The organism is Enterobacter cloacae complex sp. IR5428 (genome assembly GCF_049238585.1).
GTDB lineage: Bacteria > Pseudomonadota > Gammaproteobacteria > Enterobacterales > Enterobacteriaceae > Enterobacter > Enterobacter intestinihominis.
This window is the reverse complement of record NZ_JBMKHV010000003.1, coordinates 57,672-115,342: the sequence shown is the minus strand read 5'-3', so window position 1 is coordinate 115,342 and position 57,671 is coordinate 57,672. Positions and strand designations below refer to the sequence as shown.

General features: G+C 55.0%; 52 protein-coding genes and 5 pseudogenes (2 of these 57 cut by a window edge). 46 read left to right on the top strand and 11 right to left on the bottom strand.

Annotation, left to right across the window (positions count from 1 at the left end; genetic code table 11):
• The 21 genes and pseudogenes from tagH to ACOTXC_RS05100 form a co-directional block, all read left to right on the top strand.
• Window positions 1-1,689, top strand: the 3' portion of a protein-coding gene (tagH, locus tag ACOTXC_RS05200) for a type VI secretion system-associated FHA domain protein TagH (protein ID WP_421767462.1). 87 nt of this gene lie to the left of the window's left edge; 1,689 of the gene's 1,776 nt are visible here — the last part of the coding sequence; its start codon lies off the left edge, out of view; the stop codon is at window positions 1,687-1,689.
• A complete protein-coding gene (locus ACOTXC_RS05195; protein ID WP_003859969.1) occupies window positions 1,686-2,483 on the top strand; it encodes a PP2C family protein-serine/threonine phosphatase in 798 nt (265 codons plus the stop codon). The genes tagH and ACOTXC_RS05195 overlap by 4 nt, the downstream gene beginning before the upstream one ends.
• Window positions 2,484-2,499: 16 nt before the next feature.
• A complete protein-coding gene (locus ACOTXC_RS05190) occupies window positions 2,500-3,486 on the top strand; it encodes a hypothetical protein (protein ID WP_421767461.1) in 987 nt (328 codons plus the stop codon).
• A 9-nt stretch (window positions 3,487-3,495) separates the two neighbouring features.
• Window positions 3,496-4,308 (top strand): type VI secretion system accessory protein TagJ, encoded by an 813-nt coding sequence (locus tag ACOTXC_RS05185; protein WP_058677558.1) that lies wholly within the window; start codon window positions 3,496-3,498, stop codon window positions 4,306-4,308.
• Complete coding sequence (gene tssE / locus ACOTXC_RS05180; RefSeq protein WP_015570336.1) at window positions 4,301-4,864, top strand: type VI secretion system baseplate subunit TssE; 564 nt, start codon at window positions 4,301-4,303, stop codon at window positions 4,862-4,864. Before ACOTXC_RS05185 ends, tssE begins: the two co-directional genes overlap by 8 nt.
• A 2-nt stretch (window positions 4,865-4,866) precedes the next feature.
• Window positions 4,867-6,738, top strand: coding sequence for a type VI secretion system baseplate subunit TssF (tssF, locus tag ACOTXC_RS05175; RefSeq protein WP_063146339.1), 1,872 nt, complete (start codon window positions 4,867-4,869; stop codon window positions 6,736-6,738).
• Window positions 6,735-7,778 carry a type VI secretion system baseplate subunit TssG gene (tssG, locus tag ACOTXC_RS05170; protein WP_023300320.1) on the top strand — a complete coding sequence of 348 codons (1,044 nt, stop codon included), beginning with the start codon at window positions 6,735-6,737 and terminating at the stop codon, window positions 7,776-7,778. Before tssF ends, tssG begins: the two co-directional genes overlap by 4 nt.
• Window positions 7,779-7,816: 38 nt before the next feature.
• Window positions 7,817-10,432: a type VI secretion system ATPase TssH gene (tssH, locus tag ACOTXC_RS05165; RefSeq protein WP_045621071.1), complete on the top strand. Its 2,616-nt coding sequence runs from the start codon at window positions 7,817-7,819 to the stop codon at window positions 10,430-10,432.
• A gap of 24 nt (window positions 10,433-10,456) precedes the next feature.
• Window positions 10,457-11,890: a serine/threonine protein kinase gene (locus tag ACOTXC_RS05160; RefSeq protein WP_023306450.1), complete on the top strand. Its 1,434-nt coding sequence runs from the start codon at window positions 10,457-10,459 to the stop codon at window positions 11,888-11,890.
• 25 nt (window positions 11,891-11,915) lie between these two features.
• Window positions 11,916-13,382, top strand: coding sequence for a phospholipase (locus tag ACOTXC_RS05155; protein ID WP_284097820.1), 1,467 nt, complete (start codon window positions 11,916-11,918; stop codon window positions 13,380-13,382).
• Window positions 13,379-14,140: an ankyrin repeat domain-containing protein gene (locus tag ACOTXC_RS05150; protein ID WP_023300316.1), complete on the top strand. Its 762-nt coding sequence runs from the start codon at window positions 13,379-13,381 to the stop codon at window positions 14,138-14,140. Before ACOTXC_RS05155 ends, ACOTXC_RS05150 begins: the two co-directional genes overlap by 4 nt.
• A gap of 52 nt (window positions 14,141-14,192) precedes the next feature.
• Window positions 14,193-14,609: a hypothetical protein gene (locus ACOTXC_RS05145; protein ID WP_421767460.1), complete on the top strand. Its 417-nt coding sequence runs from the start codon at window positions 14,193-14,195 to the stop codon at window positions 14,607-14,609.
• 84 nt (window positions 14,610-14,693) lie between these two features.
• Window positions 14,694-17,276: a type VI secretion system Vgr family protein gene (locus ACOTXC_RS05140; RefSeq protein WP_150311695.1), complete on the top strand. Its 2,583-nt coding sequence runs from the start codon at window positions 14,694-14,696 to the stop codon at window positions 17,274-17,276.
• Between the two features lies 1 nt (window position 17,277).
• Window positions 17,278-17,784: a hypothetical protein gene (locus tag ACOTXC_RS05135; RefSeq protein WP_223861961.1), complete on the top strand. Its 507-nt coding sequence runs from the start codon at window positions 17,278-17,280 to the stop codon at window positions 17,782-17,784.
• A gap of 207 nt (window positions 17,785-17,991) precedes the next feature.
• Window positions 17,992-18,432, top strand: a complete 441-nt coding sequence (locus ACOTXC_RS05130; RefSeq protein WP_022648394.1) for a DcrB-related protein — start codon at window positions 17,992-17,994, stop codon at window positions 18,430-18,432.
• 3 nt (window positions 18,433-18,435) lie between these two features.
• A complete protein-coding gene (locus ACOTXC_RS05125; protein ID WP_421767459.1) occupies window positions 18,436-22,797 on the top strand; it encodes an RHS repeat-associated core domain-containing protein in 4,362 nt (1,453 codons plus the stop codon).
• The gene (locus tag ACOTXC_RS05120; protein ID WP_023300299.1) at window positions 22,794-23,198 is read left to right on the top strand and encodes a hypothetical protein; all 405 of its coding nucleotides are present in this window, start codon (window positions 22,794-22,796) and stop codon (window positions 23,196-23,198) included. Before ACOTXC_RS05125 ends, ACOTXC_RS05120 begins: the two co-directional genes overlap by 4 nt.
• 573 nt (window positions 23,199-23,771) lie before the next feature.
• Window positions 23,772-24,137, top strand: coding sequence for a hypothetical protein (locus tag ACOTXC_RS05115; protein WP_038416218.1), 366 nt, complete (start codon window positions 23,772-23,774; stop codon window positions 24,135-24,137).
• A 116-nt stretch (window positions 24,138-24,253) separates the two neighbouring features.
• Window positions 24,254-24,530, top strand: a pseudogene (locus ACOTXC_RS05110) (YciI family protein).
• Window positions 24,531-24,562: 32 nt separating this feature from the next.
• Window positions 24,563-25,935: pseudogene (locus tag ACOTXC_RS05105) on the top strand (RHS repeat domain-containing protein); the annotation flags it as partial.
• Window positions 25,932-26,411, top strand: coding sequence for a hypothetical protein (locus ACOTXC_RS05100; RefSeq protein WP_094948303.1), 480 nt, complete (start codon window positions 25,932-25,934; stop codon window positions 26,409-26,411). The pseudogene ACOTXC_RS05105 and the gene ACOTXC_RS05100, both read left to right, overlap by 4 nt.
• A 427-nt stretch (window positions 26,412-26,838) precedes the next feature.
• On the opposite strand, the pseudogene ACOTXC_RS05095 reads toward ACOTXC_RS05100, so the two are convergent.
• Window positions 26,839-27,087: pseudogene (locus ACOTXC_RS05095) on the bottom strand (DUF933 domain-containing protein); the annotation flags it as partial.
• On the opposite strand from ACOTXC_RS05095, the pseudogene ACOTXC_RS05090 reads away from it, so the two are divergent.
• From ACOTXC_RS05090 to ACOTXC_RS05045, 10 genes and pseudogenes are all read left to right on the top strand, one after another.
• Window positions 27,086-28,244, top strand: a pseudogene (locus ACOTXC_RS05090) (RHS repeat domain-containing protein); the annotation flags it as partial. The pseudogenes ACOTXC_RS05095 and ACOTXC_RS05090 sit on opposite strands and share 2 nt — an antisense overlap.
• Before the next feature lie 5 nt (window positions 28,245-28,249).
• The gene (locus ACOTXC_RS05085) at window positions 28,250-28,570 is read left to right on the top strand and encodes a hypothetical protein (protein WP_232934624.1); all 321 of its coding nucleotides are present in this window, start codon (window positions 28,250-28,252) and stop codon (window positions 28,568-28,570) included.
• 134 nt (window positions 28,571-28,704) lie between these two features.
• A pseudogene (locus ACOTXC_RS05080) lies at window positions 28,705-29,764 on the top strand (RHS repeat domain-containing protein); the annotation flags it as partial.
• A gap of 381 nt (window positions 29,765-30,145) precedes the next feature.
• Window positions 30,146-30,352 carry a hypothetical protein gene (locus ACOTXC_RS05075; protein WP_045261114.1) on the top strand — a complete coding sequence of 69 codons (207 nt, stop codon included), beginning with the start codon at window positions 30,146-30,148 and terminating at the stop codon, window positions 30,350-30,352.
• A 566-nt stretch (window positions 30,353-30,918) separates the two neighbouring features.
• Complete coding sequence (locus tag ACOTXC_RS05070; RefSeq protein WP_038416206.1) at window positions 30,919-31,164, top strand: hypothetical protein; 246 nt, start codon at window positions 30,919-30,921, stop codon at window positions 31,162-31,164.
• Between the two features lie 146 nt (window positions 31,165-31,310).
• Window positions 31,311-31,793 carry a hypothetical protein gene (locus tag ACOTXC_RS05065; RefSeq protein WP_070533130.1) on the top strand — a complete coding sequence of 161 codons (483 nt, stop codon included), beginning with the start codon at window positions 31,311-31,313 and terminating at the stop codon, window positions 31,791-31,793.
• A gap of 26 nt (window positions 31,794-31,819) precedes the next feature.
• Window positions 31,820-32,296 carry a hypothetical protein gene (locus ACOTXC_RS05060; protein ID WP_126490332.1) on the top strand — a complete coding sequence of 159 codons (477 nt, stop codon included), beginning with the start codon at window positions 31,820-31,822 and terminating at the stop codon, window positions 32,294-32,296.
• Window positions 32,297-32,377: 81 nt separating this feature from the next.
• Window positions 32,378-32,758: a hypothetical protein gene (locus tag ACOTXC_RS05055; protein ID WP_421767458.1), complete on the top strand. Its 381-nt coding sequence runs from the start codon at window positions 32,378-32,380 to the stop codon at window positions 32,756-32,758.
• 16 nt (window positions 32,759-32,774) lie between these two features.
• A complete protein-coding gene (locus ACOTXC_RS05050) occupies window positions 32,775-33,140 on the top strand; it encodes a hypothetical protein (protein WP_126490330.1) in 366 nt (121 codons plus the stop codon).
• Between the two features lie 99 nt (window positions 33,141-33,239).
• The gene (locus ACOTXC_RS05045; RefSeq protein ID WP_038416202.1) at window positions 33,240-33,533 is read left to right on the top strand and encodes a YciI family protein; all 294 of its coding nucleotides are present in this window, start codon (window positions 33,240-33,242) and stop codon (window positions 33,531-33,533) included.
• 54 nt (window positions 33,534-33,587) lie between these two features.
• Here the strand turns inward: ACOTXC_RS05045 and ychF are convergent, their stop codons facing one another.
• The gene (gene ychF, locus ACOTXC_RS05040; protein WP_010432886.1) at window positions 33,588-34,682 is read right to left on the bottom strand and encodes a redox-regulated ATPase YchF; all 1,095 of its coding nucleotides are present in this window, start codon (window positions 34,680-34,682) and stop codon (window positions 33,588-33,590) included.
• 126 nt (window positions 34,683-34,808) lie between these two features.
• A complete protein-coding gene (gene pth / locus ACOTXC_RS05035; RefSeq protein ID WP_006810922.1) occupies window positions 34,809-35,393 on the bottom strand; it encodes an aminoacyl-tRNA hydrolase in 585 nt (194 codons plus the stop codon).
• Between the two features lie 274 nt (window positions 35,394-35,667).
• Between pth and ychH the strand changes: the two genes are divergently transcribed.
• Together ychH and ACOTXC_RS05025 are read left to right on the top strand one after the other, a co-directional pair.
• On the top strand, window positions 35,668-35,943 hold the full coding sequence (ychH, locus tag ACOTXC_RS05030; protein WP_022648382.1) for a stress-induced protein YchH: 276 nt from the start codon (window positions 35,668-35,670) through the stop codon (window positions 35,941-35,943).
• A gap of 120 nt (window positions 35,944-36,063) precedes the next feature.
• Entirely contained in the window at window positions 36,064-37,122 is a 1,059-nt protein-coding gene (locus tag ACOTXC_RS05025) for a MerR family transcriptional regulator (protein WP_421767457.1), read from the top strand.
• Here ACOTXC_RS05025 and dauA read toward each other — a convergent pair.
• From dauA to lolB, 4 genes are all read right to left on the bottom strand, one after another.
• Window positions 37,108-38,787: a C4-dicarboxylic acid transporter DauA gene (gene dauA, locus ACOTXC_RS05020; protein ID WP_023306435.1), complete on the bottom strand. Its 1,680-nt coding sequence runs from the start codon at window positions 38,785-38,787 to the stop codon at window positions 37,108-37,110. The two genes, ACOTXC_RS05025 and dauA, sit on opposite strands and share 15 nt — an antisense overlap.
• Before the next feature lie 124 nt (window positions 38,788-38,911).
• A complete protein-coding gene (gene prs, locus ACOTXC_RS05015; protein WP_003856663.1) occupies window positions 38,912-39,859 on the bottom strand; it encodes a ribose-phosphate diphosphokinase in 948 nt (315 codons plus the stop codon).
• Window positions 39,860-39,984: 125 nt separating this feature from the next.
• The gene (gene ispE / locus ACOTXC_RS05010; protein ID WP_023300294.1) at window positions 39,985-40,854 is read right to left on the bottom strand and encodes a 4-(cytidine 5'-diphospho)-2-C-methyl-D-erythritol kinase; all 870 of its coding nucleotides are present in this window, start codon (window positions 40,852-40,854) and stop codon (window positions 39,985-39,987) included.
• A complete protein-coding gene (gene lolB, locus ACOTXC_RS05005; protein WP_003856665.1) occupies window positions 40,851-41,462 on the bottom strand; it encodes a lipoprotein insertase outer membrane protein LolB in 612 nt (203 codons plus the stop codon). Before lolB ends, ispE begins: the two co-directional genes overlap by 4 nt.
• Window positions 41,463-41,663: 201 nt before the next feature.
• Between lolB and hemA the strand changes: the two genes are divergently transcribed.
• From hemA to kdsA, 6 genes are read left to right on the top strand one after another with little or no spacing between them, the layout of a single operon-like run.
• Window positions 41,664-42,920 (top strand): glutamyl-tRNA reductase, encoded by a 1,257-nt coding sequence (gene hemA, locus ACOTXC_RS05000; RefSeq protein ID WP_003856666.1) that lies wholly within the window; start codon window positions 41,664-41,666, stop codon window positions 42,918-42,920.
• Between the two features lie 41 nt (window positions 42,921-42,961).
• Window positions 42,962-44,044, top strand: coding sequence for a peptide chain release factor 1 (gene prfA / locus ACOTXC_RS04995; protein WP_003856667.1), 1,083 nt, complete (start codon window positions 42,962-42,964; stop codon window positions 44,042-44,044).
• A complete protein-coding gene (gene prmC / locus ACOTXC_RS04990) occupies window positions 44,044-44,874 on the top strand; it encodes a peptide chain release factor N(5)-glutamine methyltransferase (protein ID WP_032624094.1) in 831 nt (276 codons plus the stop codon). The genes prfA and prmC overlap by 1 nt, the downstream gene beginning before the upstream one ends.
• On the top strand, window positions 44,871-45,263 hold the full coding sequence (gene sirB2, locus ACOTXC_RS04985; protein WP_421767456.1) for an invasion regulator SirB2: 393 nt from the start codon (window positions 44,871-44,873) through the stop codon (window positions 45,261-45,263). Before prmC ends, sirB2 begins: the two co-directional genes overlap by 4 nt.
• A gap of 3 nt (window positions 45,264-45,266) precedes the next feature.
• Complete coding sequence (gene sirB1, locus ACOTXC_RS04980; protein ID WP_022648376.1) at window positions 45,267-46,076, top strand: invasion regulator SirB1; 810 nt, start codon at window positions 45,267-45,269, stop codon at window positions 46,074-46,076.
• 36 nt (window positions 46,077-46,112) lie between these two features.
• Window positions 46,113-46,967: a 3-deoxy-8-phosphooctulonate synthase gene (gene kdsA / locus ACOTXC_RS04975; RefSeq protein ID WP_022648375.1), complete on the top strand. Its 855-nt coding sequence runs from the start codon at window positions 46,113-46,115 to the stop codon at window positions 46,965-46,967.
• A gap of 105 nt (window positions 46,968-47,072) precedes the next feature.
• Here the strand turns inward: kdsA and chaA are convergent, their stop codons facing one another.
• Entirely contained in the window at window positions 47,073-48,173 is a 1,101-nt protein-coding gene (chaA, locus tag ACOTXC_RS04970; protein ID WP_003856672.1) for a sodium-potassium/proton antiporter ChaA, read from the bottom strand.
• Between the two features lie 268 nt (window positions 48,174-48,441).
• Here chaA and chaB point away from each other — a divergent pair, with 268 nt between their 5' ends.
• Window positions 48,442-48,672, top strand: coding sequence for a putative cation transport regulator ChaB (gene chaB, locus ACOTXC_RS04965; RefSeq protein WP_003856674.1), 231 nt, complete (start codon window positions 48,442-48,444; stop codon window positions 48,670-48,672).
• A 177-nt stretch (window positions 48,673-48,849) separates the two neighbouring features.
• Window positions 48,850-49,545, top strand: a complete 696-nt coding sequence (locus ACOTXC_RS04960; protein WP_017384255.1) for a gamma-glutamylcyclotransferase — start codon at window positions 48,850-48,852, stop codon at window positions 49,543-49,545.
• 30 nt (window positions 49,546-49,575) lie between these two features.
• Here the strand turns inward: ACOTXC_RS04960 and ACOTXC_RS04955 are convergent, their stop codons facing one another.
• The 3 genes from ACOTXC_RS04955 to ACOTXC_RS04945 all read right to left on the bottom strand — a co-directional run bounded on the left by ACOTXC_RS04955 (window position 49,576) and on the right by ACOTXC_RS04945 (window position 52,256).
• A complete protein-coding gene (locus ACOTXC_RS04955) occupies window positions 49,576-49,815 on the bottom strand; it encodes a hypothetical protein (RefSeq protein WP_015570352.1) in 240 nt (79 codons plus the stop codon).
• 196 nt (window positions 49,816-50,011) lie between these two features.
• On the bottom strand, window positions 50,012-51,796 hold the full coding sequence (locus tag ACOTXC_RS04950) for a methyl-accepting chemotaxis protein (RefSeq protein ID WP_421767455.1): 1,785 nt from the start codon (window positions 51,794-51,796) through the stop codon (window positions 50,012-50,014).
• 106 nt (window positions 51,797-51,902) lie between these two features.
• Window positions 51,903-52,256, bottom strand: a complete 354-nt coding sequence (locus ACOTXC_RS04945) for a DsrE/DsrF/TusD sulfur relay family protein (RefSeq protein WP_022648372.1) — start codon at window positions 52,254-52,256, stop codon at window positions 51,903-51,905.
• Between the two features lie 73 nt (window positions 52,257-52,329).
• Between ACOTXC_RS04945 and nasR the strand changes: the two genes are divergently transcribed.
• From nasR to nirB, 5 genes are all read left to right on the top strand, one after another.
• A complete protein-coding gene (gene nasR / locus ACOTXC_RS04940) occupies window positions 52,330-53,502 on the top strand; it encodes a nitrate regulatory protein NasR (protein WP_421767454.1) in 1,173 nt (390 codons plus the stop codon).
• Between the two features lie 227 nt (window positions 53,503-53,729).
• Window positions 53,730-54,977 (top strand): CmpA/NrtA family ABC transporter substrate-binding protein, encoded by a 1,248-nt coding sequence (locus ACOTXC_RS04935; protein ID WP_421767453.1) that lies wholly within the window; start codon window positions 53,730-53,732, stop codon window positions 54,975-54,977.
• Between the two features lie 2 nt (window positions 54,978-54,979).
• Entirely contained in the window at window positions 54,980-55,858 is an 879-nt protein-coding gene (ntrB, locus tag ACOTXC_RS04930) for a nitrate ABC transporter permease (RefSeq protein WP_022648369.1), read from the top strand.
• Window positions 55,859-55,867: 9 nt separating this feature from the next.
• Entirely contained in the window at window positions 55,868-56,656 is a 789-nt protein-coding gene (locus ACOTXC_RS04925) for an ABC transporter ATP-binding protein (protein ID WP_042715167.1), read from the top strand.
• Between the two features lie 12 nt (window positions 56,657-56,668).
• Window positions 56,669-57,671: the 5' portion of a nitrite reductase large subunit NirB gene (nirB, locus tag ACOTXC_RS04920; RefSeq protein WP_421767452.1), read on the top strand. 2,984 nt of this gene lie beyond the right edge of the window; only the first 1,003 of its 3,987 coding nucleotides appear in the window; it begins with the start codon at window positions 56,669-56,671; its stop codon lies off the right edge, out of view.

Here is a 57,671-nt window from a genome sequence, read left to right as displayed (position 1 = left end):
CGCGGTACGGATAACAATCTGGTGCTGCCGGACAACGATCGCACCATCTCGCGTTTGCAGGCCATCGTTCACGTCGACGCCAGCGGCGAATGCCGCGTCACGAACCGCGGCAGCGTTACCCGCGTGGTACTGAATGATATCCCGCTGGAGCGTGGGCGTCAGGTTGAGCTTCAGGATGGGGACATTCTCGGCATTGATGATTATCGCATCGAAGTGAGCGAACTCATTCACGACACCCAGCCCGTAAGCCGCATGGCGGCCAGCATGCAGCAGGTGCGCCCAGCGGCGACACCTGCTCCGGCGGCACAACCGAAACCGGCCAGCGCCGCGCCGCGCGGAAAAGCTGAACCTACGGCCGTGCCGTCGGAAATCTGGGACAGCCTGATGCAGGAGTTTTCCATCTCCGACAGCATCTCCAGCAACCGGGCAAAGCCACAGCCCGCGGCCTCCCACGACCCGTTCTCCCAGCCTGCGGCCCCGGAGCGGAATGCCGAAGACCCGCTGGCAATGTTTAACGACGCCGAACCGTCGCTTGAACGTAAAAACGTTGACCCAGACACGCTGTTCAGCGATGAAGCGTTGTTTAAAAAAGAGAGCATCTTTGACGATGTCACCCCTTCAACGCTGGTACAGCCGGACGAAAGCAAACCTGCCCAGCCAAAGGAAGAGGCGTCGGATGAACTCGATCCGTTAGCCCTGTTTGGCGGGTCGGCGAGCGCGCCTGCCGCGCGTCACGATGACCCCCTTGGCCTGATGGGCGGCGCGCCGTTAACCCATCCGGATGAAATCGTGGCTGATAAGCCGGAGCCAAAGCCTGAAGCGCAAGCCGCACAGGAAGAGGATGCGCTGGCCAGTTCACCGCTGTTCGATCCGGAACCGACTGAACCACAGGACGCGCCGCGCGCGGAAGAAGAGCCCGCGCGTCCCGATTACGCTGGCTTCACCATGCCAACGCCGCAGGCCGTGGCGCGCAGCAACGCGCAGGCACCGAAAGGCCGCCTGCGTATCGACCCGGTTAAAAACGCTGCATCGCCTGCTGCCTCAGCGCAGACCGGAGAGCGGGGCGAGGTGCTTCAGGGCGAACTGCTGGAGGCGCTGCTGGAGGGCATGGGCCTGAGCGAAATGCAGCCGGTGCCGCAGTTTGACCGGGAAAATATGCGTCAGCTGGGGCAGATCCTGGGCATGTTCTCGCAGGGAACCGTGGCGCTGCTCTCCTCGCGCTCCATTCTCAAGCGCGGGGTGAAGGCCGATATGACCATGGTGCTTGACGATGCCAACAACCCGTTCAAGCTGCTGCCAACCGGTAAAACGGTCCTGATCCAGATGTTCGGCACGCCGATGCCGGGCTTTATGCCGCCGACCAAATCGGTGCGTGATGCGCTGATCGATCTGCAGGCGCACCAGTTGGGGATGATCTCCGGTATCCGCGCCATTATCGCCGCCATGCTGCAATCCTTTAACCCGGAACAGCTGGAAGAGCAGGCGAAACAGAACGGAATGACGTCACGCCTGGCGCTGCCGGGCAGCCGTAAAGCCGCGCTGTGGGATTATTTTGTTCGCAGCTATGGCGAGACGGCGGGCGAGATCGAGGACGACTTCCATACCCTGTTTGGCGAAGCCTTCCTCCATGCCTATGACATGGAGGTCAATCAGTACAAAGACTCACAAAGCGGATCGGAAGAAAAATGAATATCGCAACGGCTTCTCTCTCCCGCCAGGGGACGCGCGCCAGCAACCAGGATCAGACGGGAGAAACCATTGGGGAACGTTCAGCCTGCTTTGTCGTCTGTGACGGCATTGCGGGCCTGCCGGGCGGCGAGGTGGCCGCTGAGCTGGCCCGCAACAGCATTATTTCCCGCTTTGACGGCGACAAGCACCTGAATGCGCAGCATATTCGTGACTACGTCCAAACGGCGAACCGCACCATCCTCAGCGAACAACAGGCCGTGCAGGACTATCGCCGGATGGGCACAACGCTGGTCAGCCTGTTTATCGACAGGGATTACCGTCTGGCTTACTGGGCGCACGCCGGAGACAGCCGCCTGTACCTGTTTCGCCGCGGCTGGCTGTGGCACGTCACCACCGACCACAGCCTGGTGCAGCAGATGAAAGATGCCGGGCATCAGACCGACGATCTCAACAGCAACCTGCTGTATCTGGCGCTGGGTATTGAAAATGGCGGACCGGAAGCGAGCTACAGCGATGTCGTGCAGGTTGAAGACGGTGATGCGTTTTTACTCTGCACCGACGGTTTCTGGCACGGCGTCAGCGAAGAGCAGATGAAACAGTCGCTGCACATGGTCAATACGCCACAGGAGTGGCTGACCTTGATGAACCAAATCATTCAAAAGAATGCTGAACAGGAGGGCAATGCTCAGGATAACTATACCGCCGTGGCGGTGTGGATGGGCAACCCTCAGGACACCACTTTGCTGCATACGCTCTCTGACGCAGCACAATTTCTTCCCTGCGGAACTGATTAGACACACAAGGATTGATATGAAACTTTGGCTATCGGGTTTGGCTCTTCTGACGGTGGCGACCACCGCACAGGCTGAAAACTTCCGCATCGTGCAGTCTCCTGCGCAGAAGCTGGATATCTGGATCGACAACATTAAAGACAATACGCCGCAAAGCTGGTGTAAGGCGGACGTGGCGCTGCGTATCGTGGCGAACGGCAAGAAAGAGGTTTCGGTGCTGGAAAACTTCGTGCCGCGCCTTGGCTCGCTGCTGGAGCACCAGTGCAGCAAGCTGAATACCCTGAACTGGACACTTATCGATCCGGAAGGCACGACGCTTGCCCGGGGCACAGCGGCTAAAGCGCAGGACTGGGCGCTGGTGGTGAAACAGCAGGAAACGGCGGCGGCAACGACCACCACCTCAGGCGCGCTGCTACCGCCTGACCAGAATCCGGAGACGCACACCGTGGCGGCAGATCGTACGCCATGGCAGGAGTTCACCCTTCAGGACGGTTGCCACCTGCGCACCTTCTGGGAGGGCGGTTCCTCCGCGCCAGCGCTGTTTATTCCCGATTCCGACACCACTCGCTGCGGCAACGGCAGCTGGCTCAGCGGCCACACCGTGGTGACGCAGAATCGTAACGGGACGCAGAAAGCGATTCCGGTCACCTACATTCACGGCTTCCCGGTGATGGGACTGAACAACGCGGTCGATCCTGAAAAGGCGCTGATTACCTCCGTTAACAAAGAGCGCATGGTCTTCAGCACCCCGAACAGCGACCAGAGCTGGATGATCCTACCGTACGACAGCACCCTGAACGGCTGGAAGAGCAACGGCACGGTGGCGGTGGAAATCACCCGTGAGATCGCCAGCGACGACGCCAGACTCCAGGCGCGTCTCGCAGAGGTGAAGAAGATCTGGAGCGCATGGGTTGCACCGGGCGCGGAGCTGAATGTTGTTCTGATTGACACGCTGCGTCCGCAGCTACGCGATCCGGCTGTGGGCGCCTGGCGCGCGGCGAATTAAGGAGGGGCTATGAATACGCTTTATCAACGTCTGGCGGGTGAGTCGATTAGCGACGCGCTGCTTCGCCTGGAAGCCGAAATCAAAGCTCGTCCGGCGGATGCCGATCTGCGCGCCGCGTTTGTGCAGTTTCTGATCCTCAGCGGCAACTGGGCGCGCGCCCTGACCCAGCTGAAAAGCTGGCTGGCGCTGAAGCCGCAGGCAAAACCAACCGTGACGCTGCTGGAGCAGGCCATTCAGGGTGAACAGCAGCGGGCGCGCGTGTTCGCGGGAGAGGTACGACCGGCAATGCCCGAGGCGCAGTGGCCGTGGCTGACCACGTTAGCCCAGGCGCTGACCGAAAGCGCAGGGCATGCGCAAACGCTGCGCCTGGCGGCACTCGAACAGGCCCCGGCAAGCCGCGGGCAGGTCACGCTGGAGAATGAAGAGAGCCACACCTTTGAATGGCTGATGGACGGCGATGCCCGTCTGGGGCCGGTGTGTGAAACCCTGGTCAACGGCCGCTATTTCTGGGTGCCGTTCTGCGCCATCGACACGATCCGTTTTCAGGCTCCGGACAGCGTGACCGATCTGGTGTGGCGTCATGCGCTGGTCCGCCTCACGGACGGCACCGAGCAGGTGTGTCAGATCCCGGCGCGTTATCCGTTTGCTGACGGAGCGCCAGACAGCGTTAAGCTGGGGCGCACCACCGAGTGGCTTCCACTCGACGATGACGGCACCCTGTATGAAGGCATGGGGCAGAAAGCCTGGCTGAGCGAGCAAAGCGAAAGCCCGCTGCTCACCCTGAGCCTGGTGACGTTCGCCGCGGATGGCGCGGATGAGTAATCCCGCTGGCGAAGGCGATCTGCTGCGCAGCGGCTGGCAGGCCCGCAGCAGACAGGAGAAAGTGGGGGCGCGCGACAAAATGCAGCCGTCACTGCTGGATCGCCTGACGGATAACGATCCGGAAAAAAAACGCGAGTCCGCCAACAGTAATCTGATTACCCACGCCGCGCTGCGTCGTAACGTCCTGCGGGATTTACAGTGGTTGTTTAACACCATTAACCACGATGCCTCCAGCGATCTGAGTGGTCTGACGCAGGTGAGCCGTTCCGTCGTTAACTTTGGCGTGGCGCCGCTGGCGGGGAAAAGAATGTCCGATATCGAATGGCACGACATTCAGCGCAAGCTCACCGAAGCGATTATTAACTTTGAACCGCGGATCCTGCCGCAGGGGCTTCAGGTTCGCTGCGTGTCCGATACCTCCTCATTAGATCTGCACAACGTGCTGTCTATCGAAATCAAAGGCCGCCTGTGGTGCGTACCGTATCCGCTGGAGTTTCTCTTTCGCACCGACGTCGATCTTGAGAACGGCCATTTTGAACTGAAGGATGCGGGGTAATTATGGAAAGCAAACTGCTCGAATATTACAACCGTGAACTGGCCTATCTGCGCGAGATGGGCGCGGAGTTCGCCGAACGCTACCCAAAAGTGGCGGGGCGGCTCGGCATGCGCGGCATCGAAGTGGCGGATCCGTACATCGAGCGCCTGATGGAAGGTTTCGCCTTCCTGACCTCCCGCGTGCAGATGAAAATGGACGCCGAATTTCCACGCTTTTCACAGCGTATGCTTGAGATGATTGCGCCAAATTACCTGGCGCCTACGCCGTCGATGGCGATCGCTGAGATTCAGCCCGACAGCAGCCGCGGCGACCTGAGCAAAGGCTTTATTGTGCCGCGCGGCACCATGATGGACAGCCTGGCGCTGAAAAAAACCGGCGTTACGTGCAGCTATACCACGGCGCACGAGGTCAACCTGCTGCCGTTAAAAATTGAGCGGATCGAGCTGGGCGGCGTTCCCGCCGATCTGCCGCTGGCCCAGCTCGGCCTGAGTCAGCGGGGGATCAGCAGCGCCTTACGGATCCGCATTGCCTGCGATGGCCCGCAGCATCTTGGGCATCTGGATTTTGACCGCCTGGAGTTCTTCTTAAGCGGCCCGGACATCGAGGCGCTGAAGCTGCTGGAGCTGGTGATGGAGCACCACGCGGGTATTGTCTGCCAGACGGTCAGCAAGCAGCCCCAGCGCCAGCTGCTGTCGTCTGACGCCCTGCGTCAGGAAGGCTTTGATGCGGATCAGGCGCTGCTACCGGACGATCTGCGTAACTTCGACGGCTATCGCCTGTTGCAGGAGTACTTTGCGTTCCCGGCGCGTTTTCGCTTCATCAGCCTGAGCGGGCTGGGCAAGCTGATCCAGCGCTGCGAAGACGAAAAAGCGTTTGATATCTTCGTTCTGCTCGACAAGAGCGATGATCAGCTGGAGCGCGTGGTGGAAGCCAGCCACATGGCGCTGCACTGTACGCCGGTGATCAACCTGTTCCCGAAAGTGGCGGCCCGGCAGAAGCTGAGCGAAAGCCAGCATGAATACCATCTGGTGGTGGATAACATCCGTCCGCTGGATTATGAAATTTATGCTGTGAAAAAAATCTATGCCAGCGCGGATGGTCAGCGGGACGACCAGACGTTTCGTCCGTTCTGGAGTACCTGGAGCGGAGACGCGGGCAACTACGGCGCCTATTTTTCCCTGCGCCGTGAACAGCGCGTCCTCTCTGAACACGCGCTGCGCTACGGCACCCGCACGGGCTATATCGGCTCGGAGGTCTTCGTCTCGCTGGTGGATGCGCAGCACGCGCCGTGGCAGGAGAATTTGCGCTACATTTCCGCCGAGGTGCTGTGTACCAGCCGCGACCTGCCGCTGATGCTCCAGCAGGAGCTTGGGCAGTTTATTATGGCCGACTCCATGCCGGTGAAGGCGTTAACCCTGCGTAAAGGCCCGACGCCGCCGCGTCCGGCGCTGGCGGAAGGGTTCAGTACCTGGCGGCTCATCAGCCAGCTGCAAATGAACTACCTCAGCCTGATGGACAGCGAAAACGAAGAGGGCGCTGCCGCGCTGCGTCAGCTGTTAGGGCTGTACGCTAACCTCGCCGAGACGCCGGTTGCCCGTCAGGTGGATGGCGTTCGTCACTGCGTGCTGGAGCCGGTGCACCGCCGCGTGCCGGAACCCGGCCCGGTGGTGTTCGCCCGCGGGATCGGCATCACCCTGACGGTGGACGAACGCGCCTTTTCCGGTGCCAGCCCGTGGCTTTTCGGCAGCGTGCTGGAACGCCTTTTTGCCCGCCTGGTCTCCATCAACAGCTTTACGGAGTTCACGCTCAAGAGCCAGCAGCGCGGCGAAATTGGCTACTGGGCGCCGCGCATGGGTAAAAGGGCGCTGGTATGAGTGAAGTTGCCCCTGCAACGCTGCGCGTGCATCGCCTGACGCCGCTGCCCGATGCGTTCTGGCGCGGAGTGCGCGAGACGCCGTGGCGCTACGATCTGTTTCAGCTGTTAAGACGTATTGATGCCCAGGGCGGAGAACGTTACCCGCTGGGGCGCGCGCCGCTGCCTAAATTTGAGCCGCTGCGTATTGGTCAGCAGCCTTCAATGGGGTTTGCGCCGTCAACGGTTGCCGAGGTCCGGCAGCGGGAAGAGAACGGACTGCATGAGGTTTCCATTCTGAGCTTCGGCCTGTTTGGTCCTAACGGCCCACTGCCGGTGCACATGACCGAGTATGCCCGCGAGCGTATTCATCATCATCAGGATCACAGCCTCAGCGCGTTTGCTGACCTCTTTCACCACCGCCTGACGCTGCTGTTTTACCGCGCCTGGGCGGACGCGCAGCCTGCCGTTTCACTGGATCGCGACGACAACAGGCGCTTCGAAGGGTATCTTGCATCGCTGATTGGCATGGGTCAGCCCGGCCAGATGTCGAAAGGCAGCCTGAGCCCGCATGCCCGCTTTACTCACGCCGGGCACCTGACCCGCCACGGGCGGGACCCGGAAGGGCTGGAGAAGATCCTGCGCAACTATTTCAACATTCCGGTCAGGTTGGTGGCCAATGTACCGCAGTGGATGCCGCTCTCAACGCGGGAGCAGGCACAGCTGGGTGAGGGGCGTCGCCTGCCGCGCATGGGGGAGTCCGCTTTTCTCGGCATTGCGGTACGCGACGTGCAGCATAAATTTCGTCTTGAGATTGGCCCGTTGAGCGCAGACGAATACAACCGTTTTCTGCCGGGCGAAGGGTGGGTCACCGAGCTGCGCGACTGGGTGCGACAGTACGCCGGGGTGGAATTTGAATGGGAAACACGGGTGATCCTGCGCGCCGATGCGGTGCAGGGCGCCACGCTCGGCAGCGCCGGGCGATTAGGGTACAACACCTGGCTGGGCCTTCAGCCTCAGCCTGTTCCGCGTGGCGATCTGGTGTATCGCGCAGAGCGATAATCCTTCCGTATACCGAATCATTGTTAATGGAAACTAACATGTCAGAAATTAGCCGTGCCGTGCTTTTCGGCAAACTGGATACGCTGTTATTTACCTCTCTGGAAAGCGCGACTGCCTTCTGTAAGCTGCGCGGCAACCCGTACGTTGAGCTGGTGCACTGGCTGCATCAGCTGATGCAGCAGCAGGATGGCGATCTGCAACAGGTCATCCGTCACTTCGCCCTTGATGAACAGCAGCTGACGCGCGATATCGTGGCGGCTCTGGATGCCCTGCCGCGTGGCGCGAGTTCCGTCTCTGATCTTTCCGAGCATATCGACAGCGCCGTCGAGCGCGCCTGGGTCTACGGCTCGCTGAAGTTTGGCGTCAGCCGCATCCGCGGCGGCCATTTGTTGATCGGCATACTGAAAACGTGGAATCTGGCTAACGTGCTGAAAAGTATTTCGGCGCAGTTCACCCGTCTTAACGTCGAGGTGCTGATCGAGCAGTTCGACGCTATTTGCGCCAGCAGCAAAGAGAGCCAGCAGGCCGCCGCCGCTGCGGACGCAGCTGCCGGGGCAGTACCGGCTGCGCAGGGCACGCTGGCGCAGTATGGTCAGGATCTGACGGCGCGCGCCCGGGATGGGAAAATTGACCCGGTGGTGGGGCGCGATGAAGAGATCCGCCAGATGGTCGATATTCTGATGCGTCGTCGCCAGAACAACCCCCTGCTGACCGGGGAAGCTGGCGTCGGGAAAACGGCAGTGGTGGAAGGGCTGGCGCTGCGTATCGCTGACGGCGACGTGCCTGAGCCGCTGCAAAACGTTCAGCTGTGGCTGCTGGATATCGGCATGCTTCAGGCCGGAGCGGGCATGAAAGGGGAATTTGAGGCGCGCCTCCAGGCGCTGATTAACGAGGTGCAGTCCAGCGCCACGCCGATTATTCTGTTTATCGATGAGATCCACACCCTGATTGGCGCTGGCGGCCAGCAGGGCACCGGCGATGCCGCTAACCTGCTCAAGCCTGCCCTGGCGCGTGGGCAACTGCGCACCATCGGCGCGACCACCTGGGCGGAATACAAAAAATACATTGAGAAAGATCCGGCGCTGACCCGCCGTTTCCAGACCGTACAGGTTCACGAGCCGGATGAAGCGAAAGCTGTATTGATGCTGCGCAGCACCGTGTCGCCGCTGGAAACTCATCATCAGGTTTTACTCCTCGACGAAGCGGTCAGCGCGGCGGTGAAACTGTCGCATCGCTATATTCCTGCGCGTCAGCTGCCGGATAAAGCGGTGGCGCTGCTGGATACCGCCTGCGCGCGCGTGGCCGTCAGCCAGAGCGCGCCGCCTGCCCAGCTGGAAGACTGCCTGCGTCATCTGGCGGCCCTGGACGTGGAGCTGGAGATTGCCGAACGTGAAGCGCGCGTGGGGGCGGGCGATCCGGCGCGCGTGGCGACATTAAGCGCCGAACGTGACGCGTTCGAAACCCAACGCGAGGCCCTGGCTCGTCGCTGGGAAGAAGAGCGCACGCGGGTGCAGGAAATTATCCGTCTGCGTGCCGCACTGTTTGCGGCGAGTGATGAGGATACGGCTGAACTGCGCGGCCAGCTGGCAGAACAGCAGCAGGCGCTGAAGACCTTACAGGGTGACGAACCGCTGCTGTTTGCGGCGGTCGATGAAAACGTGGTGGCTGCGGTGGTTTCGGACTGGACCGGGATCCCGCTGGGCCGGATGGTGAAAAATGAGATCGACGCGGTGCTGAACCTGGCTGATACGCTGAACCAGCGGGTTATTGGTCAGCGTCACGGTCTGGATCTGATTGCCCGTCGGGTAAAAACCTCGCGGGCGAAGCTTGACGATCCGAACAAACCGGTCGGCGTATTTATGCTCTGCGGGCCGTCCGGCGTGGGCAAAACCGAAACCGCGCTGGCGCTGGCGGAGTCGCTTTACGGCGGCGAGCAGAACGTCATTACCATAAACATGAGTGAATTCCAGGAAGCGCACACCGTTTCGACGTTAAAAGGTGCGCCTCCGGGCTATGTGGGCTATGGTGAAGGCGGCGTCTTAACCGAGGCCGTGCGCCGCCGTCCCTACAGCGTGGTGTTGCTGGACGAAATTGAAAAAGCGCACCCGGACGTGCACGAGATCTTCTTCCAGGTCTTCGACAAGGGCTGGATGGAGGACGGCGAAGGGCGTCACATTGATTTCCGTAACACCATTATTATTCTGACCTCTAATGTCGGTACCGAGCTGATCGCAGCCATGTGCGCCGACCCGGAACTGATGCCGGATCCTGACGCGTTAAGCGGCGCCCTGCGCCAGCCGCTGCTGGAGGTGTTTCCGCCTGCGCTGCTGGGCCGCCTGCTGGTGGTGCCGTATTACCCTCTGAGCGACGAGATGCTGGGGCAGATTGTGCGTCTTCAGCTCAGGCGCATTCAGCGTCGTCTGGAAGAGAATCACAATATTATTTCTGAATTTGACGACAGCGTGGTCGAACAGATTGTTCAGCGCTGTACCGAGGTTGAGTCGGGCGGGCGTATGGTGGATGCGATTCTGACCAATACGTTGCTGCCTCAGATGAGCCAGATTTTACTTACCGCCAGCCGCAGCGACGAGCAGTACCGACGTCTGCATGTCACCTGCGAGCAGGGCGAGTTCCACTGTCAGTTTGCCGCGTAATAATCATCAAGAGAACTGTAAAAGATGACGGATAATGATAACAATCGGACTGTCCCAAACGCGCTCCCGGTCGGGTACCGTTTCAATGAGTTTGAGATAAAAGAGGTGATTGGCGGCGGCGGATTCGGCATCGTCTATCGCGCCTGGGATCACCAGCTCGAACGCACTATCGCTATCAAAGAGTTTATGCCTTCCTCCCTCGCCGTGCGCGGCGAGGATATGACGCTGGTGCTGCGCAGCGAGCGCTTCGGCAAAGCGTTTTCTGCCGGTCTGAACAGCTTCATCCAGGAAGCCCGCCTGCTGGCGCGCTTTAACCACCCGAACCTGCTGCACGTGCTGCGCTTCTGGGTGCAAAACGACACGGCCTATATGGGGACGCTGTTTTACAGCGGCACCACGCTATCGCGTCTGCGCGAAGAGAAACCGGAGCTGATTAACGAGGCGTGGATCCGCCGCATGCTGCCAATGCTCTTCGGCGCCATCAAAACGATCCACGATGAGGGCTACCTGCACCGCGACATCTCGCTGGATAACATTCAGATTCAGGATAACGGCCTGCCGGTGCTGCTCGATTTCGGATCGGCGCGCCGCACCATCGGTAATCTCTCGGATGAGACGGAAACCATGCTGCGTCCGGGTTTTGCGCCTATCGAGCAGTATACCGACGACAATGAAAGCGAGCAGGGGCCGTGGACGGATATCTACGCGCTCGGCGCCGTATTGCGCACCCTCATCGTCGGCTCTCCGCCCCCGGTCAGCGTGGTGCGTTCGATTCAGGACACCTGCAAACCACTGGTGGAGCTGATGCCGCAGGGGTATTCCATTCCGCTGCTTCAGGCCATCGACAAGGCGCTGGCGCTGCATATGGAAGACCGTCCGCAATCCATCGAAGAGTTTGCGGCGCTGATCGAGATGCCCGTCGCCGGTATCGACGAGGTGCTGACCGCGAAGAAGACCGGCACGATGCTGGTGCCGGTGGAAGAGGAGACATCTGCTTCCGCGCTGGACTGGCGACGTTACAAGCTTCCGGGGCTGGTGGCCGCGGGCGTGCTGGTTGGGGTGGTTGCCGGTGCGATGCTGTTCGGCGGCGGCAGCCAGGAAACGCCAGCACAGACGGCGCAAACCCCTGCCGTGAGCCCTCCGGCTGAAACCTCCGCCGCAGCGGAAACCAGACCGGCAACGGCCGACGTGAGCGAGCCGGTAGCGCCACCTGCTACGGCGCAGCAGAGTGCGTCGCCTGTCGACGCCAGCCCGGTCGCGCTGGTCTATATCCGCATGCTTGATGGCGAGACGCTGAAGGTGAACGGCGAGCCGAAAGCGCTGCGTCCGGGGAATAACGGTTACGCATCGCTGAAACTGCCTGCAGGCGAGACCCGCATTGAACTGGAAGGCAATGGAAGAACGCGTACCCAGACGCTGGATATTGCGAAGCCAGGCACCTGGCTGGTGAATCCGTAAGCCTGCGGGTAACAGGACGGAGCGAATGTATAACATCAAGTTTGTCTATCTGTTCCACGAGAACGTCTCGCCAGCGCTGTTTGCGAAAATAATCCGCCCGTCCGTTGCCGGACAGTGGATTATGTCGGTTCCCGACCATTCGCTGCGCTCGTTCTTCACGCGCTACGATCTGCTGCGCACGATCACCGGTGCGAATCCTTATCAGTCCGGGCGCGATACCCGCACGCTGATCGCGCAGGATTTAGAGATGGGCAGAGTGGTTGCCATTGACGAAAGTTTTCGTGACTGGTCATCAGTAACGGAAATTTTTTATATCAACGCCAAAGGGCAACTCCAGGCTGCCTCGCTGGTCGGCCTGGGCTGGTATCCGGTGAGTACGATTGTTGACCGCTACGAAACCATGGTGAGAACGTACGGATCTCGCCCTGCACCAACGGTACTGCCAAAACAGGTAGTGAAATCTAAAACGGCACAGGTGCCGGATGAACCTACTCCCGGCAAGGACGGTAAAACCTATGCCGGGCAGCTTCAGAAGATGACCAAAGCAGAACGCTGGCAGGCGCGTAAGGATCTGATTGCGAAGGGGAGCAATAGCCTTTATCCGGATGCCCAGATCGCCGCGAAACGTCTGGCGGCGAATAATATCGCGGTGGAAAAAGCGAAGCTTGCGGAAAATATTTATAAGACCGTGAACCCGCTCGAAACCACACCGGACGTGCCGGAGGGATGGACAGATATCAGTAATGACGATGCGCTGTTAGGAAAGTTCGGGCTGAACAAATCCATGCTCTTTGACGATGATACGTCCCCCAATTTTCTGGCGCGCGTCTATCAACCGAAGCCGGAAGTGTTTGGTGCAGATATGAACCCCACGCTGGTATTCAGGGGATCGCGCGAGCCTGGTTTCGCCTCTCTGTCTGAGAATGTCTCCTCTCTACTGACCAAAGGGGAACTGGCGCCGGTGGTAAACGGGGCTGACTGGTCGAATAACTTCTCACAGGGCATGGGTATGGCTTCAGATTATTATAAAAAGGCCGTGAGTATCGGTAAGGAGCTGGCAAGGTCAGGGCAGAATATTGATATTGCCGGTCATTCCCTTGGCGGTGGTCTCGCCTCTGCAACCTCTATGGGCAGCGGGAAAGCGGGGTGGACGTTTAACGCCGCCGGCCTCAATGCCGGAACCGTAGAAAAATACGGCGGTAAGATATTAGGCAGTACGGATAATATCCAGGCGTATCGGGTTGAAGGTGAACTGCTGACGAAGATTCAGGAAGTTAACCCCTGGGAAGATCTGAAAACGATGAAAGGGCATGTCCCTTCGTGGATCCTCAAAGAGGAAATCTCTGCGCTGAGCCCTAATGCTGCCGGAATACCCCATGATCTTCCCGGTGGAACCGGAAGCGCGCTGGACCGCCACGGAATTAATCAAGCGATTGATTGCATAGAGCAACAGAAGGATGAGGATATTTCGATAATCGGGAGTCGATTGTGAAAAAAGGGTTGATGGCTTTTGTCGCGTTATGTTTTTTATTCATGATTCAGGGGTGTAAGCAGGATATGGACCTTAATCCACAGGACTATTTCAGCGGCCAGCAGCTTGAACTGGCGAAAGCGATTGAGGAAGGCGACGTCGATGCGGTGAAGACGCTTGCGCCAGACAGCGACCTTAATCAACCAGGAAAGCAGGATATGACCCTGCTTTTCTGGGCCCTTGGCAACGCAATTAATGATAAAAAAACGTCGAGCCATTTAAAGGTGATTACGTTGCTAGTTAAGGATGGCGCAGATCCGCTCCAGCCTCGACCGCAGGGAAAAAGCAGTCCTGCTGAATTTGCCCTAAAGGGAGACAGTGCGGACTGGATCGACGCGATGTTGGACGGTGGCCTCTCACCCAACGTGAAAGATAAGGTTTTCCACGAACCGATCGTCTTCCAGTCGCTTAAAGCGAAAAATACAGAGACGCTGGAAGCCATGCTCGATCGCGGTGCTGACGTCAACTCAACCAACTCACTGGGTAAAACGCTGGTGTTTGATGCGCTGGATAACCAGGCTTACGATCATGTCTTGTTGCTGCTCGATCGGGGAGCGGATCCGTCAATTAAGGCCAAAAATGGCTGGTCGATGAGCAATGCGCTCGCGGACGCGCTGAATGGACTTGACCGAGGCAGTGAGCAATACGAGAAATTAAACGAAATAAAAGAGAAGCTCATCCAGAAGGGGGGCGAATGGCCACCCGCGCCGGTTAAGTGATTGCTCAACTGTCATGAACGCCAGAGATAAGGTTTTCGTTTTCTGGGGATGCATGGATGCCCTGGCCATTGTGCTCTATTGTGCCCAGTCCGTGCGACATGACAGAATCCCTATTATTTCCGATATACACGCCTTCAGTACGGTTGTGAACACGCTGTCTGCTGGTGGGTATAGCGCTCTGGTTATTCTTTTCTTTATTCTCGATTTCTTGTTGTTGCTCTCTTTTATTGCCTCAGCATGGTGCTTCTTCGCCCGGAATTTATACGCGAGAAGACTGGCGCTCTACCAGGAAATACTGCGTCTGGTAGGATTTCGCTACTCAGTTTCCCTTTTTCCCCTGGTGTTAAGTTTCACGGGCGTGATGAATGTCTGGCTAAATGGCTTTTTGTTCTTTTTGTCAGAGTTTCTGAAAATCTATTCCCTGTGGATTTATAAATATGAAGGGGAATGGCCCCCGGTTAAAGAGTAAGACGGCCAACAACCAGAACATTCACGTTTAAAAAAACCTTGCGTTAAAAATACTCTCAGCATAAACCATTACGGAATAAAGATTATGCTCAACCGAATTACCGTTCAGCTCCCGGTTGAGGGGCTGCTTTTCTGGAAACTCTCCGGCCGCGAGGCGATGTCGGAGTCGTTCGCGCTGACGCTGACCCTGCTCGGCACGGATGCGCGCATTGACCGCAGCAGGCTGCTCGGTCAGCCGGTCACGGTGACCATCCCCACCCAGAACCTGCTTACCCCCCGCTATATCAACGGCAAGGTGACGCGCGTGGCGGTGAGTGCCGTGGAGCTGACGGGCACCCGCTATGCGGTCTACCAGCTGACGGTGGAGCCGGACCTGTGGCCGATGAAGCGCGACCGTAACCTGCGGATTTTCCAGGGCCAGACGGTACCGCAGATTGTGAAAACCCTGCTGGGTGAGCATCAGGTTAACCTCGAAGACAAACTCACCGGCAGCTACCGGGTGTGGGACTACTGCGTGCAGTATCAGGAATCGAGCCTGGACTTCATCAGCCGCCTGATGGAGCTGGAGGGGATTGCGTATCACTTCAGCCACGAGGCGGACAAGCACACCCTGGTACTGACCGACGCCGCGACGCAGCATCAGCCGTTCAGCGGCTATGAGGTCATTCCTTACCATCAGACGCCGTCCGGCGGCAGTACGGATGAAGAGGGCATCAGCCAGTGGGCGCTGGAGGACAGCGTGACGCCGGGGATTTACAGCCTCGACGACTACGACTTCCGCAAGCCGAACGCGTGGCTGTTCCAGGCGCAGCAGAACCCGGCGTCACCGAAACCGGGCAGCATCGACGTGTACGACTGGCCGGGGCGCTTTGTGGAGACAGGCCATGCGGAGTTCTACGCCCGCATTCGTCAGGAGCGCTGGCAGGTGGAGCATCAGCAGATTCAGGCGACGGCCACGGCGGCGGGCATTGCGCCGGGCCACATCTTTACCCTGACCAACGCGCCGTTCTTCAGCGACAACGGTGAGTATCTGGTGACGGCGGCGGGTTACCACTTCGAGGAGAACCGATACGCGAGCGGCGAGGGGGAAACCATTCACCGCACCGATTTCACCGTTATCCCGGCGGCGGTGTCGTACCGTCCGGCGCAGAGCACGGCGTGGCCGCGTACCTACGGCCCGCAGACGGCGAAAGTCGTGGGGCCGCAGGGGGAGAGTATCTGGACGGACAAATATGGCCGGGTGAAGGTGAAGTTCCACTGGGACAGGCTGGCGAAGGGCGATGACACCAGCTCCTGCTGGGTGCGTGTCTCCAGCGCATGGGCGGGCCAGGGCTACGGCGGGGTGCAAATCCCGCGCGTGGGCGATGAGGTGGTGGTGGACTTTATCAACGGTGACCCGGACCGACCGATTATCACCGGCCGCGTGTATAACGAAGCCAGCATGCCGCCGTGGGCGCTGCCGGCTGCGGCAACGCAGATGGGCTTTATGAGCCGCACGAAAGACGGTTCCGTGGACAACGCCAACGCCCTGCGCTTTGAGGACAAGGCGGGAGCAGAGCAGGTGTGGATCCAGGCCGAGCGCAACATGGACACCAGCGTCAAGAATGATGAAACGCACAGCGTTGGCGGCGCGCGCAGCCATTACGTGAAGAAAAATGAGCTGCATCGTGTTGAAGCGAACCAGATCCAGGCCGTGAAAGGCGGAACCGAGATCCTGACGGGAAAAGGCAAGCTGGATGCAGCGGTAGAGCAGTATGTCATTGCTTCCGGGACGAAGCTGCGGCTGGTCTCGGGTGAGAGTGCTATTGAGCTTAACGCTAACGGCAAGATTAACCTGATTGGCAAAGAGTTTAACTTTTTCGTTGAGGGAGATGGGTATATCACCACGGGTGGTAAGCTGCATCTGAATACCTCGGGAACCAAGCCGGGCACAACGGCACCGGGATCGGGGCATAAAGGGGATATTGATGCGGCGGTGCAGGAGAAGTTTTCTCCAAATAAAAGTGCTAAGAATCCGGCTCCCGCAGTTTCAGCGCCAGCAGCATCCAGACCAAAACCAACAACAAAATTTGCAGCAGCTCCACCATTAAAAGGGAGTTACGTTTATCAAAATAATTCCTACAACTCTGATGTGATGCCCTTCAGTGAAGATGTAGTTAAGGAAATCAATAAGTCACCAACGCTTCAGACACAATTAAAAGATCTAAAAGATAAAGGGTGGGCTATCCAGCCGGGAGCCGCAGGAGGGGGGAGTTACGCTGATACAAATAACAAATTGATTGTCATGGACCCTGAACACATGGAGGATACAGCCACAACTGTGCAAACTCTGGCACATGAGGCAGGGCATGCAACTTATCCTGTTGCGGTAGATTCTTCGAGTAAGGAAAACTTCATCAACAGCCAGCTTATGGATGAAGGTGGAGCAACGCTGAATAACATTAAAATACAACGCGAGATCCTTGCAAACGGCGGTATTGATATTGATATAGCGGGAAGTGCCGAAAACCTAAAAGCATATAATTCTGCATATGATAAAATGGTGAGCGGTGAGTTATCTCGCATTGATGCAGCCAAAGCAATAGGAAAAGTGTATGGTAAAGGCGAAATAGCCTCAGGGACTAATTTAAATTATAATGATTACTATGGAGGATTCTATGGAAAGTAGGATGATTAAAGCTACATTCCTCATTGTTCTTCCATTATTTTCAGCATTTACCTATGCAGGGCATAATAAAATGAATCAAGATTCGTTGTGGCAAATGATCAAAGAAATGAAATCAGTGTGGGGTAAACAAGTTGAGGATGTCAGTAAACTGTTTAACCAACCGCTGATTAATAATACACAGGAGAAAGAAGACCGTTATACTTCAGCTCCCTTTACGTTAACTGATGGCACACGGATCAGCGATGTGGATGTTCGTTTATGGGGAAATGGCGATAACAGCGTATCTTTAATTTCTTTCGTAATTAATCATCCATGTATTACTCTTGAACAAGTCAAATCTCATTTTCCAGATCTGAAATTGTCTAATATCCCTCGCGGAAACACGCCGGGACAATCAGTAGGATATCGCACTCCTACCGATGAACGCGGGCTGGCATGGGCATTTAGCTTTCCAGTTCTGAATCAGGAATGCCTGAGCAGGGTAGTTATGTCACGCTACGAACATTAAGTTGCGAGGCAACTTTACGGGCTGTGAAAGAAGATAATTATCAAACGGCCAATAATATCGCTGCCCCTAAAGTTTTTGCGGAAAAAAAAGAAAGTGCTAACGTTGTAATGATCTTGTCCCTCTGAGTCGCTAAGCAGTAATTAATATTGGCTGTATAAACTTTAGCGCTTTTAATCTTATTTTTCTAATATCATCCCGAGTTCACTTATGAAATACACCCTCCAGGAAGGTTCGTTTTCCCTTTTCCCTGCTGCCTGGCAGGATAACAGCATGAACATTATTCGCGATGACGAAAGCGGGTTATCTGTAGTGGTCAGCCGCGGCGTCATCCCGGATGGTAGCGATTACGAACAAGAGTTCCACCGTCAGTGGGAAGTCCTGCGCCCTCAGATGGGGGAGATCGCCCAGAGCGAATTTCAGCACGTAAAAGCCGGGCCAGACGGAAACATTAGCGGACTGGAAGTTGAGACCACCTTTGACCGTAACGGCCAGCGCCTGTGGCAAAAACAGCTGGCCGTGCAGACGCCGGGCAAACCGGTACTGATGATTTTTACCCTCTCGGCCTTAAAAGCCTTTACGGAAGAGGACGAGGCGCGCTGGAGCGCACTGAAGCAGAGTCTGACGCTAAACGACAACCGGAATGTGTAAGGCATGAGCGATAACAACGCGGCCCGTAAGGGCGACGAGATTATTCACTCCAGCATTTTTGCTGATATTACCAGCATTGTGGCGGAAGGCGCTGCCTATGCGGTGATTGGCGCGGCGGTGGGCGCGGCAGCGACCGTCGCGGCCCCACTGCTGGGAGCCGGGGCCGCAGCGGCAGGCGTGGCGGCAATTGGATCCAGCTGTCTGTTGAGCGGCATTATTGGTGGGGTTCTGGCGAACGTCGCGGGGATCACCGACGATATCAGCAACGCCGCTGAAGGGCTGGGCAACGCGCTTTTCCCGCCGTCGCCTGCGGGTAAGATCACTACCGGTTCCAGCAACGTTCTTACTAATGCGATCCCCGCTGCACGCGCAGCCGGGACCTTGACGCCTGCCGATACTCCTTCCCCTGAGCCGCAGTCTCCGGGCAGCTTTGCCGACTACGCGGGCATGCTGCTTGCCGCTGCCGGACAGTTCGGCAGCGAAATGTGGCAGCCGAGCGTGGCCTCTGCCGCTGCCGGGACCTCGCCGCTGGAAGAAGACAAGGTGGCGTGCGAGAAACACTCCGGGCCGCAGTATCTGGCGGAAGGCTCGAAAAGCGTCTTTATCAACGGGCAGCCCGCGGTGCGTGCAAAAGATCGCACCACCTGCGAAGGCACCGTTTCCGACGACGTCTCCCCGAACGTGATCATCGGCGGCGACACCCTCACGGTTCGAGATATTAAAAGCGGCAAAACGCCGGGCCTGGCGCTGGGGATGATTGCGCTCTCCCTGCTGCGCGGGCGTCCGGGCAAGATCCTGAAAAACATGCCCTGCGCGCTGGCTGCTGCCGGTGGCGGGATGCTGGCCGATATGGCGGTCAACGCCGTGTTCGGCTCCTCGCACCCGGTTCACGCCGCTACTGGTGTGAAGGTGCTGAATGACGACGACGAACTCGATTTCTCGCTGCCGGGGCGCTTCCCGCTGCGCTGGCAGCGCAGCTACAACAGCCTGACCACCCGCGAAGGGCTGTTTGGTCTGGGCTGGGCTACCACCTTTGACAGCTATCTGACGCTGGAAGAAAACAACGCCACCTGGTTCGATGAAACCGGGCGCGAGCTGAGCTTTGAACTGCCGCCGGTCGACCGCGCGTTTTACAGCATCAGCGAAGGCATTATCATCCGCCGTAATGAGAGCGGCGACGTGGCGATTGCCGACGATGACGGCGCGGTGTGGCGTCTGTATAAACCGACCCGCGCCAACCCAGCCATCCTGCGCCTGGCCTCCCTCAGCGACGAGTACGGCAACGCGTTGCTGACGGCGTGGGATGAACACGGGCGGCTGGTCGGTCTGCACGATGAGCCGCGGGCGATCGACGTCACTCTGCGTTATGAAAATGAACGTTTCCCGCAGCGCGTTACCTCGGCGAGCCATTTTGACGGCAACCAGACATGGCCGCTGATGCAGTGGGGGTATGACGCGCGCGGCCAGCTGGCCAGCGCAACGGATGCCTCCGGCGTGATTACCCGTGAATACCGTTATAACGATGATGGCCTGATGGTCTGGCACCGTCTGCCGGGCGGGCTGGAGAGCGAATACCGCTGGCAAAAATTCGACCACTGGCGCGTGGTGGAAAACCGCACCAGCACCGGCGACGGCTGTCGCTTTAGCTACGATTTAGCCGCCGGGCTGACGACCGTCGATCACTACGACGGTCAGACGCGAAAGCATTACTGGAACGCGCAAAACCTGATTGTTCGCTACGTTGACGAGCGCGGTGAGAACTGGCGCTACGAGTGGGATGACAACGAACTCCTCACGCGTCGCATCGATCCGCTGGGTAATGCCGTTACCTTCGTCTATGACGAGATGGGCAACCGGGTGCAGGAGATCGACGCCGACGGCAATACCCGCACCACCACCTGGCTGGAGCACCGTGCGCTTCCGGCGTCCATCATCGAAGCCGACGGTAGCGCCACCCGGTTCCTGTATGACGAACATCACGGGCTGAAACGCGTGGTGGATCCGATGGGGCAGACCACGCTGCTGCGTCGGGACGAGTTTGGTCAGGTTGTGGAAGAAGTCAATGCCGCCGGGAACAGCCGTTACCAGGAGTACAACGAGGCCGGGCAGATGGTGCGTGCGACGGACTGTTCGGGCCGTGTGACACAATACCGTTATCATCCGCTGGGCTGGCTGGTGGCTGAGATAAGCGCCGACGGCGAAGAGACGCGTTACCGCTACGACGCCGCGGGGCGTCCGGTGCAGCTCGATCGCCCGGAAGGGTGGACAGAGTCGCTCAAATGGAACGAACGTGGTCTGCCGGTGAAGCATGCGGGCGCCGACGGGAAAGAGAGCGAGTTCAGATACGACGAGGCAGGGCGCTTAACCGCCACCCGTAATACGCAGGGTGAAGAGGTGCGCCGCCGCTGGGACAGCCGCGGGCGTCTGATTGCCCTGGAAAACGAAAACGGCGAAGCGTACCAGTTCCGCTGGGGTGCGGACTCGCTGCTGCTGGAAGAGGTGGGGCTGGATGGCGTGGCCTCGCAGTATCGCTACGACGCCTGTGGGCGTACGATAGCGCGCACCTTTGCCGCCGGACATCCGGAGGTCATTACCCATGCCTTTGCCTGGAGCGCGAGCGGCCAGCTGGTCGCCCGCACCACGCCGGAGGGGCAGACGCGCTACCACTACACCCCGTCCGGCCTTCTGAGCCGGATTGGGCTGCATCCCGCGCTTTCAGCCGATGCCTGGAGTGCCGAGGCCGAGCAGGAGCTTGTGTTTGAGTATGACGCGCTCGGGCGCGTCACGCGCGAAACGGGCGAGCACGGGGAGCTGGCGTGGGAGTATGACGCGCTGGGTAACCGCACCTCCGTCACGCTGCCCGATGGCCGGGAGCTGAAACAGTTCTACTACGGCAGCGGGCATCTGCTCAGCATCGCGCTTGATAAGCTCTCGGTCTCCGACTTTACCCGCGACGAACTTCACCGTGAAACCAGCCGTACGCAGGGGCTGCTAACCACACGCAGCGAATATGACCGTCTCGGTCGACTGCATCGCCGGGACGTTTTTACCGGCAATGCCCAGCGCCCGTCGCCGCGCCGCTGGTCCCGCCGCTGGGATTACGACTATCGCAATAATCTTGTCCGCGAAGAGCGGGACGATAACCCGTTCAGCTGGTACCGCTGGCAGTACGACAGCGCCGGACGTCTGCTGGTTCAGGACGGCACGCTGCCCGGTCAGGAGCAGTGGCGCTGGGATGCGGCCGGTAACCCGCTTGAGGGGGCTGCTGAGAAAGTCACGCACAACCGTCTGACGCAGCTCAACGGCATTCGCTGGCGCTATGACGTCCACGGACGCACCGTGGAGAAAGATAACGGCCAGACCCGCTGGCACTACCGCTACGACGGCGAGCACCGCCTGACGGAGGTCATCAGCCAGCCGCGGGACCGCAACAGACCGCAGACGCAGGTCAGCTTCCGCTATGACCTACTCGGACGACGCATCAGCAAAACGCGTCGCCAGATGCTGGGCGGCCAGCCAACCGGTAAGCCTGTCATCACGCGGTTTGTCTGGGAAGGGTTCCGCCTGTTGCAGGAAGTGCACGGAGAAGTGCCGCTGACCTACGTCTACAGCGATCAGGACAGCTACGACCCGCTGGCGCGTATTGACGGCGTTGATGCCCCGGAAATCTTCTGGTTCCACTGCCAGCCGAACGGCACGCCGGAGCGGATGACGGATATCGAAGGGCAGGTGCGCTGGGAAGGCGTGAACAGCGCCTGGGGCAAGCTGCTGCGGGAAAGCGAAACGCAGGTATCAGGATATTCTCAGAACCTGCGCATGCAGGGGCAATACCTGGACCGTGAGACAGGGCTGCACTACAATCTGTTCCGGTATTACGACCCAGACTGCGGACGGTTTACGCAGCAGGACCCGATAGGGCTGGCGGGGGGGATAAACCTTTACCAGTATGCGCCGAATGCGCTGGGGTGGGTGGATCCGTGGGGGTTGTCGCCTTGTAAGCCCGATAAACATCTACCTGATGCGGAACCTGGGCAATATAATTACAGGGGTATACATAAAGACCATCCCGAATGGGAAAATGCACTTAATGGTAAGGTAATTCCTGGGGATGTTCATTCATCAATAACTCCGGAGCAACATAACTTCGGAGGGGTATCCAGCATCAGCCCCTATACTTCGTGGACAGATAGTCCAGATGTAGCTAGAGGCTTCGCAGGGCCTGATGGGGTCATATTGAGAGTCAAAGTTGGTGCTCCTAAGCCTGGCGATTCTTGGTCGTGGGAGTATTCTTTTGATGAATGGATGGAACGCGAAATCTTACTTAAAGGAATTCGAAGTGGCGATGTGGAGGTATTCCTACCATGATAAATGATAAACTTATTGAGTATGCACGAGAAAAAATACCGGATGAGTTTCGTTCTTATCTAAATGAAAAGAATAATCTTCAATGTGCATCATTTATAAGTAGTACTCAAAATGAATTGAGAATAATGAAAGCGCATAAAGAAAATACTAAATTTACAGGGTTGAAAGTTAATGGTCTTGATGATTTAATCATTGCCCTTGAAAATTTTGAAAAGGAAAATGTATTCGTAATTAATATCCGAAGTAAGTTGTACTCGTTCAAGATTTATTCAGATGAAAATAATAATACTTTACTGGGTGTTATTATCCTTAAACTTAAAAAGAAAACTGCAGAGGAAATTCGATTTGGCCGAGAAATACTTGGTATTACGACACCACCCCCTGATATAGAAGATGATTAGTCAGTTTTAATTTTGATTGCATACAATTTCCCCGGCGTGTGCATGCATAGCATTCTGGCATGTATTTGTGCTCGCGTTCATCTTTGAATTATCTATCCAATTAAAACATCACCTCTATTCATTATATCTATAATTAATTCTGATTTGTTGCGTTTTAATTAAGGTTTTGATGAAAAATTAAAATAACTAATCAGCTGAAGAGGAAGTTATTGGTCCTGGATGGTATAGATAATGACTTTATAAATTATGGCGCAGAAATAGCATGCCCTGAATGCGAAGGCGTAATAGTCTATTCCATAGTAAACTCATATGAGTTTGACACGCTCTCTGAAGAGGTAAAATGCTTTTTGGTTAAGAAAATGAGATGCGTGAAGCTTGTTAGTGAATATAATAAATATAACTACGATGAAAGCCAATTAGACGCTTCGAAAAACATTTGTTCAAAGTGTTTGAAAGAGTTTTCTGCTGTATTAACGTATAAAGAAGTGCAGCCAGCCCGATATCGGGTATATCTTGTGGGGCTTTTTGAAGGTGATTTGAAACAGATCAAACTTTAAAAGTTGAGGTTTACCAATGATTGAAAATCTCATTTGTATTAAAGAAAATGACCTGCTTCAATGGGCGTGTGGTGAAAGTAACATACTGGTTAGTATGCCATTTTTAGACTATGCACTGGTCGACTCAACACGTCAGTTAGTCTTTGCGTTAAGCGAGCCAAAGCCACTATCAACCGTTTTGACCATCTTCAATCCGCAGGGCGAAAAACTATTTTGGTCAGCACCTCCTGAAGGCGCAGCTTTCTGTTACTTAACTTTCAACCTGTCAAAGCAAGTGGTTGTGGTCTGTAGCTATGCGGAAAAGGAAAACGGCTGGCATGACTGGTTTTATTCCTGGGATATGAAGCATAATGCTTTGTCTCAATTGGGCCCTGCGTATTAACATCAAAAGCGCCAAAAAACGATAACAATAACTGTTGGCAAAAGAGGGACTGTACAGCAGTACCAACAAGCAGTTTAAAAAACAGAGTTAAGAGGCAAAGGATGAGCACGGTTTAGATTGTCATTTTAACCTATATCAAACCACTCGAAGAGATTGACGCAGTGATACCTGCTCATGTGGAGTGGCTTAAAAGGTTATTCAGAGGGGATATTTCTGGCATTGGGTAGACGGAGCCCAAGAACCGGTGGAGTCATACTCGCTAAATGTGAGAGTCTGGTCTCTCTCGAAGAACGCTTGCGTGAGGTTCCTTTTCAGGCATTAAAGCTTGCGACTGCCGACATCATTCTCTTTGAACCCAGTATGAAAACAGAACTATTAGAAAATGTGTTTTAACCCCGCAATAAAAAAACCAATCAAACGTTAATGACCGTCTTGGGCGACTGCATCGCCGGGACGTCTTTACTGGCAACGCCGAGCGCCCGTCGCCGCGCCGCTGGTCCCGCCGCAGGGATTACGACTACCGCAATAATCTGGTGCGGGAAGAGCGGGACGATAACCCGTTCAGCTGGTACCGCTGGCAGTACGACAGCGCCGGGCGCCTGCTCGTTCAGGACGGCACGCTGCCTGGCCAGGAGCAGTGGCGCTGGGATGCTGCCGGTAACCCGCTCGAAGGCTCTGCTGAGAAGGTCACGCACAACCGCCTGACGCAGCTGAACGGCATTCGCTGGTGCTATGACATCCATGGCCGCACCGTGGAGAAGGATAACGGCCAGACCCGCTGGCACTACCGCTACGACGGCGAGCACCGCCTGACGGAGGTCATCAGCCAGCCGCGGGACCGCAACAGGCCGCAGACGCAGGTCAGCTTCCGCTATGACCCGCTCGGGCGACGCATCAGCAAAACGCGCCGCCAGATGCTGGGCGGGCAGCCAACCGGCAAGCCGGTCACCACGCGGTTTGTCTGGGAAGGGTTCCGGCTGTTGCAGGAGGTGCACGGGGACGTGCCGCTGACCTACGTCTACAGCGATCAGGACAGCTACGATCCGCTGGCACGTATTGACGGCGTTGATGCCCCGGAAATCTTCTGGTTCCACTTTCAGCCCAACGGCACGCCGGAGCGGATGACGGATAGCGAAGGGCAGGTGCGCTGGGAAGGGGTGAACAGCGCCTGGGGCAAACTGCTGCGGGAAAGCGAGAGGTATCAGGATATTCCCAGAACCTGCGTATGCAGGGGCAATACCTGGATCGCGAGACAGGGCTGCACTACAATCTGTTCCGGTATTACGACCCGGACTGCGGACGGTTTACGCAGCAGGACCCGATAGGGCTGGCGGGGGGGATAAATCTTTACCAGTATGCGCCGAATGCGCTGGGATGGGTGGATCCGTGGGGGTTGAGCCGTAAATGTAAGGATCCATCTAAAGAAGCTACGAAATGGCAAGGTCAAGGTGATTACAAAGGTATAGATGTCTACAAAAATAGGAAACTGAAAAAAGGCACGATTTTGTATGCATTATATCCGAACGGTGATACTCCTCCATCATATGCGGTGACTTATCCAACCGTTAGGCAAAACAAAGGAAATGCTATAGGCTACCATGAAGCGCTTCAGGTTAAAATTGATCCTCATCGTACATTAAGAACGCAAGTAAGAGCTTATTATGTCAGCGAGGATATTGATGTCGCATATGGAAGAGCATTGGCTAATAACATTTATGGCCGAGGGGGAGGGATGCAATTCTTTATCCCTGAGGAATTTAGAAACCTACTGATACCGGGGAAGGTTATAAGCATATGATTGATTTTGAAATTAACATCGCAGATGGCAAAGTTAAGTTAGATAATAAATATCTTTTCATACAACGGGAGGATACGTTTATAGTTTCTGAACTTTACAAATATCTTGAATCAAAAAATAAAATGCAAAGATTAATTCCTTATCATTATACCGTTAATACCGTTCTTTGGTTTGATAAGAAATTTGAGCTTATAATACGCCCATTATGCTTTAGCAATTTTCCATTTATGGTGCAATTAATTTATAAAGAGGGTGAGTATTATCAGGCAATAAGTGATTGGAATAAAGTTTCTAACATTGATATGTTAAACAAAGAAGTTGATTTCTTATATCGTTGGGTAGCAGAGGAATATGATCTTGGCGAACCAGATGCAAAAGAAAAACATAGTGTAACATGGCGTTTGGAATGGGGTGATATTACTGTCTGCTATGACATTAAATCATTTAATTGCGGTATCTATATAACATGGAATTAACTATCAAATAAGTATCGCATGTTGACTGTTTTTTGATCTTTTCTTTTTTAATAATCGATACGCATAAACATATCAATGGTGTACCACGTCCACAGGTGGTCGATTCAGTGTAGTTAATGAGGGGTAAATAATTGCACACGTTCCTCTAGATCTCATTCTTAATGAAATCCGTGTAGCTGATTCCACAGATTGGAGCCTTCGAAAATAAAATGGCCCAGTATGAATTAGGATTTATACTACGGATTATTACTTGATAAAAAGCCCAGCGCAAGCATTCGCTGGAACTATGACATCTTCTGTTAAACTGTGTAGAGCTCTAACGAGCGTGCCCGCTGCACTGTTGCAACTTTTCAAGTGCATATCTTGAATAAATTAATGGTGGAACATTACAGCTGCTAGGGATAGGACGAAATTACCCTATGATTTAGTCGGTGTGGATCTTACCGGCCGCCTGAGGCGCAGTCGCACCGACAGGGATGGTCCATGCACGCACTTCTTTTACGCCAGCAGTGAAGTAGATTTGCAGATTCAGCAGCTCATAGCCCGCGCGGATCACGCGGTTCAGGCCCGGCTCTTCCAGACCCGGCTCGGCCATTAAATCTTCACGATCGGTGTCGTTCATTTCAGCGATATCGGATTCAACCGCGGCGCAAACCGCCACCACTACAGAATCTTCACCGCTCGAAGATTTTGCTGAGAAGATCCCGCACAACCGCCGGTCGCAGCTCAACGGCATTCGCTGGCGTTATGACATCCATGGCCGCACCGTGGAGAAGGATAACGGCCAGACCCGCTGGCACTACCGCTACGACGGCGAGCACCGCCTGACGGAGGTCATCAGCCAGCCGCGGGACCGCAACAGACCGCCTGACGGAGGTCAGCTTCCGCTACGATCCGCTCGGGCGACGCATCAGCAAAACGCGCCGCCAGATGCTGGGCGGCCAGCCAACCGGCAAGCCGGTCACCACCCGGTTTGTCTGGGAAGGGTTCCGGCTGTTGCAGGAAGTGCACGGGGATGTGCCGCTGACCTACGTCTACAGCGATCAGGACAGCTACGATCCGCTGGCGCGTATTGACGGCGTTGATGCCCCGGAAATCTTCTGGTTCCACTGTCAGCCCAACGGCACGCCGGAGCGGATGACGGATAGCGAAGGGCAGGTGCGCTGGGAAGGGGTGAACAGCGCCTGGGGCAAACTGCTGCGGGAAAGCGAAACGCAGGTATCAGGATATTCCCAGAACCTGCGTATGCAGGGGCAATACCTGGATCGCGAGACAGGGCTGCACTACAATCTGTTCCGGTATTACGACCCGGACTGCGGACGGTTTACGCAGCAGGACCCGATAGGGCTGGCGGGGGGGATAAATCTTTACCAGTATGCGCCGAATGCGCTCAAGTACATTGACCCGCTTGGATTATGTAAGGTTAAAAGCGCAAGAGCGCGACAAGCGAAAATGCTAAAGGATGATGTAGGATATAATATTAGTCCAAAAAGTTGGGACCAATATCCTGCAATTGGTCGCGATGGTACATTCATTACGGACAAAAAAGGAGCGTTGAAATATTTCAATGGCATTGAAGACGGAGATGTAACTATATCTAAGTCTCTTTCCTTAATAATTGAAAAAGATATGGGGTTATATCCAGGTTCACTAAGTGAAGGATTTAATATCAGAAAGATTGGCGGAATCTCTAATATGCAGCCACGAAGTCCATTAAGTGGTAATGATTATTTCTTAGGCCCGGGTCAACATTTACCTGGTGGGGCTCCAGAAATGGTGATAAATTCCGTACCAACATCAAATCCAGTAGCTATAAGGGTGAATGTAAATTGAATAAGATGCCAAATGAAGCGATTATTGTTATTGATATAGCTGGGAACCTTATAAAAACCCGGGCTTTTGGTCAGCATTTTATTAAAAAAATGCAGGTATTAGGTTTTTCATTATTAGATGAGTTTATGGTTAGGCCTGTAAGCGATGATCTGGATAAGCAGAGAATTATTAGAATTCTAATTAGCGAGGGTGCTCTTTTTTTATATGGGAATGGTTGGTATCCATCAGAAGTGATGGAATATTACAAAGATCAAGGCATAAATTTCGGCAATTACAAGATTATATATTGGAGTGATAAAGATACGTACCATATAGAGGAAAGGTAACCCTTCAAAAATAAAAGATGTAAAATATATCCTAGGTATTTATGGATTTTATTTTATATACCACGCATTTCGCCTGATTCCCCTCTCTTGATTTTATTCGCCATCCGCTTGGCGCTTAGTAGAACCTGCTCTAAGGGGGGATTGAGAATATTATCCATAACCGCCTGACGCAGCTGAACGGCATTCGCTGGCGTTATGATATCCACGGCCGCATCGTGGTGATGGTTAACTGTCAGACTCACTGGCATCACCCGGTTTGTCTGGGAAGGGTTCCGGCTGTTGCAGGATGTGCACGGGGATGAGCCGCTGACCTACGTCTACAGCGATCAGGACAGCTACGATCCGCTGGCGCGAATTGACGGCGTTGATGCCCCGGAAATCTTCTGGTTCCACTGTCAGCCCAACGGCACACCGGAGCGGATGACGGATATCGAAGGGCAGGTGCGCTGGGAAGGGGTGAACAGCGCCTGGGGCAAACTGCTGCGGGAAAGCGAAACGCAGGTACCAGGACATTCCCAGAACCTGCGCATGCAGGGGCAATACCTGGACCGCGAGACAGGGCTGTACTACAATCTGTTCCGGTATTACGACCCGGACTGCGGACGGTTTACGCAGCAGGACCCGATAGGGCTGGCGGGGGGGATAAATCTTTACCAGTATGCGCCGAATGCGCTGGGATGGGTGGATCCGTGGGGGTTAAGCCGTGAGTGTAGCGGTAAAACGAAACCTGATTTCTACGTCGGTCCAGCGGGGCCAAGCGCTACAATGCCTTCTACAGCCTATCGCTATATGAGGTATCTTGAGGATGATGGTACTATTAATGCATGGGTGCCTAAAACATTTGAATCCAAATCCGCACCAGTCACTTATTTTGGTTTTGATAAATTAGACTCCGGCCGCACAGTAAGAGATGCATTCCAGATCAAAGGAGCAGATAAATTGAATCCACTTGATCCTTTGGATAAATCATGGAGTGATGGACGTCTTAGAGCTGAGTTTGATACGCTTCAATTATATGAAAATGGTGTTCCGCAAGTGCGAACCCCGAGAATGTTCGGCGATAGACCAGGAGCGCCACTTGAACCGTTTACTAAGGCATACCCTGAATACAGCCAAGGTAATGTTCAACAGCTGCATGCTGAAAATAGAGTTATTAATTTCGACAAGATTGATATTCTGCCAGAGGAACCATGATAAATTTACAATCTTACAATGAAGTTTTAGATTTCCTGGAGCTGTTTTTTCAAAAATATATTCTTGATTCTAATTGTTTGCAGGATATGCAATCTATTTTAGATGATTGTCGAAAAGAAAAAATGGTGGCTATTCGAGCTATAGACTCATGTTTTATGGAATATAGGCGAAAGACTCAAGATTATAGAGTCCCTACTCATGAGGAACAGGAGATATGGAAACAGTTGTTCAATATATGGCAGTAAAATATTAAATAAAAATGGCTGGATGGGTTTTTACTTAATATCCCGTATTATTTTGCTAAGGTTATGCTATTACCATCGGTGTCAGGAGGTAATCTGTTTTTTTCGAATGTGTTATTAAAATTCAGGAGTAAAATGAATGACAGTGGAAAAGTTACGAAAGAATCTTGTTTTTTTAATAAAAAAATATGTTCGGGAAAGTCAACAGGAAGCATTTTATGATGACATATCAAAGCCTGATGTGCCAGTGAAAGGTATTTTAGCTGACTTTAATAAAGTCAAAACAAGAACCGTTGATGAAGCGGATGGAGATTTGATACGTGATATTTACTTTTATTTTTGCTAACTAATAGTTATACGGGGAATTGATTTTTTCAGGTTGTTTATTATGTTTGTTTTTTTATGGGAGGTGAGTAGGTTGATGCATGGGGAAGGGTAAATGACTCTTGACTCGTCCCAATCCTTACCCTCCCCTATGAGGGACATTAGAAATATATTAATTACAGATTTTATTTTATATATCACGCATTATGCTGATTTCCTTCTTTTAACTTTATTCAAAACCTGTTCGCCGCTGATGATAATCCGTTCGAAGGGCGATTGAGAAAATTACCCATAACCGCCTGCTGCAGGAGGTGCACGGGGACGTGCCGATGACCTAAGTATACTGCGACCAGACAGTGATGACCCGTTGGCACATGCTGACGACGTTAATGCCCCAGAGATCTTCTGGTTCCACTGCCAGCCCAACGGCACGCCAGAGCGGATAATGGATATCGAAGGGCAGAAGCGCTGGGAAGGGGCGAACGGAGCCTGCGTAAGCTACTGCTGGAAAGCGAGACGCAGATATCCGAGTATCTCCAGAATTGGATGTGCCAAACAAACCAGTGTATGAAATCAGGGATGCCTATCATGAATTACGATTCATATAATGAAGTACTCGATTATCTCAGGTTTTTTTTCAACGAAAGAGTGGATTCATCAATTTATTTAGAAAAACTAATGACTTTGATTGAAGGATCTCGCACTGAAAAAACGGTGATAATAAGAGCAATTTATGAAACGTACATGCAGTATGTAAAACAAAGTAGAGATGGCATAAAAATTAACGCTGAGGAAAAAGAAATGTGGATTGACTTATTGCACCACTGGCAATAAGACTTTATTGTTATGCGGGTGTCATTGTAAATGGTTATAATAAATATAATTTGTACGCGGAAAATGCTCCTCATATGGATGTTCTCATGTTGAGTCGATTATATTATTAAGATCTTGTCAGACAATAAAAAGTAAACCAGGACAAAATGATTGAATTAAAATTTAAACCGATTACAGGTGAACTAAATCTTGATGATCTGCCTTTGGAAATTGATACTGAAGAAGGCTTTTGTAAGTGTGATTTATACCGCGAATTAGTAAAGCACAAAGCCGTTAAGAAAACCATGCCAAATCACTACCTTGTTGACTCAGCAGTGTTTTCCGATAAAGAATTTCAAGTTACTATACGCCCAGTGTGCTATGGTTTTCCTTTTATGCTTCATCTTGTTGATAAAAACAGTCAATACTATAAAGCATTAAATGATTGGAATGCTCGAACTAATATTCACATACTAAATGAATCAGTAAAAAGTTTGTCTGATTGGCTGAAAGAATCACTAAACCTGGACACGCCTGATACCATGGAAACAGACATCATTAGGTGGAACTTTGCGTGGGGGCGGGTTTCAGTCTCATATGAGACAAAGTCGTTTAATCATGGGATATATATAGTTTGGAATATAACGTAGTCACTTCCAGACAAGGTTGTTTAGATATGTTAGAAATGAAACTTGATGTTCATACTGGATTTGTAGCAATTAACAACTACCCAATCGAATTAAAAGATGTTGATACTTTTAAAAATTCCGCATTTTACAAGTTCTTCTCGCCATTGGCTAAAATAGGTCCTTTTTATTTCGCTATCGATAATATTAAATGGAAAGATCAAGTTTTCATTTTGGAACTGAGGCCCTCAGCATTTTCTTTTACTCCATCATTATTCCTTACTAGTAAGGATGGAAATTTTTATAAAACGCTAGAGGATTGGGATAAAAGGGCTAGTCTGAGTAATTTATCGGATGAGCAGCAACGCTTGACAGCCTGGGTTGAGAGTGAAATAACCTCAAAGCCTAAACTTAAAATTACAACCCCCCCATATGGAATTCAATGGGAGCATGAATGGGGAAGTATTGTTGTACAGTCTAATGAAAAAAGCTTCGATTGTGGTATTTATATCGAATGGAATGTTTGATTAAACAATGTTATTAATTAATAAAACCCCTCATTTTCTTCTCGCCTTACTTTTTTATTAATAAAGTTAAAATCTAAAAAAATGAAAATAACTAATCGACTGAAAAAGAAGATATTAGTCCTGGATGGCATTGATAATGACTTTATAGATTATGGCGCAAAAATAGCATGCCTTGAATGCGAGGGTGTAATAGTCTATTCCATCGTAAACTCATATGAGTTTGACTCGCTCTCTGAAGAGGTAAAATACTTTTTGGTTAAGAAAATGAGAGGAGTGAAGCTTGTTAGCGATCATAATGAATTTAGCTATGATGAAAGCCAATTACACATTTCGAAAAAAGCATGTTCAAATTGTTTAAAAGAATTTTCTACTGTATTCACGTATAAACAAGTGCAGCCAGCCCGATACCGGGTATATCTTGTGGGGCTTTTTGAAGGTGATTTGAAAAAGATCAAACTTTAAACGTTGAGGTTTACCAATGATTGAAAATCTCATTTTTATTAAAGAAAATGACCTGGTTCAATGGGTATGTGGTGCAAGTAACATACTGGTTAGTATGCCGTTTTTAGACTATGCAATGGTCGACTCAACTCGCCAGTTAGTCTTTACGTTAAGCGAGCCAAAGCCATTACCAACCGTTTTGACCATCTTCAATGCGCAGGGCGAAAAACTATTTTGGTCTGCACCTCCTGAAGGCGCATTTTTCTATTACTCAACTTTCAACCTGTCAAAGGAAGTGGTTGTGGTCTGTAGCTATGCGGAAAAGCAAAACGGCTGGCATGAGTGGTTTTATTCCTGGGATATGAAGCGTAATGCTTTGTCTCAATTGGGCCCAGCGTATTAACATCAAAAGCGCCAAAAAACGATAACAATAACCGGTAGCCAAAGAGGGCCGAATAAGCAGTTCCAACAAGCGGTTTAAAACAGAGCTAAGAGGCAAAGGATGAGTACGGTTTACATTGTCATATTGACCTATATCAAACCCCTTGAAGAGGTTGACGCAGCGATACCTGCTCATGTGGAGTGGCTAAAAAAGGGGTATGCAGAGGGGATATTTCTGGCATCGGGTAGACGGATCCCAAGAACCGGTGGAGTCATACTCGCTAAATGCGAGAGTCTGGTCTCTCTCGAAGAGCGCTTGCGCGAGGATCCCTTTCAGGCGTTGAAGCTTGCGACTGCCGAAATCATTCCCTTCGAACCCAGTATGAAGGCAGAACTTTTAGACAATGTGTTTTGACCCCCCAATAAAAAAATCCACGCCAGGGCGTGGATTTTTTTTATTCAAGACGACTCAGACGTTGAACAGGAAGTTCATCACATCGCCATCTTTAACGATGTAGTCTTTCCCTTCAGCACGCATCTTGCCAGCTTCTTTCGCGCCTTGCTCACCCTTGTAGGTGATAAAGTCTTCAAACGCGATAGTCTGCGCACGAATGAAGCCCTTCTCGAAGTCGGTGTGGATCTTACCGGCCGCCTGAGGCGCAGTCGCACCCACAGGGATGGTCCACGCACGCACTTCTTTTACGCCAGCAGTGAAGTAGGTTTGCAGGTTCAGCAGCTCATAGCCCGCGCGGATCACGCGGTTCAGGCCCGGCTCTTCCAGACCCAGTTCGGCCATGAACTCTTCACGGTCGGCATCGTCCAGCTCGGCGATATCAGATTCAACGGCCGCGCACACGGCAACAACCACAGAACCTTCAGCAGCGGCAATTTCACGCACTTTGTCGAGGTACGGGTTGTTCTCGAAACCGTCTTCGTTAACGTTGGCGATGTACATGGTTGGCTTCAGGGTCAGGAAGCTCAGGTATTTGATCGCCGCTTTGTCTTCTTCAGTCAGGTTTTTCAGCGCGCGCAGCATGCCCGCGTTTTCCAGCTGTGGCAGACATTTTTCCAGGGCAGCCAGTTCCGCTTTCGCGTCCTTGTCGCCGCCTTTCGCTTTCTTCTGCACGCGGTGAATGGCGCGCTCGCAGGTGTCGAGGTCAGAAAGGGCCAGCTCGGTGTTGATGACGTCGATGTCGTCAGCCGGATCCACTTTGTTGTTAACGTGGATAATGTTGTCGTTCTCGAAGCAGCGCACAACGTGGCCGATCGCTTCGGTTTCACGGATGTTGGTCAGGAACTGGTTGCCCAGGCCTTCACCTTTGGATGCGCCTTTTACCAGGCCCGCGATGTCCACGAACTCCATGGTAGTTGGCAGAATGCGCTGCGGCTTCACAATTTCTGCGAGCTGGTCCAGACGCGGATCGGGCATAGGAACAACACCGGTGTTCGGCTCGATGGTACAGAACGGGAAGTTCGCCGCTTCAATACCTGCCTTGGTGAGCGCGTTGAACAGGGTGGATTTGCCCACGTTTGGCAGACCGACGATACCGCATTTGAATCCCATTTCTAAATCACCTTAATATCTTGATAATCAATCCGTTAACGATAACCGATTGAAGAAAAGTAAATAACTACGCCTATTATACACGTAACCTGCGCGACGCGCGGTAAAAAAGCCCCATGGCGCCGATTATTGCGCTTTGAAAGCGTGCAGTCGATTGGTGGCTTTCGTCAGGCCGTCCTGAAGCCAAATCTCGGTGCAGCGGGCCGCTTCGTCCACCGCTTCGTCAATCAACTTCTGCTCAGAAACCGGTGGTTTACCCAGTACGAAACCAACAACTTTGTTTTTATCGCCCGGATGGCCGATTCCCACGCGCAAACGGTGGAAATTAGGATTATTACCCAGTTTGCTGATGATGTCTTTAAGGCCGTTGTGGCCGCCATGACCGCCGCCCAGCTTGAACTTCGCCACGCCTGGCGGCAGATCCAGTTCGTCGTGGGCCACCAGGATCTCATCCGGATTGATGCGATAAAACGTTGCCATAGCCGCCACGGCTTTGCCGCTCAGGTTCATAAAGGTGGTTGGCACCAGCAACCGCACGTCAGCACCCGCAAGATTGATGCGTGAGGTATACCCGTAAAACTTGGGTTCTTCACGCAGGGGCGCGCGCAGACGTTCCGCCAGCAGATCAACATACCAGGCGCCGGCGTTATGGCGGGTAGCGGCATACTCTGCGCCCGGATTGGCGAGGCCGACAATCAGTTTAATCGTCACGATTTACTTCCTAATGGGTTCCAGATCTGGCGCGTAGTTTACTGTCTGGCGCGCCGCTTGACAAAGTTCTGCCTGCTGTACACCGAAATGCGAATAATTTCTTCTTTGAACAATTAGAATTTCAAGCTGTTCAATGTCTTATTTGTAAATTTTTGTCCGGGAGTTATCTGTAAATGTGATCATTCACGCAACTCATATAAGTGGCGTTGTCTATACTTTACACACAAGGAGAAGGGGTTTTTCCCCTGACAACCCAAAGTTCCGGAGGTGACATATGAAACGCAAAAACGCTTCAATGCTCGGTAACGTGCTAATGGGGTTGGGACTGTTCGTGATGGTCGCCGGTGTCGGTTATTCAATTTTAAACCAATTACCGCAGCTTGACCTCCCACAATACTTTGCGCATGGCGCGGTGCTGAGTATCTTCCTCGGTGCGGTATTGTGGCTCGCCGGGGCGCGCGTGAGCGGACATGAGGAAGTCTGCGATAAATACTGGTGGGTGCGCCATTACGATAAACGATGCCGCCGCGACCAGCATAAGCACGGCTAGTGCCCCATAAAGAACACCGAAACGACTTCATCTGAAGTCGTTTTTTTTTGCATGACGCATTGACCCTCACGTAACGTAAGGCTTCAGAGTGGCGACACTGGCAGAACAAAAGGAGCCGTTATGTTGATTCAGGTGGGTGAACTGGCGAAACGTGCTGGGATCACCGTGCGGACTTTGCATCACTACGAGCAAACAGGGCTGTTGTTACCTTCTGCCAGAAGCGCGGCAGGCTACCGGCTTTACAACCTGGCGGATGTGCAGCGTCTGCATATGATCCAGACGCTGGCAAAAGCCGGGCTGGAGCTTGCCGAAATCAGGGATTTTCTGGAACAGCGTTCGCTGTCATTAGCGGAATTACTCGACGGGCAAATCACTTTGCTGGACAAGCAACTGCGTAGCATCCATACGCTGCGCAACCGGCTGGTGGAATTGCGTACCGGGCTGACCGACGATGCGACGCCGGATCTGGAATCCTGGCTACAGACTCTGGAGTTAATGAATATGTACGATCGCTGGTTTAGCAAAGAAGAGTTGCAGCAACTGCCGTTTGCGGTAGAGAAAGAGGCGCTGGCGGATATCTGGTCGGGTCTGGTGACGGAGGTTAAACACTTGCTGGAACAGAACGTCAGCGTCACGGACGCGCGGGCGACCGATTTGGCTTCACGGTGGATGGAACGCCTGGAACAGGATACCGCAGGCAAACCGGAATTTTTGACCCGTCTGAACGAAATGCACAGCGTGGAGCCGCAGATGCAGGAGCAAACCGGCATTACGCCGGGGATTACGGATTACATCACGCGGGCGTTTGCCGAATCAAAGCTCAGCATCTGGGAGCAATATCTCACTGCCGAAGAGATGGCCTTTACCCGAGCGCACTACTTTGACCGGATGATGGAGTGGCCGCCGCTGGTGGCGAAGCTGCATCAGGCGCAGCGGGATAATCTCAGTCCCGCTTCTGACGATGCGCAAAAGCTGGCAGAAAAGTGGCTGGTTTTATTCCAGTCCTATGCGGGAACAAACCCGCAGACCCAGCAAAAATTTCGTCTTGCCATGCAGCAGGAGCCGCATCTGATGAAAGGCACGTGGATGACGCCTGCCGTGCTTGAATGGCTCCAGCAGGCGATCGGGGTGATGATGCAAAGACGTATCTCTGCATCAGATGACTCACAGATCCGCTAATGCAGCTTCACGGTTAGGGTAGAAGGACAATCGGCCAGGGATCGGCTGTACGCCCGCGCGCGCCATGGTGCGCAGGGGCTGGAATTCGAGGTTACTGATCCGCAGCTCGCAGCCTTCCGGCAGGCGGGCAACAAAGCGCTGGAAGGCATCCAGACCGCCGGCATCCAGCACCGGGACGGCATCCCACTTCAGCACCACAATCCGTTTGCCCGCGATGCGGGACGCCAGATCGCTGAACAAACCTTCCGCCGCGGCGAAGAACAGCGGGCCAATCACGCGCAACACCAGCACATCTTCAGGCACCTCAACGTTAACCGGGGAGAGACGCGTCATCTGCGCGATGCGGCGCATAAACAGCAGCGAGGCCAACACTATGCCGACGCTGATAGCGATAACCATATCAAACAGCACGGTCAGCGACATGCAGATCAGCATCACGATGATGTCATCTTTCGGCGCACGGCGCAGCAGATTCACCACCTTATGCGCCTCACTCATATTCCAGGCCACCATCAGCAGCAGCGCAGCCATGGCAGAGAGCGGAAGCCATGAAAGCAGTGGGGCAAGGATCAGCAGCGCCATGATCACCAGCAGGGAGTGAATGACCGCGGAAACCGGTGATGTCGCGCCCGCACGTACGTTCGCGGCGGAACGGGCAATCGCAGCCGTAGCCGTAATACCGCCGAAGAACGGTGCAACGATGTTCCCTAAGCCCTGACCGACTAGTTCGCTGTTGGCTTTGTGCTTAGTGCCGGTCATGCCGTCGAGCACGACGGCGCAGAGCAGGGATTCAATCGCGCCCAGCATTGCCATGGAGAACGCGGCAGGCAGCAGAGCGCGAAGGGAATCCCAGCTCAGGGTGAAGCTGGAGCCCGGCATGTCCCACGGCAGAACCAGCTGCGGCAGCAGCTGCGGAATACCGTTACCCTGTGAGCCATCCGCCAGAACATAGTGGAACTGGGAGCCAATGGTGGCGACCTGTCCACCGAGCAGGTTGACGACGCCCATCACCGCGCAGCCCAGCAGCAGAGCGGGGAGATGCCCCGGGAGACGAATGCCTAAGCGAGGCCAGACGATGAGTGTGCCGAGGGTAACGATGCCAATGGCTGCATCGCCCAGGTTGGCCGTCGGCAACGCCATAAACAGCGCGCCCACTTTCTGTAAGTAGTGCTCCGGAACATGGGCCATTTGCAGGCCGAGGAAATCCTTAATCTGCATGGTCCCGATGGTAATCCCAATCCCCGAGGTGAACCCCAGCGTCACGGAAAGGGGAATATATTCAATCAGGCGACCAAAGCGGGCCAGACCGAACAGAATTAAAAAGATGCCGGACATCAGGGTGGCAACCAGCAGGCCTGCCAGACCAAACTGTTGGGAAACCGGGTAGAGGATCACCACAAAGGCGGCAGTTGGGCCGGAGACGCTGAAGCGGGACCCGCCCGTCAGCGCAATCACAATCCCCGCAACGGCTGAGGTGTACAGCCCGTACTGCGGCGCGACGCCGCTACCAATCGCCAGTGCCATCGCCAGCGGGATGGCAATAATCCCGACGGTGATCCCGGCTATCAGGTCACGAACAAAGCGTGACGACGTGTATTTCTCTTTCCAGCAGGCGTCGATGAGGGCGCGAAAGGGCAGAACATGTGAGGAGGTTACGTTTTTCACAATTATCTATCATCCGTGTGCGCATCATCTGTCATATGAATGGCAGGTGAAGGAGGCATAAGTCATACAAATAAATACTATAAACAAAAAAACCCGCCGTAGCGGGTTTTTTGGCCGTGTTCGATCAGTGTTCGAACATTGCAGAGATGGATTCTTCGTTGCTGATACGACGAATCGCTTCGGCCAGCATCCCGGACAGAGTCAACGTACGCACGTTTGGCAGCGCTTTGATCTCGTCGCTCAGCGGGATGGTATCGCACACCACAACTTCGTCGATGACGGAGTTACGCAGGTTGTTTACCGCATTGCCGGAGAAGATCGGGTGAGTTGCGTAAGCGAATACGCGTTTCGCACCACGCTCTTTCAGCGCTTCAGCGGCTTTACACAGCGTACCGCCGGTATCGATCATGTCGTCCACCAACACGCAGTCGCGGCCAGCCACGTCACCGATGATGTGCATCACCTGAGAAACGTTAGCACGCGGACGGCGTTTGTCGATGATCGCCATGTCGGTATCGTTCAGCAGCTTCGCGATAGCTCGAGCACGTACCACGCCGCCGATGTCCGGAGAAACCACAATCGGGTTGTCCAGATTCAGTTGCAGCATGTCTTCCAGCAGGATTGGGCTGCCGAAAACGTTATCAACCGGCACGTCGAAGAAGCCCTGGATCTGCTCTGCGTGCAGGTCGACCGTCAGTACGCGGTCAACGCCGACGCTGGACAGGAAGTCTGCGACAACTTTAGCGGTGATTGGCACACGCGCGGAACGGACGCGACGGTCCTGACGTGCATAGCCAAAGTAAGGAATAACAGCAGTGATACGGCCAGCAGAAGCGCGACGCAGCGCGTCGACCATAACAACCAATTCCATCAGGTTGTCGTTCGTTGGAGCACAGGTGGACTGGATGATGAAAATATCACCACCGCGTACATTTTCGTTAATTTGTACGCTGACTTCGCCGTCGCTAAAGCGACCTACAGCGGCGTCGCCGAGGGAAGTGTACAGGCGGTTGGCAATACGTTGTGCTAGTTCCGGGGTGGCGTTACCAGCAAAAAGCTTCATATCAGGCACGAGAAGAACCTCAGGCATGCGTCCAGTGGTGGATAGCGTTCGCCGCAAACTGCGGGGCCTAAGCAAACGCTATCCAGGCGGTGTATTAAAGAGCGCGATGCAACGTCTGGAACAGGGTGACGTTGTCACCGAAACTCAGTCTGCGCCAGAATGGCCTGCTGTAGGGGGGAGGTGTTCATCCCGCGTGCTACAAAACCATGCAGCCAATCCGGCGCTTGCTCAAGCACCTGACGGGCGGCGGATTCGGTGTCAAATTCAGCAAAGACACAGGCCCCTGTACCGGTCAGGCGCGACGGCGCGTATTCTAACAGCCAGGAAAGCACCGCATCAACCTCGCGAAAACGTTTTCTTGCGATATCCTCGCAATCGTTGCTGAATTCACAATTTAATAACGTTTTTATTGACCGTACCGGGGTATTTCTTTTCAGGTCAGGATCTTTAAAGATGACCGGGGTAGGAATGCTCACGCCAGGGTGAACGATCAGATACCATTTTTCCGGCGGATCGACCGGCGTGAGGATTTCGCCCACCCCTTCAGCAAACGCCGCGTGGCCGCGTACAAACACTGGTACATCGGCGCCCAGCGTCAACCCTAACGCTGCCAGCTCGTCCGTTGTCAGACCGCAGCCCCACAGATGGTTAAGCGCCACCAAAACGGTTGCAGCATTTGACGAACCGCCGCCAAGACCGCCGCCCATCGGCAGGCGTTTGTCGATACGGATATCCGCACCGCTTCCCGCTGGCAGACGATCCGACGACGACGCCGTTTTCATCAGCAGGCGGGCAGCGCGCACGATCAGGTTATCGTCATGCGCCACGCCGTCGACTGGCGTCAGCAGGCAAATCTGCCCGTCCTGACGCGGTTCGATTGAGATCGTGTCGCCGTAGTCGACAAACTGAAACAGGGTTTGCAGGGTGTGATAGCCGTCAGCGCGCTGCCCGGTAATGTAGAGAAACAGGTTCAGTTTTGCGGGAGAGGGCCAGTGGGTCATCATTTAACGATCCAGTTGTCCATTTTCAGCTTAATACGCTGGCTACCCTGCGTCAGCTCCATATTGGACGGCAGCGATGGTTGAGTCTTGCTGTCATACGCGCTGTACACCACTTTCCAGGTTTTACCGCCCTGGGTGTAGTTAACCTGGCTCAGACGGTATTGGTCATCAAGCGTATAGTCGGTGGCGTCACCCGGCAGGCCAAGGATCCACTGGCGCAGACTATTGAGCGGAATCGGCATCCCGGTCAGCTTGCCAATCATCTCTTCGGCGTCGGTCGCGGTGTAGTGCTGGCCTTTGTTATCGGTGATCTGCGCTTCGCCAGGCTTCGCGTTAAGCTCCAGCTCGGTGCTGCCCAGCGGGTTGAGCAGCAGCAGGCGATAGTTGTCCTGCCCCGTTTGCTGCCAGAAGAAGCGAGCATAAACTTTTTGTTCGTCAGAGAGATATGCAAATGCACCGCGGGTCTGGTACTGGCTTAATTTCAGCACATCCTGCTGGTGCTGACGCCACTGCGGTGAGTCGGGGCTTTTGCCCGGGCCTTTCGGCTGATGAACGGAACAGGCGGTCAGAACCAGGGCCGCCAGAGGCAGCAGGCGAATCATTCGGGTCATAATGATGACAAATCCTTGAGATACGTTGCAGTTATAACTGTTAATGCTAGCGTTGAAGGGTGCCACCGTCTACGTTCAAATTATCTCAAAGCGCGGCGTAAGCTATTACTCCGAAAGGGGGCAGTCTCTTTTATTGATCTCGCGCATCCTGTATGATGCGTCCTGCTAACCTTATTAACGCTGGTACTACTCCCGCTCAACATGACCCTATTAGCACTCGGTATTAACCACAAAACGGCCCCGGTTTCACTGCGAGAACGCGTTACGTTTTCGCCGGATACGCTCGACCTGGCGCTGGATAGCCTGCTTGCACAGCCGATGGTGCAGGGTGGCGTGGTGCTGTCGACGTGCAACCGTACCGAGCTCTATTTAAGCGTGGAAGAGCAGGACAACCTGCACGAGGCGCTGATCCGCTGGCTATGTGACTATCACAACCTCAACGAAGAAGAGCTGCGCAACAGCCTGTACTGGCATCAGGATAACGATGCGGTCAGCCATCTGATGCGTGTTGCCAGCGGTCTGGATTCGCTGGTGCTGGGCGAGCCGCAGATCCTCGGCCAGGTGAAAAAAGCCTTCGCGGATTCCCAGAAAGGGCATCTGAAAGCCAGCGAACTGGAGCGAATGTTCCAGAAGTCATTCTCCGTGGCGAAGCGTGTGCGAACCGAAACCGACATTGGCGCCAGTGCGGTTTCGGTTGCTTTCGCGGCCTGTACTCTTGCCCGTCAAATCTTTGAATCGCTGTCGACCGTCACCGTACTGCTGGTGGGGGCGGGCGAAACCATCGAGCTGGTGGCGCGCCATCTTCGCGAACACAAGGTGAAGAAGATGATCATCGCTAACCGCACCCGCGAACGTGCGCAGGTGCTGGCAGATGAAGTGGGCGCTGAGGTGATTGCGCTGAGCGACATCGATGAACGTCTGAAAGAGGCGGACATTATTATCAGTTCTACCGCCAGCCCGCTGCCGATTATCGGGAAAGGGATGGTCGAGCGTGCGCTGAAATCCCGCCGCAATCAGCCGATGCTGCTGGTGGATATCGCCGTTCCGCGTGATGTCGAACCGGAAGTGGGCAAACTGGCGAACGCCTACCTGTACAGCGTGGATGACCTGCAAAGCATCATTTCGCACAACCTTGCCCAGCGTAAGGCGGCGGCTGTGCAGGCGGAAACCATCGTTGAACAGGAAACCAGCGAATTTATGGCCTGGCTGCGCGCGCAAAGCGTCAGCGAGACCATCCGCGAATACCGCGGTCAGGCGGAGCAGGTGCGTGATGACCTGACGGCCAAAGCGTTAGCGGCCCTTGAACAGGGCGGCGACGCGCAGGCGATTATGCAGGATTTAGCCTGGAAACTGACCAACCGCCTGATCCATGCCCCAACCAAATCTCTTCAGCAGGCTGCCCGTGACGGGGACGATGAACGCCTGACTATTCTGCGCAACAGCCTCGGGCTGGAATAGCGCCCTATACCCATTTTCTAAGACAAGGTGCATTTACGCCTATGAAGCCTTCTATCGTCGCTAAACTGGAAGCTCTGCACGAGCGCCATGAAGAAGTCCAGGCGCTGCTCGGCGATGCCGGGACCATTGCCGACCAGGAACGTTTTCGCGCGCTGTCGCGTGAATACGCGCAGTTAAGTGATGTTTCAAAATGCTTTACCGACTGGCGACAGGTCCAGGAAGATATCGAAACCGCGCAGATGATGCTCGACGATCCTGAAATGCGCGAGATGGCCCAGGAAGAGTTGCAGGACGCTAAAGCGCGGTCAGAAGAGATGGAGCAGCAGCTTCAGGTCCTTCTGCTGCCAAAAGATCCGGACGATGAGCGTAACGCTTTTGTGGAAGTCCGCGCCGGTACCGGCGGCGACGAAGCGGCGCTGTTCGCCGGAGATCTGTTCCGTATGTACAGCCGTTATGCGGAATCACGCCGCTGGCGCGTGGAGATCATGAGCGCCAACGAAGGCGAGCATGGCGGCTACAAAGAGGTTATCGCCAAAATCAGCGGCGACGGCGTTTATGGTCGGCTGAAGTTTGAATCCGGCGGTCACCGCGTGCAGCGCGTGCCTGCGACAGAATCTCAGGGACGCATTCACACCTCGGCCTGTACGGTGGCGGTCATGCCCGAGCTGCCGGAAGCGGAACTGCCGGATATCAACCCGGCGGATCTGCGCATCGACACCTTCCGCTCTTCAGGGGCGGGTGGTCAGCACGTTAACACCACCGACTCCGCTATCCGTATTACTCACCTGCCCACCGGGATTGTGGTTGAGTGTCAGGACGAGCGATCCCAGCACAAGAACAAAGCTAAGGCGTTATCCGTGCTGGGTGCCCGTATCCACGCGGCGGAAATGGCGAAACGCCAGCAGGCGGAAGCCTCTACCCGCCGTAACCTGCTGGGCAGCGGCGACCGTAGCGATCGTAACCGCACCTATAACTTCCCGCAGGGGCGCGTAACCGACCACCGCATCAACCTGACGCTCTACCGTCTGGATGAGGCAATGGAAGGCAAGCTCGATATGCTGATTGAGCCTATCGTGCAGGAATACCAGGCCGACCAGCTGGCGGCGCTGTCCGAGCAGGATTAATGGATTTTCAGCGCTGGTTACGTGAGGCGGCCCGTGAACTTTCAGAAAGTGAAAGCCCGAAGCGGGACGCCGAAATTCTGCTTGAGCATGTGACGGGTAAAGCCCGCACGTATCTGCTGGCTTTCGGCGAAACCGAACTGACAGCTGAACAGCTATCGCAGCTGGAGGCGCTGCTCGCCCGCCGTAAAACCGGCGAGCCGGTGGCGCATCTGGTTGGCGAGCGCGAGTTCTGGTCACTTCCGCTGTATGTTTCAGCGGCGACGCTGATCCCGCGCCCGGACACCGAGTGTCTGGTGGAGCAGGCGCTGGCGCGGTTACCGGCGCAGTCGTGTCAGATCCTCGATCTCGGTACCGGCACCGGTGCGATTGCGCTGGCGCTTGCCAGCGAGCGGCCGGACTGTATCGTGACGGCGGTAGACGTGATGCCTGATGCGGTCGCCCTCGCGCGGCGCAACGTTGAACGGCTGGGGTTGAACAATGTTTCCGTTCTGCGAAGCAGCTGGTTTGCCGCGCTTGAAAGCCGCACGTTCGAAATGATTGTCAGCAATCCGCCCTACATCGACGAAGACGATCCGCATCTCGCGCAGGGCGACGTGCGTTTTGAACCGTTGACCGCGCTGGTCGCTGCGAATCAGGGACTTGCGGATCTCGATCACATTGTGACAACGTCACGGCAACATTTGCTTCCCGGTGGCTGGCTGCTGGTGGAACATGGGTGGACGCAGGGAGAGGCGGTGCGAGCACTGTTTACGCGTGCCGGATACGCCGCCGTGGAAACCTGCCGGGATTACGGCGGCAATGAACGTCTGACGCTGGGGCAGTGGTCATGAGCCTGTTTACGCTGCTAATCACCGTTCACCTGGTTTCCGTTGCCCTGACCATCGGCTTTTTCATTGTCCGCTACGGGTGGCGCTACAGCAATAATCCGCTGATTAACGCCCGCTGGGTACGTATCGCCCCACACGGTATCGACACAGTGCTGTTCCTTTCCGGAGCCGGGTTAATGTGGAAGACCGGCTATCTGCCATTTACTGATAAAGGCCTATGGCTGACTGAAAAGCTGTTTGGCGTTATCATCTACATCGTTTTGGGTTTTATCGCGCTTGGGCGTCATCGTCTGCGCAGCCAGCAGACAGGGTTTATCGCCTTTCTGCTGGGTCTGGTGGTGCTGTACATCATCATTAAACTCGCCACCACAAGAATACCGTTACTGGGGTAAGTCATGAGGTCCTTAGCCGATTTCGAATTTAACAAAGTGCCGCTATGCGATGGTATGATCCTGATTTCAGAGATGATCCGCGACGATTTCACATCACAGTACGTTTACGCTGAACTGGAAAATCTGGTCAGCCTGGCGCGCGAAGAGATCAATCAGGCACGTCCGCAAGACTGGCAATTAGAGAAGCTGATTGAGCTTTTCTACGGCGAATGGGGTTTCTGCGACACGCGAGGCGTGTATCGCCTGTCTGACGCACTGTGGCTGGACCAGGTGCTGAAAAATCGACAGGGTAGCGCCGTCGCGTTGGGCGCCATTTTACTGTGGGTTGCGCACCGACTGGATATTCCACTGGTGCCGGTCATTTTCCCGACGCAGATGATTTTGCGGGCGGAGTGGCTGGACGGTGAGATGTGGTTAATCAATCCGTTTAACGGCGACACGCTGGATGAGCATACGCTGGACGTCTGGCTGAAAGGCAACATCAGCCCGATAGCGGAGCTGTTCAATGAAGATCTCGATGAAGCCGATAACGCCGAAGTGATCCGCAAGCTGTTGGATACGCTGAAGTCTGCGCTGATGGAAGAGCGTCAGATGGAGCTGGCCCTGCGCGCAAGCGAAGTGCTGTTGCAGTTCAATCCGGAAGATCCGTACGAAATCCGCGACCGCGGCCTGATTTATGCGCAGCTCGACTGCGAGCACGTGGCGCTGAATGATTTGAATTATTTCGTCGAGCAATGTCCGGAAGATCCGATCAGCGAAATGATTCGCGCGCAGATCAACGCGATCGCGCATAAACACATTACACTGCATTAATCTTAATTCCGATTCACACCTGAATAAGGCGATCCTATGAAACAAAAAGTGGTTAGCATTGGTGATATCAACGTGGCAAACGACCTGCCGTTCGTGCTGTTTGGCGGTATGAACGTTCTGGAATCCCGCGATCTCGCTATGCGCATCTGCGAACACTACGTGACCGTGACCCAAAAGCTGGGCATCCCGTACGTGTTTAAAGCCTCTTTTGACAAAGCCAACCGCTCCTCCATTCACTCCTACCGTGGCCCGGGCCTGGAAGAGGGGATGAAGATTTTCCAGGAGCTGAAACAGACGTTTGGCGTGAAAGTGATCACCGACGTGCACGAAGCGTCTCAGGCACAGCCCGTGGCTGATGTGGTAGACGTGATTCAGCTTCCGGCGTTCCTGGCGCGCCAGACTGACCTGGTAGAAGCGATGGCGAAAACCGGTGCCGTGATTAACGTGAAAAAACCGCAGTTCGTGAGCCCTGGCCAGATGGGTAACATCGTCGATAAGTTTATCGAAGGTGGTAACGACCAGGTGATCCTGTGCGACCGTGGTTCAAACTTCGGTTATGACAACCTGGTTGTGGATATGCTGGGCTTCAGCGTAATGAAGAACGTCTCTAACCAGTCTCCGGTGATTTTCGACGTGACCCACTCCCTGCAATGTCGCGACCCGTTTGGCGCCGCGTCTGGCGGGCGTCGTGCGCAGGTGACCGAACTGGCGCGCGCCGGTATGGCAACCGGCCTGGCGGGTCTGTTCATTGAAGCGCACCCGGATCCGGTTAACGCGAAATGCGACGGTCCTTCCGCGCTGCCGCTGGATAAGCTGGAGCCATTCCTGAAACAGATTAAAGCGATTGACGATCTGGTGAAGAGCTTCGACGAGCTGGATACCAGCAACTAATAAAAAAACCCGCTTCGGCGGGTTTTTCTTTGCCCGGCGGCGCTACGCTTGCGCGGGCCTACGGGTTTCGTAGGCCGGGTAAGCGCAGCGCACCCGGCAAAAAAATTACGCAAATATCGTCATCAGATACGCAATAAACAGCGCCATATGCGCCGCGCCGTTCAGCACATTGGTGCGACCGGTTGAGAAGGAAATCTGACACAGCAGCAATGAAGCTACCATCACAATCATCTCTGGGGCACCCAGCGCAAACTGCAATTCATTCCCCGTCATAAAGGCAATAAGCGTTACCACCGGAACGGTAAGGGAGATGGTCGCCAGAACGGAGCCAAAGAACAGATTCATCGCACGCTGCACCTGATTATTGAGCACCGCTTTCAGCGCTCCCAGGCCTTCTGGCGACAGGATCAACAGGGCTACCAGGAAACCGGTAAAGGCGACCGGCGCGTTCAGTTCAGTTAACAGCGCCTCCAGCGGGTTCGCATTCATCTTGGTGACCGCAATTACCGCAATCAGATGCACGATCAGCCAAACCGTGTGCCACGCGCTGCTGTGGGCCGACGGCTTACCGTGATGCGGGTCATCATCGTCGCCGTCGTCTTCATGCTCGTAAACAAACAGGCTCTGGTGCGTTTTGGTCTGGATCAGCAGGAACACGCCGTACATTGCCGCGGAAATCAGCGCCACCAGCAGCGCCTGGCCGGTGGTGAAGTTTGCGCCCGGCAATGCCATCGGGAATACCAGCACGATAATCGCCAGCGGGAACAGGGCGATCAGATACTGTTTAATGCCAAAAAGGTTCATGTACTGGGTGGCAAATTTGCGGCCACCTAATAAAAGCGAAAAACCGACCAGGCCGCCGGTAACAATCATAATGATGGAGTAGAGCGTATCGCGCATTAACGTTGGTGCGGCGTCGCCGGTGGCCATTAATGCGGAAATTAGACTGACCTCAAGAATCACAACCGAAAGGCTTAAAATTAATGACCCATACGGCTCTCCAAGACGGTGGGCTAAAACATCCGCATGGCGTACCACGCTAAATGCACTGGTTAAAATACCCACCAGAGCCAGAATATTGATCCCCACAACCACTGGCAATGACTGACTGCTTCCCCAGAAGAGCAGCACAGCCAGTGCCAGAACCGGGAAAATGAGAGAGGTCTCCTTGTGGCGGGTCTTTACCGCCTCGTGTGTTGCTGTCATGTGTTTCTCCAACAGTGCAGGTGCTTGTAATTATAGATAGATTTTGAGGGTGTTAAATTAACAGAAAACGGTTAAATACCCTGTATTTTTTACTTAATTTTACCCTTTAATGGGATTTTTCTTCCTGAAGCTTATAATGCCTCATTTACACAAAATAATAATTTAATAACAATGCCTTGCACTCTTAAATAGTTCATTTCTCGCTGTCGGCTGGCACCCTGGCGTATCGTCGTCCACACTTATCTTTTAGCCAAAAGAGAGGTTAGCGATGCCATACAAATCGAAAAGCGAATTACCGGATAACGTGCAAAACGTACTGCCTGCCCACGCTCAGGATATCTATAAAGAAGCCTTTAACAGCGCCTGGGATCAATACAAAGATAAAGAAGATCGCCGGGACGATGCCAGCCGTGAAGAGACGGCGCATAAAGTGGCCTGGGCCGCCGTAAAAAATGACTATGAGAAAGGGGATGATGACAAATGGCACAAAAAGAAATAGCTGCCGAATAATACGCTGCCTCCATTTTGACATTTCAGGCGGTTGAACTGCCGCTGTATTGCATCTGGCCCGCGAATTGCTTATCGTTGCTCAACTGCTGTTAAAATGAACAGCACAGAATGCCGGGAAGGCGCATTAAAGATGTCGCAAGGAAGCATGCAGTGGCGGAGGTGGAATGTGTTAACGCGTGATTTCTTGATGAAGGCAGATTGTAAGACGGCATTTGGTGCTATTGAGGAATCGCTTCTGTGGTCGGCTGAACAACGTGCGGCGTCGCTTGCGGCAACGCTGGCCTGCCGCCCGGATGATGGCCCGGTCTGGATTTTTGGTTACGGCTCTCTGATGTGGAACCCGGCGCTCGAGTTTGTTGAATCGGCAACCGGAACGCTGCCTGGCTGGCACCGCGCCTTCTGTTTGCGCCTGACCGCCGGACGCGGCAGCGCCTGTCAGCCTGGACGTATGCTTGCACTAAAAGAGGGCGGGCGCACCACGGGCGTGGCATACCGGCTGCCGGATACCACGCTGGAAGATGAGCTGACGCTGCTGTGGAAGCGCGAGATGATCACCGGCTGCTATATGCCCAGCTGGTGCAAGCTGGAACTGGACGACGGCCGCACCGTCAACGCGCTGGTGTTCATTATGGATCCGCGCCACCCGCTGTATGAAGCCGACACCCGAACCCAGGTGATTGCCCCGCTGATTGCCGCCGCCAGTGGACCGCTGGGCACTAACGCCCAGTACCTTTTCTCGCTCGATCAGGAGCTGACGCGTCTCGGTATGCAGGACGACTGTCTGAGTGAGCTGGTGGTGAAGGTTAAAGCGCTGCTGGAAGGGAACCCGCTCAGCAATACGCTGCGCCCGGGTTTTGCCTGATAATACGCCCGGCTGGCCGGGCGTTTATGGTTATGCTGCCACGTAACTTACGGAATGTTCGAGCGACTGGCTGTGGCTGTCGATCAGCACATCCCAGGTGCCGGTGTAAGGCACCGTCAGCCAGGCCTTATCATCCTGGACGGTAAGGATATCTGCCTGCGATTGCTTTTGCCCTTTTGTACTCATCAGATGGATGCGGCAACGTTCTGAGCAACGCACCACTACCGTATCCCCGCCAAACAGTTTCAGACTCGTTTTAACTCGTGCCATTTTTTATACCCCGTCGTTTTTGCCCATCCCGAGCGTGATGTTGTTCACAATTTACTCATTGCATAACACCAAAGGGGAAGGTGGGTGATGCTGATTTCGATCAAAAAATGGCGCAACGATTAAACAAAAATGACAAAATTTCTGAAACCTTTCAGCCGACGCGCGTTTTCCCTGCTTAACGCGCGTCCGGGAAAAATTATATGCGGAAATGGCCAGCGGTCTCAGCAAGGTCGCCCGCCTGGCTTTGCAGCGCGCTGGCCGCAGCAGCAGACTGTACAACGAGTTCAGCGTTCTGCTGCACCATGCGATCCAGGTGAGTCACCGCGTGGTTAATTTCATGGATGCCTTTCATCTGCTCGCGGGTGGCAATAGATATTTCACGCATAATGCCAGACACGCTCCCGACGCTGGCGCGGATCTCATCCATGCTGTCGCCCGCAAGGTGCACAAACCGGGAGCCGGTTGCAACGCTTTCGGTAGTGGAGTCAATAAGGGATTTGATCTCTTTCGCCGCCTGAGCGCTGCGGCTGGCCAGATTACGCACTTCCCCCGCAACGACCGCGAACCCACGGCCCTGCTCACCGGCACGAGCCGCTTCGACGGAGGCGTTAAGCGCCAGAATGTTGGTCTGGAAGGCGATGCCGTCAATCACGCTGGTGATATCGCCAATCTTTGCAGAAGCCACTTCGATGGACTGCATGGTGCTGATTGCCTGCGAGACAACTTCGCCGCCGCGCGCTGCGGCCGCAGAGGCCTTACTGGCCTGGTCGTTGGCCTCTTCGGCCGATTCATTCGACTGGGTGACGGAGGCGGTTATCTCTTCCACGGCGCTGGCGGTCTCACGCAGGCTGGACGCGGCCTGCTCGGTACGTCCGGAGAGATCCTGGTTGCCTGCCGCAATCTCCTGCGCGGCGTTTTTCACTGAGGCGCTGGCGTCGCGAAGCTGGACCATCACCACCGAGAGCTTATTGCTGAAGGCGTTAAACGCCTGCGCAATTTGCGCCACTTCGTCATCGCCGCTATCCGGCAGACGCTGGGACAGATCGTTGGTGCCGTTGGCAATGCTGTGCATCGCGTAGCGAATGTCGGACAGGCGCTTAAGCAGGCGGGCTATCAGGAGGTGGACAATGGCGCCGCTCAGAAGCGCCAGAATCACCAGCGAGATTGCCGACGCTTTCAGCAAGGAACGCATGCCGGAGTTAGCGTCGCTGCTGTCGAGGGCGACGACCAGCAGCCAGTTCGTGCCCGGCACGGCTGAGGCGATAAAGGTTTTTTCCTCATCATTCAGCGTCCCGTCGACCGGATTACCGCTCTTCAGCGCCGCAAGGTCGATGCCTTTGATCGTCCCGGTAAACGGCTTCAGCGTCAGGGTCGGCTCGTTGGCGGCAATAACCGTGCCGTCGCTGTTCAGGAGCAACCCGCTGCTGGCAGGCGTTGGGTGGATCCCGCGCACGTTCGCCACCACGCTATCCATGGCGACATCGCCCGCTACCACCGCTTTCAGAGTACCATTCTCCTTCACCGGTACGGCAAACGTCACCACCAGCTTCCCGGTCCCGGCATCAACGTAGGGCGCCGTCACAACCGGGCCATCCGTGCTCACCACCTGCTGATACCAGGGACGAATGGTTGGGTCATAATCCGCCGGGACCCCCGCAGGATCGGAGAATTTCGCCGTCTTGCTGGCGTAGCCTGCGTAGACGTTGGTGAAGCCGCCCGCCTGGGCTAATTGCTTAAACACCGGAACCGGATCGTCAGCCAGCGCGATGCTCTGCGCGGAGGCAATCACCGTCATTTTGCTTTTGACCCAGTCGGCAATCGCCATATTGTGGCTGGCGCTGGCGCTGGTCAGTATATCGCGCTGCGACTGCTGATTATCCTGGCGCGTGACCTGAAAGTTGATAATGGTATTAAGAAGAAGGGCGACGACCATACAGCCTGTCGTCGCCGCAATAATGCGGGCGCGAATGGATCTGAACATAAGTGTAATACCTGCTGTGTTGTTTCCATGCCTATCGGCAATGGCGCAGGTAAACTTGATGCTGAAACCGCGTCCATAAGAAAATAATATTTTTAGCGATTTATTATTAAAAAGTTAATACTTTATCAGCGGTAAGAGTCCATTCAGCCAGTTCAACCAGCGTGCCAATTTCCACGCCATCAATCAGGGGCAGCCCGGTAATGCCGCGACCGTCGGTACAGGTTTTGCACAGCTTGACCGGAACGTTTTGCGCGGTCAGGATCTCCAGCATGTGTTGTATGTTGTAGCCCTCAGCGGGGTTCTGCCCCTTCAGCGCGGCCGTGACGGCATCGGACATCAAAAAGAGGCGCAGCTCCAGCTCACTCTCCTTATCGCGCAGCGCGATTGCCAGGCGCAGACTGTTAAAAAGGGATTCACTGCCGTAGGCCGCACCGTTGGCGACGATCACAATCTTCTGCATGTTGACTCCTGTTCTTTGAAAAGGCACGAATATTGCTTCTCATACCGAAGAATATGTATCGGAGAGAGAAACGATGACGATAGTGGCTGGCAGTTCGCCTGGCGCGACCGAATGGTTCCAGCGTGCAAGAATGCTGCGGGAGGAACAGCTCGGCAGATTAGCGCAGCTGGGCGCACTGGTGAACGGCATCAGTCGACTGGTGCATATGCTACAGTGCGAACGCGGTGCGTCAAATGTCTGGCTCTGCTCGCAGGGTAAATTGTACGGGCCTGAATGCAAAGCCAGCAGGGCTTTGGTGGATGAAAACCTTGCTGCATTGCACCTCCTGTTTAGCGAACCGCTGCCGGGCAGCGCCCTCTGCGAACGTATCGCCAGCGCACTGCACGGCCTTGAAACGCTGACGGTGCTGCGTGATGGCGTTACAGGTCAACGCGTCACCGCGCCGCAGGCGATGGAACACTACAGCCGCATACTGCGTCATCTGCTCAATATCGTACCTCAACTCAGCGACAGCATTGACGATCCGCACATCGCGGGCCGATTTGTGGCCCTTTACAGCCTGATGCAGGGCAAAGAACTTGTGGGACAAGAGCGGGCGTTAGGGGCTATTGGTTTCACCCAGGGATTCTTTGACGATGAAACTCGCCAGCGGCTGGTGGATCGCATTGATGGCCAGCAGGCCTGCTTTGAGGTTTTTATCTCCCATTGCACTCCAGACGTGCAGGAGACGTTTACCCTCAACTGTCAGCCGGGTCTGGAGACTGAAAAACTCAGGCGTGAAGCGTGCACCCGCCAGCCTCCGGCAGATAATGGCGATACCGCTCTCAAATGGTTTGCCCTGCAAACCACGCGCCTTGAGCATCTGCGCACGCTGGAGGAGGTGGCCATTGCCGATCTGATGACGGCAGTTGAGGAGCGTCGCTATAGCGAAAACCTGCACGTAGACGATGAGTACGACGATATCCTGGCGCGATTTCCGGATAGACTACTGCTGCCGCTGGTGCGCCAGCAGGCGCGTGAAATTGAGCAACTCTCCCGTCAGCTTGCTTCCCTGCGCGACACGCTGGAGGAGCGCAAGACCATCGACAAAGCCAAAAGCGTGCTAATGACGCATCAGAACATGAGCGAGGAGCAGGCGTGGACAGCCCTGCGCAAAATGGCGATGGATAAAAACCAACGCATGGTGGATATCGCCCGTGCGCTCCTTACGGTGAAAAATCTGTGGAAGGTACCCCCTGGGGAGTAGTTGCACAGTCAGTGGGCATTTAATGCCTGATTGAGGTGCGTAAAAGAGCGCTCTCCTTGCAGAAACCCCGTAAAGCCGGGGTTAAAAAGCTGGCATCACCTTTGCATTAACAGATTAACTATTTTTGACGATGCGCCAACGGCGGTGCATACGTCTTCGGGATAAAGGCGTCCAGCGGTGCTTCAGCACCGTCGGGCGCTTTTTTTTGCCTTTTTTCAGGAGCAATTATGGCGGATTTGTCGAGACGGCGGTTATTGCAGGCCAGCATGCTGGCGAGTGGTGCGATGCTGTTGCCGGGTGTCATGCAGGCCGCATGGGCGGCGGGGTCAGATAAGCCGGAGCAGGATACCGTGCGTATCGGGTTTATCCCCCTGACCGATTGCGCGCCAGTGGTTATCGCGGCCCTGAAAGGGTTCGATAAAAAACACGGCATTACCATTGTACCTACCAAAGAGGCGAGCTGGGCGGCGGTGCGCGACAAGCTGGTGGCGGGGGAGCTGGACGCCGCACACATTCTTTACGGCCTGCTGTACGGACTGGAGCTGGGTATCGCGGGCAAGCCGCAGCAGATGGCGAACCTGATGACTCTCAACCAGAACGGTCAGGCCATTACGCTCTCCAGCGATCTGGCGGAGAAGGGCGTTCGCGATCTCGACGGGCTGAAAAAGCTGATTACACAGCAGGCACCGGGAACCTACACCTTCGCGCATACCTTCCCGACGGGGACACACGCTATGTGGCTCTACTACTGGCTGGCCAGTGCGGGCATTAACCCGTTTGACGACGTGCGCACTGTGGTGGTCCCGCCGCCACAGATGGTGATGAACATGCGCATCGGCAACATGGTCGGGTTCTGCGTCGGCGAGCCGTGGAACGCGCGGGCGATTAACGACCGCATCGGGTTTACCGCCGCCACGTCACAGTCCATCTGGGCCGATCACCCGGAAAAGATCCTCGGCACCCGACGCGACTGGGTGGTGAAAAATCCGCACACCGCACGGGCGCTGGTGAGCGCCGTGATGGAAGCCGCGCGCTGGATCGAGGCGTCAGCGGAAAACAAACGTGAAACCGCGCAGATCCTCTCGCGCCGCGCATGGCTCAACTGCAAGGAACAGTACCTCACCGGACGCATGCTCGGCGAATACGACAACGGGCTCGGTCAGCGCTGGCAGGATGCGCACCCGATCCGTTTCTTCAATGAGGGTGCCGTGAGCTACCCGTATCTCTCCGACGGCATGTGGTTCTTAACCCAGTTCCGTCGCTGGGGCTTGCTCAACGCCGCGCCGGATTATGCGGGCATCGCACAGCGCATTAACCAGACCGCGGTCTGGCAGGATGCCGCGACCGCCGTGGGCGGCATGTCCACACCGTCATCACCGTATCGCAGCAGTACCCTGATGGACGGCACCGTCTGGAACGGCACCGATCCGGAAGGGTACGCCAACCACTTCGCCATTCACCGTAAAGGGGCCTGAGTATGCAGCATCTGCAAAATACGCAACCACAAGAGAAGTCAGAGAGCGGGGAAGTGATTGTCCTGCCTCCGCTACAGGTTCGCCGTCGTGCGCCAGCGTTTACGCGTCGGATGAATGAGTTTTTACAGCGCGTCATCCCGGCGCTGCTCGGTCTCGGTCTGCTGGTGGTGCTCTGGCAGCTGGCGGCGATAAACAGTAAAGGTTTCCCGACGCCGCTCAGCACGCTCGATTCGGCCATGACCCTGTTTGCCGATCCGTTTTATCGCGACGGGCCAAACGATATGGGCATTGGCTGGAACGTGCTGGCGTCGTTGCAGCGCGTCGCCATCGGCTTCGGTCTGGCGGCGCTGGCGGGCATTCCGCTGGGCTTTTTGATTGGGCGCTTCACCTTTTTCTCCCGCATGTTCAACCCGCTGATCGCGCTCCTGCGTCCGGTCAGCCCGCTGGCCTGGCTGCCTATCGGCCTGCTGCTGTTCCAGAAAGCGGAGCCCGCGTCGAGCTGGACCATTTTCATCTGCTCTATCTGGCCGATGGTCATTAACACCGCCGAAGGGGTGCGCCGTATTCCGCAGGACTACCTCAACGTGGCCCGGGTGCTGCAACTCTCAGAGTGGACCATCATGCGCCGCATTCTTTTCCCCGCCGTGCTGCCTGCGGTGTTGACCGGGGTACGTCTCTCCATTGGCATTGCCTGGCTGGTGATTGTCGCCGCCGAGATGCTCACCGGAGGTTTAGGCATTGGCTTCTGGATCTGGAATGAATGGAACAACCTCAACGTCGAAAACATTCTCATCGCCATCGTCATCATTGGCGTGGTCGGGTTGCTGCTGGAGCAGGGGCTGATGCTGATCGCCCGTCGCTTTAGCTGGCAGGAAAAATAAGGAGTGAAGATGAAACCTTTAATTCAGGTCCAGGCCGTGAGCCAGCGTTTTTCCACCGCCAGCGGCGAGTTTCTGGCACTGCAAAACGTCTCTTTTGATATCCACGAGGGCGAAACCGTCAGTCTGATTGGTCACTCCGGCTGCGGCAAGTCGACCCTGTTAAACCTTATCGCCGGGATCACGCTGCCGACGGAAGGCGGGCTGATTTGCGACAACCGCGAAATCGCCGGGCCGGGGCCTGAGCGTGCGGTAGTGTTCCAGAACCATTCGCTGCTGCCGTGGTTAACCTGCTTCGACAACGTGGCGCTGGCGGTGGATCAGGTCTTCCGTCGCACCATGAGTAAGGCCGAGCGCAAAGAGTGGATTGAGCACAATCTCGACCGGGTGCAGATGGGCCACGCGCTGCATAAGCGCCCCGGGGAGATCTCCGGCGGTATGAAGCAGCGCGTCGGTATTGCCCGGGCGCTGGCAATGAAGCCGAAAGTGCTGCTTATGGATGAGCCGTTTGGCGCGCTCGATGCGCTGACGCGTGCCCATCTTCAGGACTCGGTGATGCAGATCCAGCAGGCGCTGAACACCACCATCGTGCTCATCACCCACGATGTGGACGAGGCGGTACTGCTCTCTGACCGCGTACTGATGATGACCAACGGCCCGGCGGCCACCGTGGGTGAGATCCTGCGCGTCGATCTGCCGCGCCCGCGCAACCGGGTGCAGCTGGCGGACGATAGCCGCTATCACCATATGCGCCAGCAGATCCTCCATTTCCTCTACGAAAAACAGCCGAAAGCGGCGTAATGAGGGGGCACGATGCGACTGGTCATTATCGGTAATGGTATGGCGGCAACCCGGCTGATTGCATCGCTCACCGGGCGTGTGCCCGGTCGTTTTGCTATCACCGTCATTGGTGACGAGCCGGAGCAGGCGTACAACCGCATCCAGCTTTCGCCGGTGCTGAGTGGTGAAAAGCAGGCGGAGCACATCTGTCTGCACGATGAAGACTGGTACACGGCACGAGGCGTGACGGTGCTGCGAGGAGAAACGGTGCTCGCAGTAGACGTTAACGCGCATAAAGTGCGTACCTCTGCTCGCACGCTGGGCTGGGATGCGCTGGTGTTTGCCACCGGGTCTACCCCTGTAGTGCCGCCGATCCCCGGCGGCGATGCGCCGCATGTGTTCACCTTTCGCACCCTGGCAGAGACCCGCGCCATCCAGAACCTCTCCGGTCCGGCGGTAGTGCTGGGCGGTGGCGTACTTGGCGTGGAAGCAGCGGCAGCGCTGGCGCGCAACGGTGACAACGTCACGCTTATCCATCGTGGTCCCTGGCTGATGGAACAGCAGCTGGATCAGCAGGCGGGACTGCTGCTTGAAGAGGCGCTGGCGGCGCGGGGTGTTAGCTGTGAATTCGCCTCTGGCATCGCGGCGATTAACGGCAAGAGCGTGACGCTACTCAACGGGCACAGCGTCACCGCCGCGCGCGTGGTGCTGGCCACGGGTGTACAACCCAACGTTGCGCTGGCAAAAGCCAGCGGCATTCACTGCGCGCGCGGCATCGTGGTGGATCACCAGATGCAAACCTCCGTGCCGGATATCTACGCCATCGGCGAGTGCTGTGAAATTGACGGCCAGACATTTGGCCTGGTCGCCCCCTGTCTGGCGCAGGCGGATATTCTCGCCGCGCGGCTGGCCGGGGAGATCACCGCGCCGTTTACCCGGACCGACAACGGCGTGCGTCTTAAGGTGACCGGCGTGGAGCTGTTCAGCCTTGGACGCGCGACGGCGCAGGCGGACGATGTGGTATGGAGTTCATGGG

Coding starts and splice junctions, on each gene's coding strand:
- lolB (WP_003856665.1), bottom strand. CDS start 41,462: ATGACCCGAATGATTCGCCTGCTGCCTCTGGCGGCCCTGGTTCTGACC.
- ACOTXC_RS05125 (WP_421767459.1), top strand. CDS start 18,436: ATGAGCGATAACAACGCGGCCCGTAAGGGCGACGAGATTATTCACTCC.
- tssE (WP_015570336.1), top strand. CDS start 4,301: ATGAGTAATCCCGCTGGCGAAGGCGATCTGCTGCGCAGCGGCTGGCAG.
- sirB1 (WP_022648376.1), top strand. CDS start 45,267: ATGAGGTCCTTAGCCGATTTCGAATTTAACAAAGTGCCGCTATGCGAT.
- ACOTXC_RS05075 (WP_045261114.1), top strand. CDS start 30,146: ATGACAGTGGAAAAGTTACGAAAGAATCTTGTTTTTTTAATAAAAAAA.
- ACOTXC_RS05025 (WP_421767457.1), top strand. CDS start 36,064: ATGTTGATTCAGGTGGGTGAACTGGCGAAACGTGCTGGGATCACCGTG.
- ACOTXC_RS05160 (WP_023306450.1), top strand. CDS start 10,457: ATGACGGATAATGATAACAATCGGACTGTCCCAAACGCGCTCCCGGTC.
- kdsA (WP_022648375.1), top strand. CDS start 46,113: ATGAAACAAAAAGTGGTTAGCATTGGTGATATCAACGTGGCAAACGAC.
- ACOTXC_RS05070 (WP_038416206.1), top strand. CDS start 30,919: ATGAATTACGATTCATATAATGAAGTACTCGATTATCTCAGGTTTTTT.
- ACOTXC_RS05045 (WP_038416202.1), top strand. CDS start 33,240: ATGAGTACGGTTTACATTGTCATATTGACCTATATCAAACCCCTTGAA.
- chaA (WP_003856672.1), bottom strand. CDS start 48,173: ATGACAGCAACACACGAGGCGGTAAAGACCCGCCACAAGGAGACCTCT.
- ACOTXC_RS04955 (WP_015570352.1), bottom strand. CDS start 49,815: ATGGCACGAGTTAAAACGAGTCTGAAACTGTTTGGCGGGGATACGGTA.
- ACOTXC_RS04945 (WP_022648372.1), bottom strand. CDS start 52,256: ATGCAGAAGATTGTGATCGTCGCCAACGGTGCGGCCTACGGCAGTGAA.
- tssG (WP_023300320.1), top strand. CDS start 6,735: ATGAGTGAAGTTGCCCCTGCAACGCTGCGCGTGCATCGCCTGACGCCG.
- sirB2 (WP_421767456.1), top strand. CDS start 44,871: ATGAGCCTGTTTACGCTGCTAATCACCGTTCACCTGGTTTCCGTTGCC.
- ACOTXC_RS04950 (WP_421767455.1), bottom strand. CDS start 51,796: ATGTTCAGATCCATTCGCGCCCGCATTATTGCGGCGACGACAGGCTGT.
- prmC (WP_032624094.1), top strand. CDS start 44,044: ATGGATTTTCAGCGCTGGTTACGTGAGGCGGCCCGTGAACTTTCAGAA.
- ACOTXC_RS05185 (WP_058677558.1), top strand. CDS start 3,496: ATGAATACGCTTTATCAACGTCTGGCGGGTGAGTCGATTAGCGACGCG.
- ntrB (WP_022648369.1), top strand. CDS start 54,980: ATGCAGCATCTGCAAAATACGCAACCACAAGAGAAGTCAGAGAGCGGG.
- prfA (WP_003856667.1), top strand. CDS start 42,962: ATGAAGCCTTCTATCGTCGCTAAACTGGAAGCTCTGCACGAGCGCCAT.
- ACOTXC_RS05115 (WP_038416218.1), top strand. CDS start 23,772: ATGATTGAAAATCTCATTTGTATTAAAGAAAATGACCTGCTTCAATGG.
- nasR (WP_421767454.1), top strand. CDS start 52,330: ATGACGATAGTGGCTGGCAGTTCGCCTGGCGCGACCGAATGGTTCCAG.
- ACOTXC_RS05050 (WP_126490330.1), top strand. CDS start 32,775: ATGATTGAAAATCTCATTTTTATTAAAGAAAATGACCTGGTTCAATGG.
- ACOTXC_RS05120 (WP_023300299.1), top strand. CDS start 22,794: ATGATAAATGATAAACTTATTGAGTATGCACGAGAAAAAATACCGGAT.
- ACOTXC_RS05145 (WP_421767460.1), top strand. CDS start 14,193: ATGGATGCCCTGGCCATTGTGCTCTATTGTGCCCAGTCCGTGCGACAT.
- ACOTXC_RS05085 (WP_232934624.1), top strand. CDS start 28,250: ATGCCAAATGAAGCGATTATTGTTATTGATATAGCTGGGAACCTTATA.
- ACOTXC_RS05195 (WP_003859969.1), top strand. CDS start 1,686: ATGAATATCGCAACGGCTTCTCTCTCCCGCCAGGGGACGCGCGCCAGC.
- ACOTXC_RS05100 (WP_094948303.1), top strand. CDS start 25,932: ATGATTGATTTTGAAATTAACATCGCAGATGGCAAAGTTAAGTTAGAT.
- ACOTXC_RS05190 (WP_421767461.1), top strand. CDS start 2,500: ATGAAACTTTGGCTATCGGGTTTGGCTCTTCTGACGGTGGCGACCACC.
- ACOTXC_RS05130 (WP_022648394.1), top strand. CDS start 17,992: ATGAAATACACCCTCCAGGAAGGTTCGTTTTCCCTTTTCCCTGCTGCC.
- ACOTXC_RS05055 (WP_421767458.1), top strand. CDS start 32,378: ATGAAAATAACTAATCGACTGAAAAAGAAGATATTAGTCCTGGATGGC.
- ACOTXC_RS04925 (WP_042715167.1), top strand. CDS start 55,868: ATGAAACCTTTAATTCAGGTCCAGGCCGTGAGCCAGCGTTTTTCCACC.
- ispE (WP_023300294.1), bottom strand. CDS start 40,854: ATGATGACCCACTGGCCCTCTCCCGCAAAACTGAACCTGTTTCTCTAC.
- chaB (WP_003856674.1), top strand. CDS start 48,442: ATGCCATACAAATCGAAAAGCGAATTACCGGATAACGTGCAAAACGTA.
- ACOTXC_RS05060 (WP_126490332.1), top strand. CDS start 31,820: ATGTTAGAAATGAAACTTGATGTTCATACTGGATTTGTAGCAATTAAC.
- ACOTXC_RS05065 (WP_070533130.1), top strand. CDS start 31,311: ATGATTGAATTAAAATTTAAACCGATTACAGGTGAACTAAATCTTGAT.
- hemA (WP_003856666.1), top strand. CDS start 41,664: ATGACCCTATTAGCACTCGGTATTAACCACAAAACGGCCCCGGTTTCA.
- tssH (WP_045621071.1), top strand. CDS start 7,817: ATGTCAGAAATTAGCCGTGCCGTGCTTTTCGGCAAACTGGATACGCTG.
- ACOTXC_RS05140 (WP_150311695.1), top strand. CDS start 14,694: ATGCTCAACCGAATTACCGTTCAGCTCCCGGTTGAGGGGCTGCTTTTC.
- ACOTXC_RS05155 (WP_284097820.1), top strand. CDS start 11,916: ATGTATAACATCAAGTTTGTCTATCTGTTCCACGAGAACGTCTCGCCA.
- tssF (WP_063146339.1), top strand. CDS start 4,867: ATGGAAAGCAAACTGCTCGAATATTACAACCGTGAACTGGCCTATCTG.
- ychH (WP_022648382.1), top strand. CDS start 35,668: ATGAAACGCAAAAACGCTTCAATGCTCGGTAACGTGCTAATGGGGTTG.
- ACOTXC_RS05135 (WP_223861961.1), top strand. CDS start 17,278: ATGATTAAAGCTACATTCCTCATTGTTCTTCCATTATTTTCAGCATTT.
- ychF (WP_010432886.1), bottom strand. CDS start 34,682: ATGGGATTCAAATGCGGTATCGTCGGTCTGCCAAACGTGGGCAAATCC.
- ACOTXC_RS04935 (WP_421767453.1), top strand. CDS start 53,730: ATGGCGGATTTGTCGAGACGGCGGTTATTGCAGGCCAGCATGCTGGCG.